The organism is Streptomyces sp. MMG1121 (assembly GCF_001280015.1).
GTDB lineage: Bacteria > Actinomycetota > Actinomycetes > Streptomycetales > Streptomycetaceae > Streptomyces.
The window spans coordinates 1-57,450 of sequence record NZ_LGDV01000085.1; the positions used below are offsets into that span (position 1 = coordinate 1).

The window sequence follows — 57,450 nt, forward strand, 5'->3', positions numbered from 1 at the left end:
GCCATCGCCCTCGATGTCAAGGCACTTGCCGATCGTGCTCAGCGAGCCGTCGGGGTTGTGGGTCCAGTGCTGGTCCTCGGCGTAGGTCTGGCAGTCCCAGAGTTGTACGGCTGTGCCGTTTCCGCCCGTGTCGTCCGCGGCGGCGTCGACGCACTTGCCGCCGGGCCCCGTGATGGTCCCCTGAGGCCCGTTGGGGACGTCCGTCTCGCCGGCGTAGCCGACGGAGACGATGTTCGCCTGGACGGCCTCCTCGGCGGTGTCGGTGGGGTAGCCGGCGACCATGACGCCCTCGAAGAAGGTGCCCCGGTTCCAGTTGCTGTTGTCCCCGCCGGTGCCCAGGATGATGCCGCCCTCCTGCTGCATGGGGCGGTAACCGCCTCGCGTGGGAAGCCCGCCGTCCCACCAGGTCGACAGCGCGCCGGACCGGGAGTCACCGCCCTTCAGGGCATACCTCGTCTGTCCGTCGTTCTTCAGCACCGCGGTCACGAAGGGACTGCTGTTCCCCCGGTTGGCGGTGTTGGAGCCGTTGTCCCCCTGGAACATGCCGTTCTCCATGTCAGCCTCGACCCACGGCCCCGAACCCGTGCACGGCGCGAAATAGCACGTGGTCGCGATGCTCACCGCGTCCATGTGTCCGTTGCCGGTGTCGGCGGGCGTGCTTTCCGCGTTGCCGTAGTCGAAGCAGCAGTCCGAGCCGACGTGCGTACCGCTGGCGACCATGTAGGCGCCCTCGGGCCGGCCGTTCACCGCCACACCGGAGGCAGCCCCGGTGTAGCGGTAGCCGACGCCCGGCGAGACCCAGATGCCGTACACCTTGTGGCCGCCGGCCTTGACGGCGATCTCACTGGCGTCCGCCCCGCGGTCGGCTCCCATTCCCGAGGTCCCCGCGGGCCCTGGAGTCAGGTCGTTGTGCCGCGACGTCTGGTCGTAGACCTTGGTGATGCGGCATGTGGTGCTCTGGCAGAACGTGTCCTGCCGGCCGGCATCCGCGTAGCCGCCTCGAGAGAGCAGCCCGATGTCGGTACCGGCCCCGTCCGAGGCACGTGTGACCTGGTACAGGGGTCCGTCGTATGAGGACAGCAGCGCCCTTGTCGTGCTGTGCGCGGCGACGCAGGGTGTGCCCGCGGCCCCGTAGATGTCGCACGGCAGGGAGCCCGCCGCCTGCGAGACGGCGGGGAGGCCGATGAGGACACCGAGGGCGAGTCCGAACGCGGACACCGCGCACGCCAGGCTCCTCGCCAGTCTGCGGATCGTTCCCGAGCCGCCTTCCGAAGCCGCGTCGAGAACAGAGATTCGTGGCGCGCTCATGACACTCCCCTCCAGGGCGGACAGTGCTCACCGATCGGCTCGGAACGTACGCAGCCTGTTGCAACACGTCAATATTTGTTTCACTTCTCGTGAATGACTTGGCCATCTCGTCCGGACGTGTTCGTTTCCGTCCGACTTCGGTCGCGGTGCGTCGGATATCGGATGTCGACACCTGCTCAGCCTGGCGGCAAGGCGCCGATACGGGAGAGGTACTGACGACCGCCTCCCGCGCCGCGGACGGAGACCGAGAGACCTGGTTCTCCGGGAGGCCGCGACCAGCCCGGTCGTTGACCTCCTCCTCGCCCGACCCGATGTCACCCCCGGGTGGATGGTCTTGACGAGGTGTCAGCCAAGACGGCTACCGGGTTCCGCGCTCCGGCCTTCGAGCACCTGATCGCCGCCGCGGTGGCCGACCCGGGCGTGCGGCGCCTCTCCGCTGCTGAACACCGACCCGGACGGCGAGCACCTCTCGCCGGGCGCCTCGCGACAGCTGGACGAACAACTGAGCGCGATCCAGAGGCACTTCGTTCAGCAAGGCAGCACGCCCCCGTAGGCGATGTCAAGGCCGTCGCGACAGCAGGTCGTTCAGTTCCGCCGCGAAGAGCAGGGCGGGGTCGAGGTCCATTCCGGCGAAGTGGCCGGCGAGTTCGAGGGACAGGACGCCGTGCAGCCGGGTCCAGAAGATCAGGGCCCGGTGGAGTGTCGCGGGCGGGGCGGGGTGGCCTTCGGCCCAGTTGCGGTGCTCTTCCAGGTGCGTGCTGAACGGTGTGCCGGGGCCGTCCGAGGCGAGGGCCGCACTGGCATCGAGCAGGACGGCCATGATCTGGGAGGAGATGCGCGTGGTGTCCTCGGGCGCGTGATAGCCGGGCACGGGAGTGCCGTAGATGAGGAAGTACCGCTGGGGGTCCTCGAGCGCCCAGCCGCGCACGGAGTGCGCGAGTGCGGCCAGGTCCGCGCCCATGACGGCGGCCGCGCGGAGGGTCTCGGCGAGACTTCCGTACGCGTCCCGGATGAGTTCGGTGATCAGCTCGTCACGGCTGGCGAAGTAGCGATAGAGCGCGGGTCCGCTCATGCCCATCTGTTTGGCAACCGCATTGAGGGAGAGTGCGGTCACCCCTGCCGTGGCGATCTGCTCCCAGGCGTGTTCCTTGATCTCCGCGCGCACCTGGGCGCGATAGCGCTCCCGCGGAGTCATCGCGTCCGCCTCCCCACGTCCCTGCCGTCTTCACCATCCACCGGACTATAGCCTCAAGATTTCGTTAGAAGCTATCACGCAGTCTCTTGCCTCCCCCCTCCCACAGTTATAACTTCTAACGAACAAGTGAGGTTGTCACTGCCATCTGAAGTGACCACCCGCGACGCACGCCCGCACACCGACCAAGGACGGCGTCCTCGTACGGACCGAGGAGACCCACACCGGAGCCGAGGTCGACGCGAACGTCCCCGCCGCGACCAAGATCCTCCGCGCAGGCCTCGAAGCATGGCTGCGCGACCTGAAGAACGCCGCCGAAGCCCAGGATCACGACCACGACCAGCGGCACTGAACCACGCATCGGGCCACCGCTGACCGCAGCCACGGTCGAGCCGAGCGGGGTGTCCGTGATCAGGGACCGGGTTCCTCCACTGTTTCCGGCGTTTCCTGGCTTGTCCCGGACTCCTCCGACGTCGGGAACAGCAGATCCTCGTATGCATCCAGTGCGAACACGAAGAGCATGACCATCACAGGCACGAGCAGGGCCACCACGATCATGACGACGCCTCCCGGAACGGCAGTGATCACGGGATGGGCAACGGATCCGTGTCCAGTTTGAGCCAAACGGGGGAGCACGGCACATCGGGCCGGTGAAGGCTTAGGCAATTCGGGTGAGGCCCGTATGCGGAGCGACATCTCGTTTATGAGAGGCGACCGGGGGAACCCGCGGTTCATCCCGAAGACCGGAAAGACCGTTGGAGGAGGCGGATGTTCCATGGCGGCTGGTGAGAAGGGCAAGGCAAAGGCCGAGCAGGTCGAGGGCAAGGTCAAGAAGGCCGCTGGACAGGCTGCCGGCAACGAGCGCATGACCGTAGAGGGACAGGCTGAAAAGTCCAAGGGCCACGCACGGCAGGCAAAGGAAAAGGCCAAGGACGCCTTCAAGGGCTGACGTCGCTGACATCGAGAACTGCTCATGGGTGCAGGGCCTTCGCCTCCGAAGAACGGGGTGAAGGCCCTCTCGTCCGCCCGCGACCCACGTCACACCTGCCCGATGTCACATCATGCGCCGCTGGGCGGTCCCCTCTGTTGTAAGCAGTCAGAGAGGAGACCGCTGCAATGAAGGCTGTCATCGTGTGTGCCTCCGTGTCGCACGGCAACACCCGTCGAGTCGCCGACACCATGGCCCGGGAACTGGACGCGAAGGTCGTCTCCCCCGAGGAGGCCGACCTCGTGGAAGTGGCCGGCGCCGGCCTCGTGGGATTCGGTTCCGGTGTCTTCTACGGCAGGCCCCACCCCAGCCTGACGAACTTCGTCAAGGCACTCCCCCACGGGCACGGCCGGTCCTTCGTGTTCACCACCAGCGGGCTTCCCGAGGCACCGCTGGCGCCGTTCCGTTTCACCCGCCCACTGGTCCGACTGCTCGAAGACAAGGGTCTGGAGGTGGACGGGAGCTTCTCATGCCGGGCGTTCGACACCTGGACCCCCTTCAAGGTCCTCGGCGGAATCAACAAGACGCGGCCCAACCCCCTGGACCTGGCAGCGGCGCGGGCGTTCGCCGTACGGCTGCGGGACGGAAGCGGACCGACACCCTGACGGACCGGGACGACGGCAGGTTCCCCGATTCCCCGACCTGCCGGCCGCACGTTCAGCGGTCGGCATCGGCGAGTCCGCATCACCTCCCCGTCACCCTTCGGGCGCCTCCTCGGGCACCGAGTCATCGGCGCCGGACGCCCCGCCCCCGATACGGCGTGCCACGTCACGCAGCTTGACGTTGTGGTTCTGCGAGATACGGCGCAGCACCCCGAACGCGTCCGGCTCGGAGAGCCCGTGGCGCTCCATGAGGATTCCCATGGCCTCTCCGATCGCATGCCGGGTCTCCAGGGCGTGCTCCAGCTGTTCCTGCGTACGTGCGCCGGCGAGGGCCACGGCGGCATGCGAGGCGAACAGCCAGCCGGCGGTCTCGCTGACCGCCGTGAAGGCGCCGGGGCCGTACGCATACAGGTTCAGGGCGCCGAAGTCGTCGTTGCGGGTGTACAGGAGGAAGCCCATCATGCTGCCGTAACCGAGGCTGCGGGCGGCGGGCGAGAAGTGCGGCCAGCGTCCATCGGGCGAGGTCAGATCGGGAATCCGGTACACGCGGCCGCCGGACGTGTCGCGCGCCGCGTCGAAGCAGGGCCCTTCGCCCAGTCGGCCCTGGAGGCGATCGGACTCCTGAACGTGGTCGCCGCAGGCGGAGAGCGTTTCCACCTCGCCCTTGCGCAGATCGAGAATGCCCGCTTCGTCACAGCCTTCCACCAGTTCCACCGCGGTGGTGGAGATCCGGTCGAGCGTCGCGTCGAGGGACTCCTGGGCCAGGAGGTCCCGTGCAAGCAGCGCCATACGCTCAGCGAATTCGCGCCAGTCCACATCCCTCACCGCATCCGGCCTGTCTCTGACACATGTGGTGCGACTGATTATCCCCGCAAAGCCACAGCCGGTCTTCACGTCCTGTCTGCCCGCGGCACAGGCAGTCCCGGGCATCGAGCGTGCGGGGGCAGGTCGGCATGAGCACCAGAACGCACCAGAACGCGGACGCTCCGCGCCTCATCGCGCCGCGATCAAGGGGGAAGCCCGACGGCGCCCTCGCCACCAGCCGCGCCGCCCGTGACCGGAGCGGGAGGCCGCGCCGAAGGGGGCCGAGCCGGGTTGAGTCGGGCCCGCAGGCGGATCTGCTCGACCGGGACGTCTCGCCGGCCCACCGCGACCGATTCCGCCCGTCGCGGCTCGAGCGAGAACGCGGCGAGGGATCCTCCCGGGGCGTGGCGGTTCCTCGGCGAAGTCGGTGCGCCGGGTGCGTGCCAGTCCGTGGGGGCGTACTCCTGGGACCGCTCTGCGGGCATGCCGGCCCGATGCACCGGTCGCCGGGCACCCGCTGGGACCGGTTCGTCGCAGACTTCGAGCCACAGTACGCCGCTCCTGCCTCGCCCTCTCAGGGGGTTGTTGTGGCGGCGCGTCTGGGCGACAGTGAGGGCATGATCACGCGATTCGTACGGCCGCTCCGTCAACTCGTACAGCCCGCATCTCCATTCGGTCGCCGTACCACCGCGTTCACCCGCGTCAGCGGCGATGCCGAGAGGAGTCGGCGCCGTGGGTGAAGTCGACGCTGTCGAGAGGTTTCGGCGACGTATCGGGGTGCCCGGGCTGGTCGACGTGCACACACACTTCATGCCGGAGCGGGTCCTGCGCAAGGTGTGGGCGTACTTCGACGGGTTCGGGCCGACGACCGGCATCGAGTGGGGCATCACCTATCGCCAGGAGGAGGCCGAACGGGTCGCGCTGCTCAGGCAGTTCGGCGTGCGCGCCTTCACCTCGATGCTCTATCCCCACAAGGGCGGCATGGCACCCTGGCTGAACGAGTGGGCCGCCGACTTCGCGGGACGCACGCCCGACTGTCTCCACACCGCCACCCTCCATCCCGAGGCGGGCGTGGAGGAGTATGTACGCAAGGCGGTCGAGGCGGGGGCTCGGGTCTTCAAGGCTCATGTGCAGGTGGGAGCGTACGACCCGGCCGACGAGTTGCTCGATCCCGTGTGGGGGATGCTGGCCGAGGCGCAGGTTCCCGTGGTCATGCACTGCGGCTCGGGTCCGGTGCCCGGCACACACACCGGGCCGGAGCCGGTGGAGCGGCTGCTCGCCCGGCATCCGCGCCTGCCCCTGGTCGTGGCGCACATGGGAATGCCGGAGTACACCGAATTCCTGGACCTGGCCGAGCGGTACGCCGAGGTGCGCCTGGACACGACCATGGTGTTCACGGATTTCTCCGAGCGTTTCACCCCCTTCCCGGCCTCCGAACTCGGCCGGCTGGCGGACCTCGGCGATCGGGTTCTGCTCGGGTCGGACTTCCCCAACATCCCTTATCCGTACGTCCATCAGCTCGAGGCCCTTGAGCGGCTCGGCCTGGGTGACGAGTGGTTGCGCGGGGTCTGCTACGAGAACGGCGCACGGCTTTTCGGGCTGTAGGAACGGCCTGGACACTTCGGCGACCGTGCGGACACCCCGGGGTCCGACGAGGAGGCGGACCAGGCTCCCGGCCAGGCCAGTCCCGCCGGTGTGTGCCCGGGTTCAGTGGTCGGCCCCTGGACTGCGCATGCCTGCCGGGCCTTTGACGGTGTGCAGGACGAGGGAGCTCTCGATGCTCTGGACGGCCGGAAGCCCGGAGAGGGTGTTGGTCAGGTACGCGTAGACCCCCGGGACGGTGGGGGTGGAAACGGAGGCGTAGATATTGCGGGTGCCGGTGACGGCGGCGGCGAAGGCCACCTCGGGATGTCCGGCCAGGGCCCGGCCGGTGCCGGCGAGGTCCGCGGGCGGCACGGTCAGCCACAACTGGGTGCGGATCGGCAGCCCGAGCCGTGTGCGCTCGGTGTCGATGTCGAAGTACAGCACGCCGTTGTCGCGCAGTTCGGTGATCCGGCGTTGCACCGTGGAGTGCGATACGCCGGTTTCGGCGGCGAGTTGGTTGAGCGGTACGCGGCCGTCGCCCCGCAGCAGCGACAGAATCCGATGGTCGACGTCGTCCAGGCGGACCGGTTCGACCGGGCCGGTCGCCGGTGCCGGGTGCGGGGTCAGCTGCGCGGCCTGTCCGGGCGAGAGGGCGGCCAGCTTGGTGATCACGCTGTCGCTGCGGCCGAAGAAGACGTGCAGCAGGCAGTGGGCGCTCAGATCGAGGATCCGCGCGCTGCGCGGCAGCGTCCTCAGCAGCAGTTCGTCGGCAGGTGTGGGCGCGGAGGTCCGGCAGACCAGTTCGGTCCCACCGGATGTGCGGCTGATCCAGGAGGTGTCCGTCCGCCTGGCGAGGGCGGATGCGATGTCGGCCGCCGAATCCGGGGCGCAACGGATCCGCACCAGCCACTCGATGTGGCCGAGCCGGGACGGATCGACCAGCCCCCAGATGCGCAGGGAACCCTCGGCGCGCAGGCGGGCGCAGCGTCGGGCCACGGTCTGGTCGGAGACTCCGATGACCGAGGCGATCCGGGAGAAGGGCGCACGTGCGTCCAGGTGCAGGGCGTGGAGGATCTGAAGGTCGACATCGTCGTATTGCTCGGATTCCATCGCCGCACCTCGGATCACGTCGGATTTGCCGAGTCTAGGGCCGGTGAACGGGTCTGCGCCCGGGTGGCGGACACGATGAGGCCATGAACCTCGCTTCCCCGATACCAACCGAGCACGCCACCGTCCTGATCGTGGGCGGAAGCATCGTAGGGGCCTCGGCCGCGCTCTTCCTCGCCGCCCGGGGCATCACCCCCGTCCTCGTCGAGAAGCACCCGGCGGTGTCGACCCGGCTGCGCGCCAAGCTGTTCTATCCGCGCACCATGGAGGCCTACCGCTGCTCAGGAGCCGACCAGGACGTCTACGCCGTCCAGCACCGCCTCCCGCCGGCCGATCATGCCGCGGTCGTGACCTCTCTCGCCGGGCCGGAACTGCGGCGCTGGCGTCTGCCGGCCGCGGAAGACGCCAGCGACGTCTCGCCGTGTGCCAGTGCGTTCGTCAAACAGGCCGACCTGGAGGACGTGGTCCGCACGCACGCCCGCGCCGCCGGCGCCGACCTGCGTTTCGGCCACCGATTCCGTCACCTGTGCCAGTACGACGACCACGTCGTGGCCCACGTGCTCGGCCCGGACGGCGAACCGTATGCCGTGGAGGCCGACTATCTGCTGGCTGCGGACGGGAACAGCAGCGCCATCCGGGAAGGGCTCGGTATCGGCCGCAGCGGCAGCGAGGCGGTCTCCCACGTCATGGAGATCGGTTTCACGGCCGACCTGCGCCAGGTCCTCGACGGCCGCCGACTCGCGCTGGCTTGGACCGGCCGGCCCGAGCGCGCCTTCATCGCCTGGGACACGGCACACCAGCGCGGCACGGTGTCGGTGACGTACGACCCCGCGGCCGTCGACCCGGCGGCCGCGTTCGACGGCGAGCGCTGCCGTGACACCGTGTCACGTGCGCTCGGACTGCCCGCGTCGCGGTTCGCCGTCACCGGGAACCGGCCGTGGCAGATGGGCGGTTGGGTGGCCGATTCCTATCGCGCAGGCCGGGTCTTCCTCATCGGGGACGCGGCCCATGTCACCCCGCCGACCGGTGGCTTCGGCGCGAACGCCGGCATCCAGGACGCCTGGAACCTCACGGCCAAGCTGGTGTCCGTGATGCGCGGCGACGCCGATCCGAGCCTGCTGGACGACTACGAACCCGAGCGTCGAGCGGTGGGCAGACTGACCGTCGAACAGGCGTTGCTGCGCCTCGGGGACCGTACCGAAGCGGCGGTGGCCGACCCTGCGATCCTCAGCGAGGCTGCGGTGGCGAACGGCTATCGCTACCGCCTGCCTGGCGACGATCCGGACCACGCCCTGCCCGAGGCGGACGAGCCCGGCCGCTGGCGCGGCGAACCCGGCACGCGGCTGCCGCACGCATCCCTCTCCGGCCGCCGCGAGGGCCCCTCGACCCTGGATCTGGTCCGCGACGGCCGCTATCTGCTGCTCGCCGGGCCCGACGGGCACCCCTGGGCACAGGCCGCGCGCGCAGTGGATGCCCGGGGTTCCTTCCTCGACGTGGCCCTGCTGCCCCGCCGGGCCGGTTCCGGACCGATACGGCCGGCCGGCGCCTGCGGCATCAGCGACCACGGCGCCGTGCTGGTCCGACCCGACCACGTGATCGCCTGGCGCACGGCCCACGCCCCTGCGGACACCACCGCGGCCCTGTCCAGGGCCACACGGCGGGCTCTGCGGCGCGACCGTGCCGCAATGTGACCGCAGTGCCGGTCGTAGCGCTCTTGCGTGCACGGATTCTGCGGAATCCACGCAAAAAGACATGTCGTGGTCGACAGGATGGGGGCATGGACCTTGGGTATGTGAGGCCGGGCGGGGTACGGCCGGCGGTGCGCGGTTGCCCGTGGAACCGGTCGAGGCCGTGCGCCGGGGTCCTGACGGGCCCGAAGGACCACGTCCGTCCGACGACAACGGTCACGCACCCGCGCGGATGCACCCCGTGCTCGACGAGGACGGCGTCATCCGCTACGAGGACGACGAGCCTGAGGGTTGGCAGCCCTCCTTCTCGGTGAACACCAGTCACCCCCGCCTCCTCGCCCCTTCTCTGCAGGCGGTGGGCAATCGCGACGCAGTGCCCGGCCGCCCCTGCACCGCAGGCGTGAGGATGGCGGCCACGGTAGTTCCGCAATGATGACGCTCTGTTCGGCACGGGGTTCACACCCAGGTGTAGTTCTCATCGGTGACGGCGTCCAAGGCAGCGTCCCCGACGGCGGCGCGGGGGTCGACCAACGCCGCCAGTGCGGGTCCGATGGGTGGAAAGACGGGCAGTTGTGCGGTCTTGCGGTAGTCGACCCACGCGACGATCCCGACTTCGTGGCTGCCGTCGGGCAGTTCGTCCAGTTCCTGCTCTGCGAGGGTGGTGCGCATGACCAGCCGCGTTCCTCCAGAGCGATCCGGAAGGAGACGCTGCGGCCATGGCCGGCGTCCGCCACGACCACTGGCACGGCCAGGCCTTGTCCGGCCAGATGGTCCAGCAGGCCCAGAGCCAGACGGGACTTGGAAGCATGCCCGACCTCGTCAGGGATCCCGGCCCATCGGCGCCTGTGATGGTCGCTGGTCCATTCCTCGGACAGGAACAGCTCCCGCTCCAGCGGACAGGAGGCGGTGTCGGTGGCCGCATGCACGCTGACCGCGACCTGACAGTTCGAGTCCGGCGAGGGGATGCCTTCACGTCCCGGCACGGCGGAACTTACGGTTTGTGGGTTACCCAGAGCAGTTCCGCCGGCCAGCGGTGTGCCCAGTCGGGTGGGTCGGTTTCGTTGTAGCCGTTGGGTGTTCCGAGTTCGGGCCGCGGCTCGATGAGGTCGTCGATGATGAGACCCGCGCCGCGCAGGACCTTGACCCAGTCGCCGTAGGTGAGCTGATAGCTGGTCGCGCCGTCGTCTTCGGCGATGGTGTTCAGCCCGAAGTAGTCCTGCCGCAGCGTCGTGGTCACACGGCTGGCGGCTTCGTCGTAGCAAGCTTCGAACCATGGGCTGGCGACGTTGAACACCAGACGCCCGCCTCGGCCCAAGACGCGTGCGGCCTGCGGGACGGCCAGGTGCGGGGGCGCCCAGCTGAGCCCACCGAAGTCGCAGAACACCAGGTCGAAGCTGTCGGCGGCGAAGGGGAGTTGTTCGGCGGCGCCTTGCACCAGCGGGTAGCGGGCCGCTCCCATCGCGCGCGCCGCTGCGGCGAGTTGGGCTTCGGACAGGTCGAGCCCGACCACGGTGGCGCCCTCGGCGGCGAGCGCCCTGGACCACTGGCCGGCGCCGCAGCCGAGTTCGAGGACGCGCTTGCCGGTGACGTCGCCCAGGGCGTGCAGGTGCGCGTCGGGGATGGAGTACATGCCCCACAGCCGGGGTGTGGCGCCGATTTGCGGGTCGTGCTCGTGCTGGTAGGCGCTGCTGATCTGGTTCCAGAGCCGCCGGTTGGCGGGGATGCTGTCCACGTGCCGACTCCAGCACCGCCTGCCGGGGGCGGTCAACACGATTAGGGCACTGGCCGGCCCTCGCCTCGGTCCGGCCCTGGCTCGGCCCATGATCCGCCGGACGAGCCCTGGCCGACGAAGTCGCCTCGCCGCCTCCCGTCAACACGGGCGTACGTCCCCGGACACGGTACGGGACCGGGTACGGGGACGTACGTACGACTGGCCGGGCCCGGCTCGAAGTAGGAGAGTCCGACGACTCGTTCGTCGAAACCGGCGTCGAAGCTGACGTCCAGCAGGGCGAGGCATCTGCTGGGGCTGGACAGCACACCGGTCCCCTGGGCGGGAAGCGCGCGGTAGGCGCCGGTACGACGCGCGGGCGGCTGCTTCTCATCCCGGCCCGCGAGGGCGAGTTCGCCGTCCAGGACGAGGATCCGGTCGTCCGCGGAGCCGGACAGCTGCGTGGGTCCCGGACCGGGTGATGCGCGTCGCGCGGGCATGGCGCGGCCACACGGAACCCGACTCCGACCGGCGGTGCCGCCGGCCGGTCGGGGTGGGTGGTTGCTCAGGAACGGTGCTCTACGGCACGAGCACGATCTTGCCGCGCGTGTGCCGACGCATCAGGTCGCGGTAGGCGGCACGCACCTCGGTGAGCGGGTAGGTATGGGCGATCGGGACGTCGAGATCTCCGGCCGCGACCAGCTTGACGAGCTCGGCCAGCACGTCGGCGTTCGCGGAGCCGCTCATGCCCTCGCTCTTGACGCCGGTACGAGCCGCGCCGGCGAAGTCGATGATCGTGTTGATCCGGTCCTTGGCGACGCCGAGTTCGAGGGCCAGGTCGACGTAACCGTCACCGAAGGTGTCGACGAACGCGTCGACACCTTCGGATGCGGCCGCGCGGATCCGGTCGAGTACACCGTCGCCGTAGGTCACGGGGACCACGCCGTGCTCACGCAGCCAGGCGTGATGCGTCTCGCCGGCCAACCCGATGACGGTGGCCCCGGCGCGGCGCAGCAACTGCACAGTCAGCGAGCCCACCCCTCCGGCTGCGGCGGCGACGACCACCGTGTCGCCCGCACCGGCCCCGACGGCGCGCACGCTCGCGTACGCGGTGGTGCCGGCGACGAACAGCGCGCCGCCGACCTGCCACGGCACGGCGGGATCGCGCGGCACGAGGTTGCCGGCCGGGACGGCGACCAGCTCGGCGTGACTGGCGCGGGTGTCCACCCAGCCGATCACCTCGTCACCGACCGACCAGTTGCGCACCGCGGAACCGGTCTCCTCCACCACGCCGGCGAGGTCACTGCCCTGACCGGACGGGAACGTCGCAGGCCACCTGTCGTGCAGGGCGCCGGAGCGGATCAAGTTCTCGCCGGGGTTGATCCCGGCCGCCCGGACGCGCACCAGGACCTCGTCGGCCGCAGGCCGCGGCCTGGGCACGTCCCGGACCTCCAGCACGTCGATGTCGCCGTACTCCTCGAACCGCACTGCCTGGGGCATGTCGCCCCTCCCTTCGGATGTCCTTGTTCCTCCCCACCAGAAAACCAGCCGCCAGAGGCGTGATCCATGCTGGATTCACGCGAAGAAATATGCGAGCGTCTCACGGCATGGACGTACTGACCGATCTGCTGCAGCGCTCGCGTGCCCGCGGCGCCGCGTTCTCGCACTCGACAGCGCGCGGCGAGTGGGGGGTGCGCTTCCCGGCCGGCGCCAAACTGGCGATCCACGGCATCCTCGGCGGCGAGGCGTTCGTATGGACCGACGATCCCAGCCGGGCCCGCCGTGTGCTGCCCGGCGACATCATCCTGGTCCGCGGGCCGTCCCAGCAGTTCATGGCCCACGCGCCGGGCGCCGAGGTGATCCCGTTCGTCGGCCATCCCTCTTCCGGCCCGCCGGGCGGCGCGCGACGGATGGTCTTTGGCACGGGGGCCGGCGAACCGACCACGTTCTTCTGCGGCGCGTACACCTTCGAGGGAGACCTGTGCTCGGGGCTGCTCGCCGGGCTGCCGGATCTGACGGTGGCGCGCTCGCGCGCCGGGGCGGGCCTGCGCGCAGCCCTGGATCTGTTCGCCGACGAGCTGCTCCGCGAAGCGCCGGGGCAGCAGGCTCTGCTGGACAGCCTGCTCGACGTGATCCTTGTGCAGGCGTTGCGGGCACAGCTCGCCGCCGATGTGGCGGCCGCGCCCGCCTGGTTCCGCGCGATGGACGACCCGGCGGTCGGGGCCGCGCTGCGCGCCGTGCACGCGAGCCCGGCCCGCGCCTGGACGGTCGCCGACCTGGCCGACGAGGCGTCGGTGTCGCGTGCGACGTTCGCGCGCCGGTTCACCACACTGCTCGGCGTGGCCCCGCTGACCTACGTCAGCGACTGGCGGATGGCGCTGGCACGCGAGCAGCTGCGCGACGGCGACCCTGGCCTGGCCGCGGTCGCGCGCTCCCTGGGGTACGCGTCGGAATTCTCTTTCGCCGCCGCCTTCAAGCGCCACCACGGCATCCCACCCGGCCGCTGGCGGACCGCCGCGATCTCGAAGTGAACGCTGCGGGTTTCGCCGTGTCGCCGTCGACGTCGCCGCTCCCCCGCCGGAGCATGCCGCCCGCTTCGTCGTGGAAGACCTCCGGCCAGTAACGGCAGGCGTCCGTGCCCTCGGCAGGGCGGCAGGCCATCGGGTCGGCCGAGGCCAGGACCTCGATCATGGTGTCGGTGAGCTGGTGGCTGGTGATGGAAGTCCGAGGTGAAGTCGTGCTCTTCGTCGAGGGTCCGTTCCCTGTGGTGGAGCCGGAGCGTGAAGGCAAGCGTCGAGATGTCGGCGTTGACCGGCACGATGTGGTCGGCGCCGAACTCCGTGTAGACCAGGGCACCGGTCCGGCCATCGATCAGGACCTCGCAGTCGTGGACGAGACCGCCGAGCACCACCAGGTGCTCCGGGTCCGGCGGCAACTGCTCGCTGTCGTCCGGCAGATGGACAGCCGGTGCGCGGTCCGGCCGCACCCCAGCCGTCCTCGCCCCATGCCTCCTCGGCGAACACGGCGCTCAGCAGCCGCTCCGCCTCCCGCACCGCCTGAGGCCCCGTCCGACCGGCCAGGACGGCGAACCTGCCGGGAAGGCCTCGGAAATCTTCCGCCTGGCGAGGATGCGGGCCAGTGCCCCCACCGACGGGGCCAGCGGGAACAGCTCGGCGCCGCCCGGCGACATCCCGTGGAGCCACATGCTGAACACGCTGCCGGTGACACCGTCGAGGACGACCTCCGCGCCCTCCTCCCCCTCGACGATCAGACGGCCGACCAGCAGCAGTTCGGCAGGATGGGGCTCGAGCTCCGCCGGGTCACCGCCCAGCGCGGCCACATGCTCACGGATGGTCAGCAGCGCCGGCCCGGTCAGTGGACGGAAACTCACCAGACCGTGGCCGTCGAGCCGTTCGCCCGGTCCGAGGGCACGGCGGGTCGGCTCGTGGACGATCGACGGATGCGGGGCGTGCCCCGGCATGACGGCACTGGTGGCGGACACGGTTCCCCCGTGCGTTGAAGTCGAGCGATTCCTCCACCATAGGGGCGCCCACGGACACTCCCCTGGACGGCCGGCCAGAGTTCAGGTGCGGTCCGGCCAGCTGATGCGACGGACGAAGTGGGCCCAGACGGCCGGCACCATGAGCGTGGCGGCGAGACCCCCGAGAGTCATGACCGTGGAGGGGGACGTCCGGTCCACAACGACACCACCAGCCAGCGCGCCCAGTGAGAAGGTTGCCTGGAAGGAGGCGGTGAAGAGCACTGATGCCGCCTCGGGTGAATCGGGAGCCGCCTTGGCGAACCACGTCTGGGAGGAGACGGGAACGGCACCGTAGGCGGCGCCCCAGACGATGAGCAGGGCCACAGCGCCGATCTGCCAGCGCCCCAGGACCGGCAGGGACAGAGTGACAGCGGCGATCATGGCGCCTGCGAGACCGAAGGTGAGGCGGGGGCAACGTACGACCATCGCCCCGCCCAGAAAGTTACCGACGATTCCCGCGGCACCGTAAACCAGCAGGAAGACGGTGATCAGCCGCGAGCCGGCGCCCGTGACCTGCTCCAGGAACGGAGTGACGTAGGTATAGGTCCCGAAGTGTGCCAGCACGACCAGGAAGGTCAGCAGCAGCGCACACCGTGTGTTGACGCCCTTCAGCATGCCGCGCAGCACGCTCAGTCGGGTCGTACGGCCAGGGGGCAGCGGTGGCACGACCAGTACGAGCATCGCCAGTACGCCCGCCGTGAGGGCGCCCATCACGACGAAAGCGGTGCGCCAGCCGGAAAGGTCCGCGATGAGCGTGCCCGCCGGCAGGCCGAGCACGGACCCGAGCGGCACCGCGGAGAAGATCACTGATGTGGCTCGGCCGACCGACTCCTTCGGCACCAGGCGCTCGGGCAATCCGGCACCGATCGACCAGAAGCCACCGATGACCACGCCGACGACGACACGGGAGAGGAGCACAAGCCAGTAGCCGGGTGCCACTGCGGCCAGGAAGTTCGCAAGGGCCAGCAACAACATGAATACGCACAGCATCAGCCGGCGGTCGACACGTGCGGTGGCTACCGTGACTACAGGTGCGGAAACGGCCGCGAGAAGCCCTGGCATGGTCATCATGAGCCCCGCCATGCCGTCGGAGACGGAAAAGCCGGAGCCGATTTTCGTGAGCAAACCGATCGGCAGGATCTCAGTCGTGACGATCGAGAAGATTCCCAGCGTCACCGCACCCACTGCCACCCACCCCATCAGCGCAGACGGGGGCGACGGATTCGGCAAACCGTCTTCGGCAGCGTGGGGCGCGGTGGCGGCGTTTATCGTGACCATGGATTCCATCCAGTGACGGGTCCGTCGTGTCCTTACGTGATCAGCTCAGCAGACTCCGCACACAGGAGGCTGGCCATCGGGCGACATCACCCTGGTGAAGCGAGGGTGATGTCGCGGTTCTGCCACATCGAACCTCCGCGGGCACGCCCGCTCGCCCCACGACCGCACACGCTGGGCACTCACCTCATGACAAACCATCAGACCCGCACGGCAACCGGTTACCATTGCGCACGTCGAATGCCTGATGGCGCCGAAGGAGCACGTGGCATGGAGATCGCGACGTCGCAGAAGATCACGACGTTCTTGATGTTCGAGGGCAATGCCGAGGAGGCGATGACCTTCTACATCTCACTCTTCGACGATGGCGAGATCATCAAAATCACCCGCTATGGCGCTGATGGTCACGGCAAGGAAGGGAGCGTGCAGCACGCGACGTTCTCGCTCGCCGGCGAGCGGTTCATGTGTATCGACAGCCCTACGAAACACGCCTTCACCTTCACGCCTGCGATCTCGCTTTTCGTGCAATGCGAGAACGAGGCCGAGATCGACCGCCTCTACGCGGCCCTCGTCGAACAAGGCACGGAACTCATGCCGTTGGGAGACTATGGTTTCAGCCCCAGGTTCGGCTGGGTCAACGACCGGTTCGGCGTCTCCTGGCAACTGAACCTGCTCGCGTAAGCCAGTAGGCCCGGGACATACGGGGATCGCGCCGGAGACGACGCCGAACGCCCTGCCCGCGAGACGACTCGGCTCACCCCCGGGCTCGGGGGGCGGCATCACAGCGTCACAGTGCCCGGCGCATGCAGACCCGAGGCCACCGGTCCAGGCCATGCGCCGCTTCGTGCTGACGGATCTGCCGCAGGCCGGGGGTGCGTTCGTCGTCGTCCAGGATTCGGAAACCGCAGCGCGTGTAGTAGGGAGCGTTCCACGGGACCTCGGCGAACGTGGTGAGGGTCAGGGCAGGCACCCCCTCGCGTGTGGCCCTGTCGGCCAGATGGTCCAGGAGCAAGCGGCCGATCCCGCGGCGCGCGCTGTCCGGGTGCACCGACACCTGCTCGACGTGGAGGTTTCCGTCAACACGGTCGGCGATCAGGTAGGCGACCAGGAAGTCGGCGTCGTTGACCGCGCCCCAGGCAAGCCCGGCGTGTTGGTAGCGGGCAAGCTCGCCGAGCGGGAGCGGCTCGTCGTCGGCGATCTCCGGCATGCCGATGTCACGGAAGCGGTGCCCAGCCGCCCTCTCGACGTCCTGGAGGATGGGCAGCTCGTTCACCTGCACGGCTCGGATGCGCATACGCCGCATTGTCCATGGCCGACCAGACGACTTCACTTGAATTTGGGACCAGTCCGGTGTCGGCGCACAGCTACTTCGCGAGAACGCCGCGACCCCCGCACCGTCCCTTCCAGGCGCGCGGGCCCAGTTTCGTTCGTCACCTACTCGGTCAGGTGCGGGTGCCGCGCTCCTACGCGCTGCCGTCCGGGCCGCTGCGGCGCTTGAACGATGTTCGACGCGGCCCCCTTTTCGTTCCCTGCCTATTCAGGTCGCACGGGCATGCGGACGTTGCCGTACTTCAGGTTCGGCTCGTCGCTCACCACGTCGGCGAGTGCGGGCCCGCTGATCTGTCCCGGGCAGCCCTGGGGTGGGTATCCAGGCATGTCGGGCACCTTGTAGTACGTGCACACCAGCCGGTACTCCCCCGGCTGCCACGAGCCGCCGCCGTGCACGATCATCCGGTTCTCGCCGCATGCCGGACACACGGCCCCCCGCGGACGCACCAGCCTGCGGGGCTCGGTGAACACGTGCGGCAGCTGCCGGTCGACCACCGTCTTCCTCGACAGCATCAGCCCGTAGTGCTCGCCCAAGGCTCGGTAGACGTTCTCCATCGACATGCCGTCGCCCTCCCCGTCCCCATGCTCGGCGGCCAGCCGGCGCGTGAGCGGATGGGTCGGCTGATCGGCCGTGTACTCCCACATCATCCAGTCGTGTACGCCGTCCACGCTGACGGTGATGATCGGCGGGTCCATGGTGCTGTCCCAGATGTTGACCACCGTGTGACCGGTGTAGAGGTCCCTGCCCGAGGCGTACCGGTCCGCGCGGTCGCGTGCCTCGGGCGACTCGATCGCGAACGCCCACCCGTTGCCCGTCTCGCCCAGCACCGCCCAGTCGGGCAGCGCCCCCGACCGGGCCTCATGCGACAGCCGGAACATCTCGTGCGCGGTGTCCGGGGCCATCACGGCGTCCGGCTGGGCCCCCAGACGCACGGCCAGCTCCTCATGGCTCATGCCCTTCACCAGCGTCAGGGAGTACGCCTCGAAGTCCGGGCCGCCGTCTGTCCACTCGAATGCGCCGCTCATGGTCCGTGAACATAGCGGCCGGGTCTGACAACGGGAGCGATCCCAGCTCGGCTGGTCAAGCACCCCGCATCCGGACCGCACGTCTCGCACGTGACGCGAGGAAGCCTCAACCGTCCCACGGCAAGGGCCGGTTGAGGCGTTCCGCGACATCACCGCATGGTGCAGCCTGGGGTTACGGAAGGGTGGCGCCCTCCGCGCTCAGTGCCGCGGGTACCGGCTGGAAGAAGGTCTCGCCGCCGGAGGTGCAGTCGCCGCTGCCGCCCGAGGTCAGCCCGATGGCCGCGTCGGAGTCGAAGAGCGCGCCGCCGCTGTCGCCGGGCTCGGCGCACACGTCGGTGTCGATCAGCCCGGAGACCGAGCCCTCCTCGTAGTTCACGGTCGCGTCGAGCCCGGTGACCGAACCGCCGTGAACACCCGAGGTGCTGCCGCTGCGCTGGACCGATTCGCCCACGTAGGCGTCGGCGGCGTGGGTGATCTGCTGGCTGCCGCCGCCGTAGAGGTCGACGACACTCGCGTGGTCACTGCCCGCGTCGTCGTACTGGACCAGGGCGTAGTCGGTGCCGGGGAACTGCGAGTCCACGGTCTGGCCGACCTCCCCGCCGCCCTGCGAGTCCGACCACGTCGAGGAGGCGTTGCCGCAGTGTCCGGCGGTCAGGAAGTACGGCGCGCCGTTCACCGTCACGTTGAACCCGAGGGAGCAGCGCACGGTGCTGCCCCAGATGGCGTCGCCGCCCGCGATGAACGGCTTGAACGCGGAGGCGGTCCGCCGCACGACGACCTTGTCGCCGAGCGAGTCGACCACGCCGTTCAGCCGGGTGCGCCTGGCTCCGGCGACCGTCGGGTCGACGGTCACGACCACCTTGTCCTGACGGGGGTCGATCGACCACGCGGTGCCCGCGATCCGGGCGTGCTGGGCCAACGTGCCCAGCACACCGCGCAGTTGCGGGGTGGAGTAGCGGACGGTTCTGGGGACGGCACCGGTCGCCCGGACCTGGCCGGCCGCGGACGGGTCGGTGATGTTGACGACGAACCGGTGGGCCGCGGCGTCGTAGTAGGAACCGGCGGCGCGGTCGCCCAGCCGGGCGACGAGGGTCGCTGCGGACGCGGCACGGGCCGCGGCCGGGGTGGCTGCGGCGGGGCTGGGAGCGGCCGTGGCCGGGCCAGCACCGGGGAGCAGGGCCGCGCCGGCCGCGAGGACCGCGACGCTCGCTCCGGTGAGCGCGCGGGTGGTGAGAGCTGTTCGGCGTTGCGCCATGTGAAGCCTCCAGTGGGGGTTGCCCCGCCCACTCGACGGGCCGGGGCCGGAGGAATGACAGACACGGGGACGCCCAGACCTCCAAAGGTCGGACGTGCCCATGCCAAACGCCGACGAGTATGGCGAGTCGCTCCCGCAACAACAAGGAAGGGTTCCGGCCGGACGTCCGCCACGGTGGGCAGGCGAGGACGGCTGCAGTCTCCGCACTCCGTGCCCCCGGCTCCACGTCCGGCATCACGCAGGGTGCCTGCCGAGGCGGCCGCCGTCCACGCTCGGTTCACCCACGGCTGGCCGGTACGCGATGGTTCCGTCCGTAATCCGGACCAGGCGTCCTTGATTTAGCGCACTCTTGGCTCACTGATGACCGGACTCCGCCACACCACCGCGTCACGTGTCGAGCGGACGCACGGAAGCCCGGCCGCGCGGGCGGCGCCCGGGCCCGCAGCGGCCGCGGGGCGGCGGTCGGCGCCGCTGCCTACCGCTGCACACTGTCGTCACGGCCAGCGCCCTCCCGCGCGGGACGTGTCCAGGGGATCAGTGCCGGGACGCGCGCGCGGTAGTCCTCGTAGGCCGTGCCGAACCGGTCGGCCATCAGGCCGTCCTCGGCCCGGACCCGCAGCAGGAGCCAGGGAACGGCGACGATGAGGACGGCGACCCAGACGCCGAAGCCACAGGCCAGCATGGATCCGGTGATGAGGCCGAGCAGCCCTGCGTAGATGGGGTGACGAACCAGCCCGTAGGGACCGTCGGTGCGGAGTTCATGGTGTTCTCTGACCGTCGGCACGCTGGCCCACATCGCGCCCAGCACCCAGCGGGCCCACAGCAACAGGGCGGTGGAGGCGACGGCGAGCACGGCGCCGAGGAGGGCCAGCTCCGGCTGCCAGTACCGCAGGTGTCGCCACAAACCCATGGTGCGGCCGGCCAGAACGACGAACAGCCAGACACCCGCGAACAGGAGAATCCGGCGGGGGAACGTACGACGGTGTCCACGCCACCAGCCGCGCAGACCGGCGTGGCCCTTCACACCGAAATAGACGGCGCCCACGATCCAGGCCGCATAAAAGGTCAGAACGCAGACACCGATGAGCACAACGAGCGCGGAGTGAAGCGAACCCATACCTCAAGACTGCTCCTCGAACGCAATGGATCACCACCACCCACGGGTCGATGGAGACCATCCCGACAGCCTCCGCCCCCGGACGGAGATGAGCCGCCCCGCGCCCAGAGCAGGGCACGGAGGTCATCGACGTCACCTCCGCCCCGAACCAGAGCTCTGCCGGGCGCCCCGGGGACGCATGATGAGTGCCGCGACGTGGTACACGCACGGCGTCGGTCCGGGATTGGCATAGCCGTGGACGACGTCGGCGGCGAAGTACACCGAGTCGCCTGCGCCGAGGTCCACGGCTCGGCCGGCGAGGGTCAGGCGCAGGGTCCCGGACTCGACGGCGATGAACTCGTGCGAGCCCGGCGCATAGGCGGGGAACTCGCCGGCGTCGCAGCCCGGGGGCAGGACCGTGCGGATCCACTCGAAGTTCAAGCCGGGCACCACAGGGGTCAGGATCGTCCGGCGCCAGCCACCTGCCTCCTCGACGGTGTCCTGGTCGTACGCGCGACGCACGATCACGCGCAGGTCCTCCGGCTCCGCGACCAGTTCGGCCAGAGGCACGCCCAAGCCGTCCGCGATGCGCGCGAGTACGACGACGGTGGGCGCCTTCTGACCACGCTCGACCGACGACAGCATGCTCACACTCACCTCGGCCCGGTTCGCGAGTTGCTGCAGGGTCAGGCCGAGACCGTGCCGCAGCTTCTGCACACGGCCACCCAGGGTCACGAGATCCAGCATTCCACTATAATAGCCAGTCATTTCACTATAGAGAAACGAGTGGTCGAGATGACAGCACCTCACGCGGTCGTCCGCCCGGCGAGCCCCTCCGACCTCAAGGCCGTTGCCGACATCTACACGCACTACGTCCGCCACAGCGTGGCCACCTTCGAGGAGACTCCGCCGACCGTCGCCTCCTGGGAGGGGCGGCTGGACGACCTGGCCGAGCGGAAACTGCCCTTCGTCGTCGCCGAGTCGAACGGCGCGGTGGCCGGCTTCGCCCATGCGTCTCCCTGGCGTCCGAAACCGGCGTACCGGCACACGGTGGAGGACACCGTCTATCTCGCGCCCGACGCCACCGGCCAAGGGCTCGGTACCGCCCTGCTGGAGGCGGTCATAGCCGAGTCCGCCCGGGCGGGGACACGACAGATGATCGCCGTCATCGCCGACACCGGGAGCGACGCCTCCCTCGCCCTGCACCGCCGGTTCGGCTTCACCGACGCCGGCCACCTGGTCGCGGTCGGCTACAAACACGGCCGCTGGATCGACACCTTCCTCATGCAGCTGACGCTCGCCACGGGGTGTGGGCGCCACAGGAGTTGAACGAGAAGGTCAGCCCCGTCGGGCGAACGCCACGGCGATGTCGTCGCGCCCGGCTCCGTCGGCCAGCAGCAGCCGGAGCAGCACGCGGGCCTTGTACGGGTCGAGGAGACCGCCGTCGATCAGTCCGCGCCGGCGCAGGTCCGTCTCCGAGCCGGGCGCGTGGTAGGAGTGCCGCAGGACCGAGCCGCTCCCGGTGCGCGAGGTCAGCACGACCGGCATGCGCTCGGCCAGCACACCGAGCCGCGGCGCCAGCACGCCCGGCACGTGCCCCACACCGAAACCGGCGACGACCAGGCCTTCGTGCGTGGTCTCAAGCCCCTCGAGCTGGGCGCCGTCGTCGTCCAGCGTGGCCACGTGCAGCGCGACGCGGGCGGCCTCGAGTCGTTCCCGGTCGAGCTCGTGCGACAGCGGCTCGTGCCGGGGTGCGGCGAGGAGCATGCGCACCCGGCCCTCGACGACATGTCCGAGCGGACCGGTGCTCGGCGAGGCGAAGGTCGCGGGGCTCGTGCTGTGTGTCTTGCGTACCCATCGCGCCGCGTGCACCTCGTCGTTGAGGACGACCAGCGCGCCCGCACCGCGTGCCTCTCGCGCCGCGGCGACGCGCACAGCGGCGAGCACGTTGGCCGGGCCGTCCGCCCCCGCCATGGCCGGCTGTCGCATCGCGCCCGTCAGCACGAAGGGCGCGTCGTAGGGCCACACCAGGTCGACCAGGAAGGCCGTCTCCTCCAGGGTGTCGGTGCCCTGTGTGACGACGACGCCGTCCGCACCCTCGGCCACGCCCCGTGAGGCGATGGCGACGACGTCGAGGACCTGCGCGAAGGTGAGACTTCCGCTGGGCACGGCCTGCACGTCCCGTACGTCCAGCGGGACCCCCAGTTCGGCCAGGCCCGGTACAGCCGCGGTGATCTCAGCACCGCCCAGCCGCGCTCCCCGCGTGCCGCCCGGCACCGATATCGTGCCGCCGAGTGCCAACAGCGCGACGCCCAAAGCCCGCTCCCTCACCCCGCATGTCGCCGGACGGAGACCCGCCGGGCGCCGCCCAACCTACCCCCTGCGCCCATGACATCAGGCGGAGTCGACGGCGCGTCAGATCCCGCTCCTTGCACACCCATTGACCTGGGCCGTCCACATCCATAGCCTCCAGCCTCATATGTAGACGGAATCCTCATGCGAGGACACCATCGTTCATGGACGCGACCATGGTTCAAAGGGGAACTGGCGCATGCCACTTGTTGTCGTAGCCGTCGGCGTACTGGTCCTGCTCTTCCTGATGACAAAGCTGAGGCTCAACGGCTTCGCCGCCCTGCTGTTCGTGGCCGTGGGTGTCGGCCTCGTCCGGGGCATCCCGCTGGAGAAGATCCCCGACGTGCTCTCCGAGGGCATCGGCGGGCAGATCGGTGACACCATGCTCACCATCGGGCTCGGCGCGATGGTCGGCCGGGTGATGGGCGACTCGGGCGCCGCCCAGCGGATCGCCGGCAGGCTCCTCGACCTCTGCGGCCCGCGCTGGGTCCAGGTCGCCATGGTGCTGTCGGCCATGCTGATCGGCGTCACCATGTTCTACGAGGTCGCGTTCGTCATCATCGTGCCGGTCGCCTTCACCCTCGTACGCGTCACGCGGACGAACCTGCTGTGGGTCGGGCTGCCGATGTCGATCGCCCTGTCCACCATGCACAGCTTCCTGCCGCCGCACCCCGGGCCGACCTCGGTCGCCGCGACGTTCCACGCCTCGGTCGGACTGACCCTGTTCTACGGCCTGTTCATCGCCGTCCCGGCCGGCACGCTCATCGCCCTGATATGGCCGCGCCTTCCGTTCGTCCGGAGGATGAACCCCTCCATACCCACAGGTCTGGTCAGCGACCGCGTCTTCACCGACGACGAGATGCCGGGCATGGGCTGGTCGCTCTCGGTGGCCCTGCTGCCCGTGGTCCTCATCGCCGGAGCCGCGGTGACCGATCTGGCGACCTCCGGCTCGGGGCCCGTCCTGCACTTCGTCGCCTTCGTCGGTTCGGCGCCCATCGCTCTGCTGCTCACGCTCGCCGTCGCGATCTGGGCGTTCGGCCCGCGGATCGGCCGCAGCCTCGAAGAGGTGAGCGCCTCCTGCCGGTCGGCCGCCCAGGCGATGGCGATGATCCTCCTCGTGATCGGCGCGGGCGGCGCGTTCAAACAGGTCCTCGTGGAGGGCGGGATCTCGGACTACATCAAGAACACGGCCGGCGGCTGGTCCCTGTCGCCGATCGTCCTCGCCTGGCTCATCGCGGCCATCCTCCGTGTGGCCCTCGGTTCGGCGACCGTCGCCGTCGTCACCGCCTCGGGCGTGGCGCTGCCGCTGCTCTCCGGCAGCGGAGTCCACCCCGAGATCATGGTCCTGGCCATCTCCTGCGGATCGATCGCCTTCTCCCACGTCAACGACCCGGGATTCTGGATGTTCAAGGAGTACTTCAGCCTGTCCGTCATCGACGCGATCAAGGCGCGCACCACCTACACGACGGTGCTCGCACTCCTCGGCCTCGGCGGCGTTCTCGCCATGGAGCCGATTCTGGACGCCCTCAACGTGTGACCCGCCCGGCACGCTCGCCCGGGTCGGCACACGATCGGCACGACGGCCCTGGACAGGGGCACCGTCGGCGATGACGTCGAGCAGGTGCGCCGCGCCGGTCGACAGCACCCGGGCGACATCGGCTCGCTCGTCGGCCATCCGCCCTTCGGCGATCAGGCGGACCACGGCCACGGTCGACGGGCTCGTAACTGCCCGCATCCGCACCGACGTTGACGGTCGTTCCCAGGTCTCCCAGGGTCGCGTGGACCAGGGCGGCGATACGGGGTCGGTGCGCCAGGGCGAGGTGTGACAGGTTCATCCGTCGACGCGCTCGGCACGCGCCAGGAAGTGCTGCGGGGCGTCCTCGTAACAGGACAGCTCCCAGCCGGCCGCCCGCAGGGCGGGGCGCAGGTTCTCCTCGGCCAGCGGGTCGTCCGGGTCGAGGGGACGGCCGTGACGGGCGGCGCGTTCGGCGCGGCCGGAGGGGTGGAAGAGCAGCAGGACACCGCCCGGGGCGGTGACTCTGGCCCATTCGTGCAAGGCCGTCGCGGGGTCGGGTACGTGATTGACCAGGCCCGCGCTGAAGACCGCGTCCACCGCCGCCGTCGGCAGCGGCAGTCGGCAGGCGTCGGCCAGCAGCAGATGCCCCTCCTTGTCCCGGCCTTCGCGCACCGCTGCCGTGAGCATCGCGGGCGTGAGGTCGATGCCGGCGACGACACCCCCGTCACCGACCCAGGCGCGCAGCGCGGGCAGCGCCCGGCCGGTGCCGCAGCCCAGATCGAGGACGCGCCGGCCGGGGCGCAGTCCCATCCGGTCGACCGCCGCCGCGTACCGCGGGCCGTCGTCGGCGAAGCGCTCCTCCCAGGTGGCCGCGCGCCGTGTGAAGAAGGCGCGTGTCGCCGTCCGCTCGGCCCGGGCCGCGACGAAGGCGGCGAACCGTTCGAACACCGCATCGCGGTGCCGGGCCAGCGCGGCCAGTTCGGCGGGTGCGGACTCGAGCAGGCCGGGCGCGGTGGCCGCCGCCTCCGGGAAGGCGTCGGCGAAGCATTCGACCGCCGTCCCGTCCACCTCCAGGTGACACTGGATCCCCCACGCCGAGTCGGCGATGCGGAACGCCTGGACCGGGTAGCGGTCGCAGGAGGCCAGCAGCGTCGCCCCGGCCGGCAGGTCCATCGTGTCGCTGTGCCAGTGCAGCGCCCGCAGCCGCTCGGGAGCAGCGCCGAACAGGGGGTCGTCGTGCGCGGCCTCGGTCATCCGTACGTCGCCCCAGCCGATCTGCGCGCCGTCGCCGGGCCGAGCGGTACCGCCCGCCGCGACCGCCAGCAGCTGCGCGCCGAGGCACACGCCCAGCACGGGGATCTCGGCCTCCAGCGCGGCGCGCAGCAGCGCGAGTTCCGCGCCGCGGCCGGGGAAGTCCTCGTAGGCGGCCATCGGCCCGCCCATCAGCACCAGAGCCACCATGTCGTCCGCCGTGTCCGGCACCGGGTCGCCCGCCCAGGTCCGGCAGACGCGGGCCGACAGCCCGGCCGCCTCGAGCGCGGCGCCGATGGCGTACGGCCCTTCCTGCGGTACGTGCTCCACGATCTGGATCACGGGCTACCACCTCCCGCCCGACCGTACCCGAGCAGTGGCTGGATCCAAACGCACATACGAGGTAATGAGCACAGAAGGATATGTATTTGCCAGTGCATTCTCCGCATCACCCCAGCATGTGCCATCACGGCGAGAGGACGTCGGGATTTCGTTGGCGGACAGCGCCCTTGTCGGGTTCCTCCGATCTGCGAAGGCCGGTCGAATCCGAGAGTGGCGGATGCGAGAGGGCTCACAACGAGCACGATCGAACCGGCTAGCTTGTGGAGTCACAGCCGGCACAAAATGTGGCAATTCACCCCCTTTCCCAGTCTGCGAGGCCTTCCGTCATGAGCCTGAGCATCCGCAACCAGATTCCCGGTACCGTCACCGCAGTCACTCCCGGTGAGGTGATGGCGACCGTGAAGGTGCGCCTCGACGGCGGCCAGGACCTCACCGCGGCGATCACGCTGGAGGCCGTGAAGGAACTGGGGCTCGCCGAGGGTTCGGCCGTCCGCGCCATGATGAAGTCCACCGAGGTCGCGCTCGCCACCGGCCGCGTGGCGGGTGTGTCGATCCGCAACCAGTTGCCCGGCACGGTCAGCGACGTCGCCACGGGCGGGGCGATGGCCACCGTCAAGGTCGCGGTGGACGGCGGTGAGCTGACCGCCGCGATCACCAAGGACGCGGTCGGCGACCTCGGACTGGCGGCCGGTTCACCGGTCGTCGCCCTGATCAAGTCGACCGAGGTGTCCCTCGCGACCGCGTGACTCCGGGCACCCCAGTCAGGCGATGAGCCGCCCCCGAGCGGCCGTCGAACCGCCTCCGGTCAGGTGTTGATCGGCCCGGACCCCTCGCGCAGGACCCGGGCCGCGCGCCCGTCGAGGGCGGCGAGCACCTCGGCACAGACGGCCAGCGCCGTCTCGGCCGGGGTGCGAGCGCCCAGGTCGAGGCCGATCGGACCGTGGATGCGCCCGATGTGTGCCTCGTCGAGGCCGGCCTGGGCGAGGGCCTGGGCGCGCCGGGCCTGGGTACGCCGTGAACCGAGCGCGCCGACATAGGCGATACCGCTGGTCAGGGCGGCGTGCAGAACCGGGATGTCGACCTCCGGTTCATGACTCAGGACGATCAGACAGGCGGCCGCCGGACGCTCGGCGAGCAGCGTGACGGCGTCCTCGGCGGCGAGCGCCACGGTGGCCTGCCAGTCCAGCACATGGGCCTGCGCGACGAGGAGTTCGGCCAGCTCGCCCCCTCCGGCGATGACCAGGTGGGGTACGGCCGGGAAGGACTCGATCAGGACGAGTCCTTCGTCCGTGAAGCGGGTGTCACGGCCGGACCGGCGGCGGACGAGCAGATCCCGGGCACGTTCCATGGCCTGGACGGGCCCTTCCGCACCGACGACACCGTCCTGCCGCTCCGGTGTCGCGAGGGTGCTGACCGCGTGCGTCTGCCCCTCGTCCAGCCGGGTGACCAATGCCGCGTCGGCTCCCTGTCCCAGCAGCGCCCACCAGCGGGCGGGAATGGTGCCGAGCGGCTGCAGCAGGACCTCGGCCTGCCCGCCGCAGGTCAGACCCGCCTGCTTGACCTCGTCGTCGTGGACGGACACCTCGCAGACGCGTGCCGTGTGCCCGGCGGCCAGCGCGGCGGCCTCCGCGGCGAGGTGCTCGTCGAACACCCCGCGGTACAGGGTGCCGTGGCAGTGACCGTCGGCGTCGATCAGGACCGCGTCGGCCGGGTGCCGGGGGCCGAAGCCCTGCTCGGTGATCGGGCGGGCGAGTACGCCCGTACGGCCCTGGGCCGCCCACTGCTGTGCCGTATCCGCCAGCTCGCGCATGATCGCGGCCCTCCTCGGCCAGGGCGTCGGTGGTGCCGGGAGAGCGCCTGGTGGGCGATGGCACCGTGACCGGAATTCTAGTAAGGCGCGGCCCGCACACACGCACCCGGCCCCGGCCTGGGCGTCACCGCACGTGAGCGCCTACGCTGCACGGGGAAGGCAGCCCTCACCAGCACACCGCCGACGAAGGGACACCCCCGCGTGGCAAGCGACCGACCAGGCACGGCCGAGGCCGCAGCGGATGCGTCCCGCCGTGTCCCTCCCGGCCAGCGCCTGGTGCACGGCTGGCCGGTGTCGCACTACGGGCCCGTCCCCCGTTTCCGCCCCGAGCGCTGGAACCTGCGGGTCTTCGGCGCCACCGCCGACGGCGCCGAGCACCGCTGGAGCTTCGACGAGCTGACCGGACTGCCCCACCGTACGGTCGTCGCCGACCTGCACTGCGCGTCCGGCCCCACGTCCACCGACCACGAGTGGTACGGAATCCCCGCCACTGCCGTCCTGGAACTGGTCCCGCCCGGGCCGGAGGTCACGCACGTCATGGCCTGGGCGGAGTACGGCTATGCCGCCAACCTCCGCCTGGCCGACTTCACGACCCCGCAGACCCTGTTGGCCACCCATCACAACGGCGAACCCCTCACCGCCGAACACGGCTTCCCGCTCCGTCTCGTCGTGCCCCACCTGTACGGCTACAAGAGCCCCAAGTGGCTGCGCGCCGTCGAGTACCTCACGCAGGACCGCCGTGGCTTCTGGGAGGAACGCGGCTACCACAACGTCGCCGACCCCTGGCGGGAACAGCGCTACTCCCACCAGGAACAGCCCGGCGACGGCCCGGAACGGAACGGCTGAGGACCGGCTTCCTCCAGAAGGCGTGCCGGACCCGGCTCACATCGTCCGGGCCCAGTCCGCGGCCAGCCGCAGGCTCTGTGCGACGGCGTGCGGGATGTCGACGACGGGGAACAGGGCGTGCCGTACGGTCCGTTCGGCGTCGACGATCAGGATCAGGCGTTTGTGCCGGAGCCGGCCCGCGCCACGGAAGGTCGGCAGCCGCAGGGCCGCGGCCAGCTGGTGTCCGGCGTCGGAGAGGAGAGGGTACGGAACCTTCTCTATGCGAGCGAACTCCGCCTGTTCGTACGGGAGTTGGGTGCTGATGCCGCGCACGTCCACGCCCGCCCGCCGGAAGTCGGGCCAGGCGTCCCGGAACAGCCGGTTCTCCAGCGTGCAGCCGATGGCGCCGGGGATCCGCTCACCCCACTCGACACCGGTGCCGGGGTAGGCGAACAGCACGGTCGCGACGGAGTCCGGTGCGACGAGGGGCAGGTCGGCGCCTTGCGTACCGGGCAGTTCGAGACCGTCGGGCAGGCGGGTGCCGACCAGGGCGTGCACCCGGGCGTGCTCGGCACCGTCCGCCGCCGCCGTCGCCGTCACGCTGCCATCGCCCAGCACCCACCGGTCGCCCCAGTCCTGCATGGCCACGAGCAACGGCAGCAGCGCGATCCCGGCATCCGTGAGGAGGTATTCGTAGCGCACCGGACGCCGTTGGTAGAGGCTGCGCTGCAGAACCCCGTGGGCGACGAGTCTGCCGAGGCGCTCGGTGAGCACCTTGCGGGACAGGCCGATCTCGGCGGCCAGGGCGTCGAAACGGACGTGTCCGCGGGCGACCTCTCGCAGCACCAGAACGTTCCACCAGTCTCCCAGGACCATGGCGGCCTGGGCGATGCCGCAGGTCTCGTCAGCGTTGTGCATCCTCACGCGTCCATAGTAAGTTCCTTTTCGGGACTCACTTTGTTTCATTAGGGAACTTACTGCCCGCGGCTCCGCGGGCCCAGCGTGAGGAGTTGCAGCGTGACCGCCATCAGCCGGGTCGTCGCACGGGAGATCATCGACAGCCGGGGCAATCCGACCGTCGAGGTGGACGTGGAGCTCAAGGACGGATCGCTCGGCCGCGCGGCCGTACCGTCCGGCGCCTCCACCGGTGCCCGGGAGGCGGTGGAACTGCGCGACGGCGACCCCGCCAGGTTCCACGGCAAGGGGGTCCGACGGGCCGTGGACGCCGTGAACGAGAGCATCGCGGACGCCGTGACCGGGCTCGACGCCGAGGACCAGGCGACCGTCGACCGCACGATGACCGAACTGGACGGCACGGAGACCAAGTCGCGGCTCGGCGCCAACGCCCTGCTCGGCGTCTCGCTGGCCACCGCCAAGGCCGCCGCCTGCGCCCACCGGCTGCCGCTCTACCGCTACATCGGCGGAGTCGACGCCCGGCTGCTGCCCGTGCCGATGATGAACATCGTCAACGGCGGCGCCCACGCCGACAATCCGCTCGACTTCCAGGAGTTCATGATCGCCCCGATCGGGGCGGCCACCTTCGCCGAGGCCGTCCGCATGGGCTCGGAGGTCTTCCACACCCTGCGCGGCGATCTGCTCGCCGCCGGCCACAGCGTGAACGTCGGCGACGAGGGCGGCTTCGCGCCCGATCTGCGCACCGCGCAGGAGGCCCTGGACTTCGTCGTGAGCGCCGTCGAGCGGACCGGCTACAAGCCCGGCACCGACATCACGATCGTCATGGACCCGGCCACCTCGGAGTTCTTCCGCGACGGCATGTACGACTACACGGGCGAGGGCCTCCGCCGTACCCCCGCCGAACACGCCGACTACCTGGCCGCTCTGGTCGACCGCTACCCCGTCGCCTCGATCGAGGACCCGATGGCCGAGGACGACCACGACGGCTGGCGCGCGCTGACCGCCCGGCTCGGCGACCGCTGCCAGCTCACCGGCGACGACGTCTTCTGCACCAACGAGGCACTGCTGCGCGCCGGCATCCGGGACGGCATCGCCAACTCCGTCCTGGTGAAGGTCAACCAGATCGGCACCCTCACCGAGACCCTGGCCACGGTCGCCACCGCCCACCGCGCGGGCTACACCGTCGTCATGTCCCACCGCTCCGGCGAGACCGAGGACACCACCATCGCCGACCTCGCCGTCGCCACCGGCTGCGGCCAGATCAAGACCGGCTCCCTGTCCCGTTCCGACCGCACCGCCAAGTACAACCAACTCGTCCGCATCGAGGAGGAACTGGGCACCCAGGCCCGCTACGCGGGGCGGGAGTCCCTGGGGCTGCGTCGCTGACGCCGACGCCGAACCCCCTGGGGATCAGGCCTCGTCGCGCAGGCCCCAGGGTGAGCCGTACGCGGTGAGCAGGTCCAGGTAGGGGCGCGGTGGCAGGGCTTCCGCTCCGAGTACGCCCTTGCCGGACCAGGCGCCGACGGCCAGCAGTTCCAGGGCCACGACCGGGTTGACCGCCGTCTGCCAGACGACGGCCTGGGAGCCGTACTCGCGCATCGACCACTCGTTGTCGACCACGTGGTACAGGTACACCTCGCGCGGCGCCCCGTCCTTGGTCCCCTTCACCCATGTGCCGGCGCAGGTCTTGCCCGTCATCCGGTCCCCCAGGCCGGCCGGGTCGGGCAGGCAGGCGGCCACGACGTCTCGCGGGGACACCCGTACGGGTCCGTCGTCCCCGCGCACGGTCACCTCGGCCGTCGAGTCCAGGCCCAGTTCGTGCAGGGTCTTCAGCTTGGCGATGAAGTCGCCGCCGAGTCCGTACTTGAACGTGACACGGCGCGCGTCCACCCAGCGCGGGATCAGCAGCACCTCTTCGTGCTCGACGTTGACACACTCCACCGGTCCGATGCCCTCGGGAAAGTCGAAGACCTCGGGCTCGCTGAAGGGAGCGGTGGTGAACCAGCCGCGGTCCCTCTCGTAGACCACCGGCGGGTTGAGGCACTCCTCGATGGTCGTCCAGATGCTGAAGGACGGCGCGAAGTCGTAGCCCGCCACCATCAGGTTGGCGCCGTCCCGTACGCCGATCTCCTCGATGTCGTCGAAGAGTTCGTCGGCCGCGTAGCGGGCGAAGACGTCCGACAGACCCGGCTCGACGCCCATGCCCACCAGTGCCAGCAGTCCGGCCTCCTCCCAGCGCCGGGCCAGCGCGAACTGCTCGTCCCCGAGCTTCACACCGCATTCCTCGTACGGGCGGGAGCCGTGCGGCGCGGACAGTGACATCGCCATGTCGAGGTAGTGCGCGCCGGCCTCCAGGGCCGCCCGGAACAGCGGCATCACGAACCTGGGGTCGGTGGCGTTGAGCAGGACGTCGCACCGCTCGTCGACGAGCGTGCGGCGGACCGCGTCCTGGTCCGAGGCATCCAGCCGCCGCGCGCTGAACCGCGCACCCCGCTCCCCCAGGGCCGTGACGGCGGCCTCGGCACGGGCGAGGTCGTAGTCGGCGACGACCATGTGGGTGAGGAAGTCGCGGCGAGCCGCGATCCGGGTGACAGCAGTCCCGACGCCGCCCGCACCCACCAGAAGTACGCGCATCTCACACACCTTTCTTCCGGTCGTCCAGGAGGCAGGCGCCTCCGGACAGGGCTCGATGCAACGGCATGCCGGGAGATAAGGTCAACCCTGTTGGCATAAGAGCCCGGCGGAGGCAGTGGAGGGCGGCGTTCATGGCGAAGCAAGTGGTTCCGGAGGCGGCGCGTCGTCGCAGGCGGCCCACGCGCACTGGGACCGTGCTGTCCGAAGAGATCATCGTGGACACCGCCCTGCGGGTGCTGCGCGAGCACGGCAGCGCCGGTCTGACGGCCCGACGTCTGGGCGCGGCCCTGGGCGCCGATCCCAGCACCCTGTACCGCTACTTCGCCGGGATGGACGATCTGGCCCGGGCCATCGGGGACGAGCTGATGGGCCGGGCGCTCGCCGACTGGACGGCGACCGGGGACTGGCGCGCGGATCTGCGTGCTCTGGGCCGGGCCGTCCACGCCTCGTACCTCGCCCACCCGCAGGCGGCCGTCCTCACCGCCAGCCGGGTCACCGGGCGGGCTCGCGAGATCGCGGTGGACGAGACCATCCTCGGTATCCTGCGCGGTGCCGGGCTGCCCGACCCGGTGGCGGTCAGCGTGTACCACGCGTTCATCGACCAGAGTCTCGCCTTCGCCGCACTCGACGCCGGATCACTCGCCCTGGCGGACGAGGCGCGCGCGGGAGACGAGGAGATGTGGCACACGACCTACGCGCACCTGCCCGCCGAGTCGCACCCGAACATCGCCGCCACAGCACCGCTGCTCGCCCGGCGGATGCCGCACAGCGCCTATCCGGCGGCCCTGGAGATGCTTCTGGAGCACGCCGCCGCGCAACTGGCCCTCGCCCGGCCCTGACGTTGCGAGACCGGACGCCGGGCAGGTGCGTGCCGTCGCAGAGGGCCGTGCGGACACCCGGCGGTGCGGGGCCGGCACGGGGCGGCGTTCACCATCAGGGTGCCGAGAAGCACGTCGAGCAGCGGTTGCCCGGCCTGCTGGGGCTCCTCATGGCCGGGGACACGCGGGACGCGCGATCACTTGACGATCAAGATTTGGCAATCCGTCGGCGTGGCGATGAGTTCGGTCCGTGCGGACGGTCTTCATGGAGGAGAGGAAGGAGATCCACCATGCCGACACAGGGACCCGCCAAGCAGCCCACGTCCGAGCTGGACGCCCGCTACAGCTCCGCACTCAATCCCCGCCCCGGTGCGGCGGACGTCACCGCCACCGAGTGGGCCGAGGCCCAGCGGCAGCTGGCGGCCGCCGAGATCTTCTGGGTGTCCACGGTGCGGCCCGACGGCCGGCTGCACGTCACGCCCGTGATCGCCGCCTGGCACGACGGGGTGTTGTACTTCTCCACCGGCACCGACGAGCAGAAGGCCAGGAACCTCGCCCATGACGGGCACTGCGCGCTGACGACCGGCACCAACTCGCTCGGCGAAGGGCTCGACCTCGTGGTCGAGGGTGAGGCCGAACGCGTCGCCGATCCAGCGGTGCTGGAGGAGGTCATCGCGGCCTACGAAGCGAAGTACGGGGCACACGTCACCGCGCCCGAAGGCACCTTCCACGGGATCGGGGATGCGTTCCGGAAGGGGGACGTGCTGGTGTTCGCCGTGGTTCCGGACACGGCGTACGGCTTCGGGCGGAACGACGGGGTCTACACCCATACGCGGTGGGCGTTCTGAGCGCGGCACGTTCCCCGCGAGACCGTGTGCCTCGCCCCTGAGGAGCCGTCGCGCAGCCGCTCCGCGGACTCTATGCGCGCGGATACTCGCGCACGGGGACGTCCGGCGCGAAGTGGGCGGCAGCGGTGAACAACGACTCCTTGTCCAGACGCCACCCCGTCACCGCCCGGGAGGCGATCGCTACGTCGGCGGACACCGGCACGAGGAATTCCAGGGCGGCGCGCGCTTTGGGACCGCCCCCGGGCAGCGCCGGGGCACCCTCTCGCCGCGTGACACCGACGTAGGGCACGGTGGCCTTGCCCGCGGCCTGGTACCAGAGGACGAAACCTGTGATGTCACCCCAGGGCACGTGGACGGTGGTGGCCTCGTACCGCGCCGGGCTTCCGCCGAGCAGCACGCCCGTCTCGTCCACCCGGAACGCGACCTTGCGGCTCATCGCCACGTACACCATGAACAGCCCTCCCCCGCCGAACAACGGCAGACCCAGAATCCGTGCGTACAGCGGTATGCCGGGGAGCAGCAGAACCGCGGTGAAGACGGCGCTGAGCGCCACGACTCGGACGGTCCTGCGGTCCCAGCCGTAGCGCGCCTGGTAGCTGGGCGGGATGGATTCAGCCATGGCTGGATCATGACAATAGCTGGCTCTCCAGGGAAGACTCTTGCGGCAATTGACGGCGGGCTACTTCAGATAGGTGCCGCCGTCCGCCTTCCCGTGCGGGTCCGGTCCGTGGCTCGCCATGGGTCCGGCTCCGGCTGCTTCCTCGGCCTGCGTGGGCCGCGTGCCGCCGCTCCAGGGGCCGAGCACCTCCGGCAGGCGTCGTACGGCGCGGGAGGCCCAGGACGGGGTGTGCGTGCGCAGGTAGCGGCGGGCGCGGACGCGGGCACGGCCCATGACCAGCAAGGCGTGGGTGGCGGCCGGGGTCGGCCTCAGGTCGTTGGTCAAGGCCACTTCGACTCCGCCGTTGTACTGCGCCGAGAGGTTGTAGATGAAGGTGGCCAGCGTCGCCAGGCAGGTCCCCATGAAGACTTCCAGGGTGATGACGCCGATCGAGATGGCCAGGACGGTGGTCAGTTCCGGCAGGACGTCCGGGGCCATGGTCTGCACCATGATCCAGACGACGACCGCGGTGACGATCGCGATCACACCCAGCCCGGTCAGGAGCAGAAAGCTCGTCACCATCACCGACCAGGGGTCCCCCTCCGATATCCGCATCCGCATCGTCCACGAACCGGGCGGGGCAGGCTCGTCGAGCGGTACCTGACGACTCTTGGCACCGGGTACCGGATCGGGCCGGCCCACCGCGGGCCGGGACCGGTGAGCGGGCCTCGGGGCGGCGGGGCCGGACGGGGCGGGGGGCGGAGCCGGTGCGGGTCCCACTGGGACAGGGGGCTGGTGCTCCGGTGCGGGCTCGACCGGGGTACGGGGCAGTGCCGGTGCGGATCCAAGCGGCACAGGAGGCTGCTGTTCTGGTGACGGTTCGACCGGGCCAAGGGGCGACGCCGTTGCCGGTCCGGCCGGTGCGGATCCGGTGCTTGCTGGGGCGTCGGCCTGTTCAGGTGGCGCCGTCCGTGCCTCGGGGCGGGCGTCGGGCACCGCCTGCTCCTCGGCTCCGTCCGGGCGCGCTGTGCGCGGGAGTTCGGCGGCGGACCCGCTGTTCCGAGGGCCGGGGGATCCGCCGCCCTGTTCCGGCGTGGCCGGTCTGCGGACGGTGGTGCGGGGCCTGCGCTTGGCTCGACTCATGCCTGTCTCCCTGACTGGCCTGGCAGCCCCGCGGTGCCCTCTCCCATCGACCGGGCCTCCCTCGACCGCACGGCGGCCTTTGGGGCCTGCTGGTCCGTGAGTCCGACGGTATGGTCCCTTCCACGATCATGCACCCGCAGGCGATGTCCCGGAGCGCGGAGCGGCACGCCGACTGCGACGTCGGGGAGACCGCCTCCCCCAGACCAGACCGCGCGTGCGGAGCGGCACGGGCGTACTCCTCGGCAACGACGCCGAATGGCGTACGGGCACGCCGGGCCGGGCAGCGGGCACGGCCGCTCTCAGGTCACGGTCGCTCTTCGGGCGGGAGCTGCACGGGGTAGGGCTCGTCGAAGTCGGCCGAACGGCTCACCTTCTCCCACGCGGTCGCCTCCGAGAGCTGACGACTGGAGTAGTCCAGCGCCATGGTCACCGCGTTCACGCCGAGCAGGAGATGGCTCGGGAGCTGGTCCCGCCGTACGGTCCGTACGATGATCTCGGCCGCGCGGCGCGGGTCCCCGGCCGCACCGGCCGTGCTCTGTCGCACGCGCCGGTTCATGGCGCCCACGGTCTCGTCGTAGGCGTGCGGGATCTCGTGGACCGTCATGGAAGAGCCGGCCCAGTCCGTGGCGAAGCCGCTCGGCTCCACGACCATGACCCGCACACCGAACGGTGCGGTCTCCGCCGCCAGGACGCGACTGAAGCCGTCGACCGCGAACTTGGCCGCCTGGTACGAGGCGATGCCCGGCGATCCGCCGACCCGGCCCCCGACCGAGGAGAACTGCACGACGGTGCCCGCGCCCTGCCGGCGCAGGACGGGGAGCGCGGCCTTCGTGACGTTGTAGACGCCCCAGAAGTTCGTCTCGAACTGGGCGCGGAAGTCGTCGTCTTCCGCCGTCTCTACGGGGGACACACTCGCGTACCCCGCGTTGTTCACGAGCACGTCGATGCGTCCGAAGCGCGCGACCGCTTCCTCGACGGCCGACCGGGCCGCGTCGGGGCTGGTGACGTCCAGGGCGAGCGGGAGGACGCGGTCACCGTGCTCGCCGAACGCATCCGCGAGCACCTCGGGTCGGCGGGCGGTGGCCACGACGCGGTCTCCGGCCTCCAGAGCGGCGGCGACCAGGGCGCGGCCGAAACCGCGCGACGAACCGGTGATGAACCAGACCTGGGGATCCTGTTGACTCATACCGTTAGTACAACACCGTTCTCCTAATAATGCAACGCCGTTGTCTTAAGCGTTTCTATGATGTCCTGCATGAATGAGCCTGCCTTTCAGCGTGCGCGCAGTGCCGAGGCCAAACAGGCGCGGGAACGGGCGATCCTGGACGCGGCCCGCACGCTCGGCCGGCGGCGCGGCGTCCGGGACGTCACCCTCACCGACATCGCCGCCGAGGTGGGCATGCACAAGTCGGCGCTGCTGCGTTACTTCGAGACGAGGGAGCAGATCTTCCTCGAACTGACCGCGGAGGGCTGGCGCCAGTGGTCCGCCGACCTGCGCGGCGACCTGGAGCACACGGCGCGGGCCACACCCGCCGGGGTCGCCGCCGTCATCGCCGGCACACTCGCGGCGCGCCCCATGTTCTGCGATCTGCTCGCCCAGGCACCCTTGAACCTCGAGCGGAACGTGTCGATCGAGTCGGTGCGCTCGTTCAAGCTCGCCACCCTCCACGAGGTCGGGCTGATCGGTGCAGAACTGCGCCGGCTGCTCGGGCTGACCGAGTCACAGGCCGTCGACACGATCGCCACGGCGACCGGCATGGCCGGAGCGCTGTGGCAGATGGCCACGCCCGGCCCGCGCCTGCGGGAGCTCTACACGAGCGACCCCCGGCTCGGCCATGCCGTCGTCGAGGTGGAACCCCGGCTGACCCGCGTCCTCACCGCCCTCCTCACCGGACTCGGCGCGCATTCCGCCACGACCTCGTGACCGGTGGCGCCGGCGGCAGGAGGAGCCGAGGACCGTCGGGCGTTCCGCGATGTGCGTGCGCACCCGACGACGGTGAAGTTCTCGGCGGCGTACGAGAGTCCCCGTCGTCCGTGTGCCGCGGGGCCTACGGCCGCTCGTCGGGACCTTGGTCCGCTCCTCGGTCCCCGGGCACGTTCCCGTCGTGCAGGAGGCCTTCGAGTGCCGTGAGGACGTGCCCGCAGATCTCGTCCGGTTCCGCGCTCGCCAGCGGTTCCTGCCCGACCACGACCCGCATCAGGCCGATGCCGAGCAACCAGGCCATGGCGAGTTGGGCACGCAGCTTGCCGTCGTCGGCCGGGACGAGGGCGGCGAGCGCGGCGGCGTACTCCTCCCCCAGCGCGTGAACGGTGTCCGGGGCGGCGTCGGCACTGCCGATGGAGCGCAGGTAGACGGCCAGCAGCCGGTCCGACTCAGGTGTGGCGCCCTTCGCGAGGACACCGCGCAGCGCGGTCTCGAACAGCCGATCCGGGGGCGTGTTGCTCAGCTGTTCCTTGCCTCCCTGCGCCATGACCTCGGTGAGCAGGGCCTTCTTGGAGCCGAAGTAGCGGAATATGAGCGCCTGGTTCACCCCGGCGCGGCCGGCGATGTCACGGACGGTGGCCGCCTCGTATCCGCGCTCGGCGAAGACCGCCCCGGCCGCGTGGAGGATGCGGGCCCGGGTTCCCCGGGCGTCACGCGGGCGGTGCGGGGTGTCCTCAATGCGCTCGGTGTCCTCGGTGTCCTCGGTGTCCTCGGTGTCCTCGCGGGCAGGGTCGCCGCCGGGACGGTCCTGATGTCGCGTGTGCTCGCTGGTGTCCACCCTCTGCTCCTTTTGCCGCCGTGAGCCCGCTCGCACCTGCCGAGGAGCCGCCAGAGTAACGGCCGATTAGCACGGTTGACCGCCGAGCGGGCCGCTCCTAGCGTTGTAAGCGAGTGCTTACACAAGGGAGGCAGCAGTGACGGCAACGGATCACACACCCCTCGCCTATCCCTTCAACGCCAGCCGGAACCTGGACCTGTCCGACGCGTACGAACGAGCCCGTGACACCCCGGGCCTGTTGCGCGTCCAGCTGCCGTACGGGGAGCCCGCCTGGCTCGCCACCCGCTACGCGGACGCCCGGCTGGTCCTCGGCGACCAGCGCTTCAGTCGGGCCCTGGGTCTCGAACACGACGAGCCGCGCTCCTCCGAGGGCAGGCGGGACAGCGGGATCCTCAGCATGGATCCGCCCGACCACACCCGGCTGCGGTCCCTGGTCGCCAAGGCCTTCACCGTCCGTCAGGTCGAGAAACTCCGCCCGCAGATCAGGGAGTTGACGTCCACCCTGCTGGGCGCCATGGAAGCGGCGGGGCCGCCGGTCGACCTGGTCGACCGCTATGCCCTGCCCATCCCGGTCGCGGTGATCTGCCGGCTGCTCGGGGTACCGGAGGAGGACCGCCCGCGGTTTCGCGCATGGAGCGACGCGGCGCTGTCCACCAGCTCGCTGACGGCGGCGGAGTTCGACCGCAACCGCGAAGAGCTGCGCGCGTACATGGCCCAGCTGATCACCGCCCACCGTGAGCGGCCCCGGGACGACCTGATGACGGCGCTGATCGAGGCACGCGATCACGACGACCGGCTGTCCGAGCTGGAGCTCGTCGACCTGTGCGTCGGCATCCTCGTCGCCGGCCACGAGACGACCGCCACCCAGATCCCCAACTTCGTGCTCACCCTCCTCGACCATCCGCAGGCACTGGCCCGCCTGCGCTCCGAGCCCCCCCTCATCACCGGCGCGGTCGAGGAGCTGCTGCGCTTCGTGCCCCTGGGCAGCGGGGCCGGTCAGCCTCGGTACGCCAAGGAGGACATCGAGGTCGGCGGCACCCTGGTGCGCGCCGGGGAGCCGGTGCTGGTCGCCGTCGGCGCGGCCAACCGTGACGCGCTGCGCTTCGACGCGGCCGGCACGCTCGACATCTCCCGGAGCGGCAACGCCCATCTTGGCTTCGGCCACGGCGTGCATCACTGTCTGGGGGCTCCCCTGGCCCGTCTCGAACTCCAGGAGGCCATCGGCGCGTTGGTGGCCAGGTTCCCCCGGCTGCACGTCGCCGGTGACATCACCTGGAAGACCGAGATGCTGGTCCGCGGCCCCCGCGTCATGCCCGTGAGCTGGTGAACTCCATGAGCTGGCACCTGCACGTCGACTCCGACCGCTGTATCGGCTCCGGTATGTGCGCCGGAGCCGCACCGGACCTGTTCGCACTGGACGACGACCACGCGCGCCCCGTGAACGAGCACATCGAGAACGACGACCGGGCACTGGAAGCCTCCGACATCTGCCCGATGCTGGCCATCACCGTCCGGGACGCGGACGGAAAGGAGATCGGGCCCCGCGACTGAACGTGCCTCGGCCCGACCTTCCTTCGCGGCAGGCGGCGTTCGCGAGCCGGACGAACGAGCCGGTCGGCGGGTTCGTGTCGGCCGCCTTCGTCGCCACCACGGCGCGGCTCGGCCGGCATCCGGAGCGGGCCGGCCAGGAGTGGATCGAGCGGGGCGTGGGGCCCGTGCGCCGCACACGCCGCATGACCGCCCTTCAGCCCACTGGGTGTGCATGACTGCCCCTCAGCCCGTCAGGCCTGAGGGGCAGTGGCCGCGCGCTGTCGCACGAGCGACGCGGGCCCGGAGGGCCACAGGACAATGGGCGTTGCCCGAACGGGCAACGGAAGCGCTTTCCCGTGACCGATGTCACGATTGACCGCGCCCGGTTCCTTTCCTTAACCGTCCGGTAAATGACAGGACGGTAAAAGGACGTCCAGGTGGACCATCCGGAGAGTAGGCAAGGGGTATCACAAGATGACAGTTGACAACGTTGGCCTAGACAGATAGCCTTTCTATGTGCTAGGGGAATGTAATTTATATTTGGCAATTGACCGAACGCATTCACTGCATGAATGTCGGGCCGCCTCGCGGCCGTACCGGCGGTAAGACGGCAGCACACCAAGGCGACGCCGCACGGAAGTCCGCCCCCGCTACGGCGGCATGGCCGGGCACCCTTTTCCGAGGCGCACCCCGGCCGGTCTGTACCGTTTCGATCCCGTAAAGAATCGCTCGCCAAAGGATCGGAACGGTGCGGCGCGCCGTCTTTGCAGGGGGGCCGTCGCACCCACAGACTCGCGCACACCGCCACCTCGTCACATGGAAAACGGGGCGCGAGGTCATTCCACAAATGAATCCAGGGGGGACCCACGATGCAGCTTTTCGGTCGTTCGCGAGAACTACAGGTTCTGAGCGAGGCGTTCACCGACAGCGCACGGGGACATGGCCGGCTCGTGATCGTCACGGGCGGCCCCGGATCCGGCAAGACCCAGCTGATGCACGAATTCCTCACCACGTTGAACAGCACCGACGCCCGCGTACTGACCGGTACGACTTGGTCGTCCGAGCAGGAACAGCCGATGAGTCTCGTAAGGCAATTACTGCGCAACGCCGAGGCGGAGTGCGCGACATCACACGACGCCCCGCCCGTGCTGAACTCCGCGGCGGACGGCCGCCGCCCCGGGGGTCACGGGCACCATGCCTGCCACGCGTCCCCGGGAGACGCGACGGCCGAGAAACTGCTGCGCCTCACCGACGATCAGCGCCCTCTGGTCGTCGCCGTGGACGACGCCCATGCCATGGACCAGGCCTCGTTGCATACGATCGTCCGCCTGCTGCGCCGCAGCCGCTCCCGGCGGGTGCTCGTGGTGTGTGCCACTTCAGGACACTTCGGCGAGATACGCTCGCCCGCGCACACGGAACTCCTGCGCCAGCCGCACCGGCGGGTCCGCCTGGCCCCGCTGTCGGAGGCGAGCGTCGGCGACCTGCTCGCCGCCCACGCCGGACGGACCCTGCCGGGGAACCTCCACGACGCCTACCACCGGGCCACCGCGGGCAGCCCGCTTCTGCTGCACGCCCTGCTGGACGACAGCACCCGCCTCGGCCCCGAGATCGGCCGGCCCGTCGCCGGCGCCGCCTACCGCCAGGCCGTGCTGTCGCTGCTGCACCGCGGCGAAACGGGTCATGTCGCTGTGGCCCGGGCACTGGCCGCGCTCGGCGCCCTGGCCGGGACCGTACCCGTCGGAGAGCTGACCGGGACCACCCCGGACGGCACGCAGGCAGCCGTCGACGCCCTCAACTCCTCCGGTCTGCTGGACGGTTACGCCTTCCGGCATCCGACCGCGGCCGCGACGGTCCTGGAGGACATGGACGCCGCCGAACGCATCGGGCTGCACAACCGGATCGCCCACCTGCTGTATCGTTCCGGCGCGCCCGCCGTCGAGGTGGCCCGTCACCTCTACCTGGCGGACCTCGTCCCGGCGGGCTGGGGTGCGGGAATCCTGCGGGCCGCCGCGGAACAGGCGCTGTCCGCGGACGATGTCGAGCGGTGCACCGACTACCTCGGCCTGGTCCTGCGCGACTGCACCGACGACGCGGAACGCCACGCCCTGTCGGTGGCCCTCGCGCGCGCGGAGTGGCGGACCAACCCGGCGGCCGCCGGACCCCACCTGGAACCGCTGCGCGAGGCCGCGCTCGACGGCGACCTGAACATGCGGGACACCGCCACCGTCCTGCGCCACATGCTGTGGCAGGGCGACACCGAACTGGCCGCCCAGGCCGTGGCCAGCATCGTCCACCCGCAGTCCGCCACCGACGCCCAGATCGTCGCCGAGGTGGAATTCGTCCGGCAGTGGTTCTACGGCGTGGCGCTGCCGGGCAAGGGCGCCCCGGTCGCCGGCCCGGCCCCGCGCCGTCGCCCCGTGCACACCGACACCGGCGGACTGGCCGCCCGGGTGGCGGCGCTCATCGGCGGCGAGGCCACCGACGAGTCGGCGGCGGCCGTCGCCCAGGCCCTCCAGGGACACCAACTGGACCATCTCAACCTCGAGTTGGTGGCGATGTCGCTCCTGGCCGTCGCCCACTCGGACCGGCCCGCCATCGCCGCCGAGGCCTGCGACGCGCTGCTGGGGTGCGCGGTGGAGCGCCGCGCGACGACCTGGCAGGCCCTGCTCGGCAGCATCCGGGCGGAAATCGCCCTGCTCCAGGGGGACGTGACCGCCGCCTCGCAGGGCGCGCTGGCCGCTCTCGGCACCCTGCGCGCCCAGAGCTGGGGGGTGCTCATCGGGCTCCCGCTGTCGACGGCGATCGCCGCACACACCGCCATGGGCTCCTACGCCGAGGCCGAGGAACTGCTCGGTCACGATGTGCCCGAGCCGATGTTCCGCACCGTGTTCGGCATCCAGTACCTGCGGGCCCGCGGCCACCACTACCTCGCCACCGACCGGCCGTTCGCGGCACTCAACGACTTCGAGACCTGCGGGCGGCTGCTGCGGGAAGGCAACCCCAGTCTGCAGAAGGGCATCCCCTGGCGGTCCGACCTGGCCCTGGCCAATCTGCGGATCGGCAAGGCCCGCACGGCCCGGGAATGGGCCGAGGAGCAGCTGCGGCTGCCCGGAGGCCACAGTTCCCGGGCCCGGGCCATGGCGCTGCGCCTGCTGGCCGCCACCTGCAAACCGCACCGCCGGGCCTCGCTGCTTCGCGAGTCGATCGACCTGCTCAAGACCTGCGGTGACCGGTACGCGCTGGCCCAGGCATACGCCGACCTGTCCGCGGCGCACTACGAACTGGGCGAGTACGCCCGGGCCCGGCTGGTGGCGCGGCGGGCGGCGGCGGAGGCCGAAGCCTGCCACATCGAGTCGCCGGTCGACGCGCACCTGCTGGAGGACCCGGTGCGTCCCGAGAGCTCCGAGCCCGAGGACGGCCCCGCCATCCTGAGCGACGCGGAGTGCCGGGTCGCCGGGCTGGCCGCGCTCGGGTACACCAACCGCGAGATCAGCGGCCGTCTCCACGTCACCATCAGCACGGTGGAGCAGCACCTCACCCGGGTCTACCGCAAGCTCCAGGTGGCCAGCCGTTCGGAGCTGCCGTCGAAGATGCTGGAGCACCGCATCCCGAAGCTGTCGGACCGCTGGGCCAGCACGCATTCGTCCGCGGGCTGAGCGGACCGGGCGCCCCGGCCTCCGGGGAACTTGAGCGCGGCCCCACCGGTGGTGTCACCGTGGGGGCCGCGCGACGGCGCGTGGTCACGGGTGAGGCCGCTGCTCTGCGACGCCACACCCGAGTACGCCGGCCTGTCGTTCGTCGAGACCTGCTTGTTCGACGGCGACACCCGCCACCCCGCCGCGGCGAAAGCGGTCGGCGACGGGGCGCTGATGGCGCTCGCCCCGGGGAAGGGGATACAGGCCCACCGCCGCACCCTTCCCACGGAGCACCGGTGGGATCGGGTGCCGGGGGTGACCTGCTCGGCGACGCCGCGCATCTGATGGTCCCGTCCGGCAAGGGCGCCAACCTGGCCATGTACGACGGCGCCGAACTCGGCAGGGCCATCGCCGCGCACCGCGGTGACGCCGCGGCCGCACTCACCGCACACGAGGAAGCCATGTTCCCCCGCAGCGCCGCGGAGGCCGTCGAAGCCGACCGCCTCCGCACGCTCATGTTCGGTGACGGCACACCCCACGGACTGCTCGGCATGCTCACCGGGCACGAACAGACCCGATGAGCCACCCGTCCGGTGTTCCTCGGTCCTCGGACCTGGGAGGGCCCGGTCGCCCGGGCCCTGCGCCGGCCACACGGACCTGACTAGCTGAAGCTGCCGAGTTCGTCGTCCAGGATGCCGAAGAGCTCGTCCGCCGTGGCCCTCTCCAGCCCCTGGTCGCCGCCGGGCTGCCCGTTCCCGTTCTCCCTCCACTGCCCGGTGCCGTCCCACCGCGCGCTCAGCGTGCGCAGCCGGGCGGCCACCCGGGCACGCTGCTCCTCGTCGTACGCGGCCGAGTCCAGCGCGGCGCCCAACACCGCCTCCAGGCGCACCACTTCGGCCTCGATGTCCACGAGGTCCCCGGAGGTGTCCACGCCCAGTTCCTCGACGAGGTGCCGGGCGAGGGCGTCGGAGGTCGGGTAGTCGAAGGTGAGGGTGGTCGACAACCTGAGGCCGGTGTCGGCGCTGAGCCGGTTGCGCAGTTCCAGCGCCGCCAGCGAGTCCACGCCGAGATCGCCCAGGGAGCGCTCGGGGTCGACGGCGCTGCCGGAGCCGTGTCCGAGGACGTCGGCGACATGCCCGCACACCGTGTCCACCAGCAGTTGCAGGGCGTCGGCACCACTCAGCCGGGCCAGCCGCTGCGGCAGCGCCTCGACGGACGCCGGCGCCTCGGTGACCGCGCGCGCGGTGCGTCGTACGGCCGTCGGGGCGAGGCCCCGTACCAGGGCCGGGGCGTCGTCCGTGACCTGGACACGGACCGGGAGCAGCAGGGCCCGGTCGGCGGCCGGGGAGTCGGCGGCGGTCAGCGCACGGTCGAAGAGGGCCAGTGCGCGGTCGGCGGGCAGCGGCAGGATGCCGTCGCGGGCCAGCCGGCGCAGCTCGGTCTCGCCGAGCCCGGACGCCATGCCCTCCCCCGTGTCCCACAGCCCCCAGCCGAGCGAGAGAGCCGGCAGCCCCTCGGTTCGGCGCCGCGCGGCCAGGGCGTCCAGGAAGGCGTTCCCCGCGGCGTAGTTGGCCTGGCCCGCCGCGCCCAGGGTGCCGGCGGCGGAGGAGAACAGGACGAACGCGGTGAGGCCGAGGCCACGGGTCAGCTCGTGCAGGTGCCAGGCGGCGTCGGTCTTGGGCCGCATCACCGCCTCGAGCCGCTCGGGGCTGAGGTCGGTGAGCAGCCCGTCGTCCAGGACGCCCGCGGCGTGCACCACGGCGGTCAGCGGGTGCTCGGCCGGCACGGATGCCAGCAGTGCGCCGAGCGCGGCCCGGTCGGTGACGTCGCAGGCGGCCACGGTCACCGTCGCGCCCAGGGCGGCCAGGTCGTCCAGGGCGCCGGGCTCGGGCAGGCGCCCGGCGCGGCCGGCCAGCAGCAGATGGCGTACGCCGTGCCGGGTGACCAGGTGCCGGGCGAGCAGCCGGCCGAGGCTGCCGGTGCCACCGGTGACGAGGACGGTGCCGTCCGGGTCGAGAGCGCCCGCCCCGGCCGTCTCCTCCTCGCCGATCCTGGCCAGTTCCGGTACGTACACCGTGCCCGCCCGCAGGGCGAGTTCGGGTGCGCCGGTGGCGACGGCGGCCGGCAGGACGGCGGCCGAGGCGGGGTCGCCGTCGGTGTCGACGAGCACGAACCGGCTGGGGTACTCGACGGCGGCCGCCCGCACCATGCCCCAGATCACGGCCTGTACCGGGTCGGGCACGCCGTCGGCGTCGACGGCTGCGGCGGACCTGGTCAGCACCACCTGCGGCGCGCCGTCCGGCGCGTCGGCGAGGTGCCGGCGCAGTGCGGTGAGGGCTGCTACGGCGGTCCGGCGGGCCAGGATCGGCAGCTCGGCGCCGGGGTCGCTGTCCGCGGTCACGGTGAGGGTGCGGGGCGTGGGCGCGGAGCCGTCGGCGGTGACCGGCAGCGCGGTCCAGCCCACCCGGAACAGGTCACCGGGCGCGGGAGTGGCCGCGTTCAGCTGCTCGGCGGTGACCTGGCGGACGCGCAGCGAGGTCACCTCGGCGACGGGTGCCCCCGCGCCGTCGTACAGGCGCAGGGTCATGTGGTCGGTGCCGTGCGGGGTCAGGCGCAGTCGCACCGCGGTGGCACCGGTGGCGAACAGGGTGACGCCCTCCCAGGAGAAGGGCAGGGTCATCACGGTCGGGTCCTGGCCGTCGAGCAGGTCGATGGCGTGCAGGGTGGAGTCGAGCAGCGCCGGGTGCAGTCCGAAGCCGTCGGCCGCGTCGGCGTCGGGCAGGGCGAGTTCGGCGCAGACCTCCTCACCGAGCCGCCAGGCACCACGCAGGCAGCGGAACAACGGCCCGTAGTGGTAGCCCTGTTCGGCGAGGTGGTCGTAGGTGCCGGTGACGTCCACGGGTACGGCGCCGGCGGGCGGCCAGGCGGTCTCGGCGGCCGGTTCGGGTGCGGTGCGCGGGGCGAGGACGCCGGCGGCGTGCCGGGTCCACTCGCCGTCCGCGCCCTCCGGGCGGGCGTGCACGGTGAGCTGGCGGCGGCCGTCGCCGTCGGGGGCCGCGGCGGCCACCTGAAGGTGAACGGCGCCGTGCTCGGGCAGGACCAGGGGGCGTTCCAGGGTGAGTTCCTCCACCCGCGGGCAGTGCGTGCGGTCGCCGGCCTGGACGGCCAGTTCGACGAAGGCGCTGCCCGGGACGAGGACGACGCCCGCCACGGCGTGGTCGGCGAGCCACGGGTGGGTGACCAGCGACAGCCGGCCGGTCAGGGCCACCCGGTCGTCACCGGCCAGCTCCAGGGCGGCGCCGAGCATCGGGTGCCCGGCCGGTGCCTGGCCCAGACCGCCCGCGTCACCGGCCGCGCCGGGCGCGTCGTCCAGCCACAGCCGCCGGCGCTGGAAGGCGTAGGTCGGCAGGTCGGTGCGGCGGGCGTCGGTGCCGGCGAACGCCCGCTGCCAGTCGACGGACAGGCCGCGCACGTGGGCGGTGCCGAGCAGGGCCGCGAAGGTCTGTTCCTCGTCGCGGTCGCGGCGCAGCGCCGGGACGAACGCCGACCGTTCGGCGTCGGCGACGGCGTGCGCGCCCATGGCCGACAGGACGGCGTCGGGGCCGAGTTCGAGGAAGGTCCGCACTCCGTCGGCCTCCAGCGTGCGGACGCCGTCGCCGAAGCGGACGGCCTCACGGACGTGCCGGACCCAGTACTCGGGGTCGCACAGCTCGTCCTCGCCGGCGCGCGCTCCGGTCACGTTGGAGACGACGGGAATCTTCGGCGGCGCGTACCGCAGTTCTCGGGCGGTCTTCTCGAACTCCGCCAGCATCGGGTCCATCAGCGGGGAGTGGAAGGCGTGGCTGACCCGCAGCCGCTTGGTGCGGCGGTCGGAGAAGGCCTCGGCGACGGCGTCCACCGCGGCCTCGGTGCCGGAGACGACCACGGCGCGGGGCCCGTTGACCGCGGCGACGGACACCTCGGGTCCGAGGTGGGGCAGCACCTCGGCCTCGGTGGCGTCGACGGCGAGCATCGCGCCCCCGGTGGGCAGCGCCTGCATCAGCCGGCCGCGCGCGGCGACCAGCCGGGCGGCGTCCGCCAGGTCCCAGACTCCGGCGACGTGCGCGGCCGTGAGTTCGCCGATGGAGTGGCCGGCCAGCCAGTCCGGGCGGACGCCGTGGGACTCCAGCAGCCGGCTGAGGGCCACTTCCACGGCGAACAGCGCGCTCTGCGTGTACTGGGTGTGGTCCAGCAGGCCGGCCTCCTCGGTGCCCGGCTCGGCCCACATCACGTCCCGCAGCGGGCGGTCGAGGTGGGCGTCGAGCGCCTGGCAGACCTCGTCGAGGGCCTCCCGGAAGGCGGGGTGGGCTGCGTACATCTCACGACCCATGCCCACGCGCTGGGCGCCCTGTCCGGTGAAGAGGAAGGCGGCCTTGCCGCCCGCGGACCGGCCCCGGACCACGGTGTCGGCGGCGGTGCCGTCGGCCAGCGCGGTGAGTCCGGCCAGGAGTTCGTCCCGGTCACGGGCGACGACCGCGCCCCGGTGGGTGAGCGCGGCGCGGCCGGTGGCCAGGGAGCGGGCGAGGTCGGGCAGGGACCGGTCGGCGACCGCGCGCAGCCGTGCGGCCTGGGCGGCCAGTGCCTCGGGGGTGGCGCCGGAGAGCACGAGGGGCAGCAGCGGGGCCGGTGCCGGTTCCGTCCCGGGTACGCGCTCTTCGGCCGGTGCCTCCTCGATGATCGTGTGCACGTTGGTACCGCTGATGCCGAAGGAGGACACACCGGCCCGGCGCGGGCGGTCCGTCGCCGGCCAGGCCTGTTCCTCGGTCAGCAGGCGCACGTTGCCGGCGTCCCAGTCGACCTTCGTGGACGGCGCGTCCACGTGCAGGGTCCTCGGCAGCACGCCCTCGCGCATCGCCATCACCATCTTGATGACGCCCGCGACACCGGCAGCGGCCTGGGTGTGCCCGATGTTGGACTTGACCGACCCCAGCCACAGCGGCACGGCACGCTCTTGGCCGTATGTGGCGAGAAGCGCCTGCGCCTCGATCGGGTCGCCCAGCGTCGTACCCGTACCGTGCGCCTCCACCGCGTCCACGTCCGCGGCGGACAGACCGGCCGCCGCGAGTGCCTGCCGGATCACCCGCTGCTGCGAGGGACCGTTCGGCGCCGTCAGCCCGTTGGACGCACCGTCCTGGTTGACGGCGGAACCCCGCCCGTTGGCCCGCGCGTCCGACAACCGCTCCAGGACGAGCATGCCGGCGCCCTCGGACAGGGCCGTGCCGTCCGCGCCGTCGGCGAAGGACTTGGCGTGACCGTCGTCGGCGAGGTTGCGCTGCCTGCTGAAGTCCACGAACGTGTCGACGGTCGACATCACGGACACACCGCCGGCCAGCGCGAGGCCGCACTCGCCCTGGCGCAGGGCCTGGGTAGCCAGGTGCAACGCCACCAGGGACGACGAGCACGCCGTGTCGACGGTGAGGGTCGGGCCCTCCAGGCCCAGGGCGTAGGCGACCCGGCCGGAGGCCACGCTGCCGAGGCTGCCGTTGCCGAGGTAGTCGCGCACGGACTCGGGGACGTGGTGCAACCGGCTGCCGTAGTCGTGGTACATGACGCCCGCGAAGACGCCGGTACGGCTGCCGCGCACGGAGTGCGGGTCGATACCGGCCCGCTCCAGCGCCTCCCAGGACGTCTCCAGGAGCAGCCGTTGCTGCGGGTCCATGGCCAGGGCCTCGCGCGGGCCGATGCCGAAGAAGTCGGGGTCGAAGTCGGCGGCGTCGTACAGGAATCCGCCCGCCCGGGTGCTGCAGTGTCCGGCCTTGCCCGGCTCCGGGTCGTACAGGGCGGCCAGGTCCCAGCCCCGGTCGGCGGGGAACGCGCCGATGCCGTCCGCGCCGTCGGCCAGCAGCCCCCACAGTTCCTCGGGCGTGCTGACGTCGCCGGGGTAGCGGCAGGCCATGGCGATGATGGCGACCGGCTCGTCCGCGTCCCTGACTTCCCGCACCGCGACCTCGGCGGCGGTCTCGGCCTGTGCGCCGAAGAGTTCCGTCCTCAGGTACCCCACGAGTGCCCCCGTGTCGGGGTAGTCGAAGACGAGGGTGGCGGGCAGGCGCAGGCCGACCGCGTTGCCGAGGCGGTTGCGCAGTTCCACGGCGGTCAGCGAGTCGAAGCCCACTTCGCGGAACGAGCGGCGCGGATCGAGCGTCATGTCACTGCCGTGCCCGAGTACGGCGGCCACGTGGGTGCGGACCAACTCCAGCAGCGCCGCCTCGCGTTCGGCGGGGCCGAGGGCGGCCAGCCGGTCGGCGAGGGACGAGGCGTCGTTGCGGGAGGCCGCGGTGCGGCGGGTGCGTGCGGGCACCAGCGCGCGCAGCACGGCCGGGACCTCGGTGGCGCGGCGCAGGACGGCCAGGTCCAGGCCGACCGGGAGCAGCAGCGGCTCCTCGGCGGCCAGAGCGGCGTCGAGCAGGCGCAGGCCCTCCTCGGTGGGGAGGGGACGGACCCCGGCGCGCGTCATGCGTTCTACGTCGGTGTCGGTGAGGTGGGCGGTCAGTCCGGTGCGCTGCTCCCAGAAGCCCCAGGCCAGCGAGTGCGCGGGCAGGCCGTGGTGCCTGCGGTGGGCGGCCAGCGCGTCGAGGAAGGCGTTGGCGGCGGCGTAGCCGGACTGCCCGGCGCCGTCGACCGTGCCGGCGGCGGAGGAGAACAGCACGAACGCGGCGAGGTCGAGGTCGCGGGTCAGCTCGTGCAGATGCCAGGCGGCGTCGGCCTTGGGGCGCAGTACGGCGTCCAGGCGCTCGGGCGTCTGGTCGGTCACGAGTCCGTCGTCGAGGACGCCGGCGAGGTGGATCACGGCAGTCAGCGGGTGGGCGGACGGCAACTCCGCGATGAGCCGGGCCAGTTGCTCACGCTCGGCGGCGTCGCAGCGGGCCACGACGATCTCCGCGTCCAGGTCGGCGAAGTCCTCGGCCGCGGTGCCGCTGCGCCCGGCCAGCACCAGGCGGCGCACTCCGTGCCCGGCGACCAGGTGCCGGGCGACCAGGGCGCCGAGGACGCCGGTGCCGCCGGTGATGAGCACGGTGCCGTCCGGGTCGAAGGCCGGCGCCTGCCCTCGCGGGGTGGCGCGGCCGAGCCGGGGCACACGCACCGCGCCGTCGCGCAGCGCGAGTTGGGGCTCACCGCTCGCCTCGGCGGCGGCCACCGCGGCGGCCACGTCGTCGCCGGCGCGGTCCACGAGGACGAACCGTCCGGGGTGCTCGCCCTGCGCGGCCCGCACCAGGCCCCACACGGCGGCGCCCGCCAGGTCGGTGACGTCCTGCGAGCCCACCGCCACAGCGCCCTCGGTGAGCACCAACAGCCGTGCCGCTGCGGTGCGTTCGTCGGCCAGCCAGTCCTGTACGGCGGCCAGGACCCGCTCGCTCGCCCGGCGGGAGCCGGTGACCGGGTCGTCGTCTCCGGCCGGCAGCACCACCCACGCGGGCACCGAGTCCAGCGCGGCCAGGCCTCGTTCGTCGAGGACGGCGTACTCGGGCGCGGGCGCGTCGGGCACGGGCAGCGCCGGCCAGTCCAGGCGGTACAGGTCGTCCGTGCGCGTGGTCAACGCGAGCGCGGCCGGGTCGACGGGCCGGGAGACCAGCGCCTCGACCTCGGCGACCGGGTCGCCCGTGGGATCGGCGAGCTGGAGGGAGAGCGTCTCGCCGCCGTGCAGCCGGACCCGCAGGGCGGTGGCTCCGGCCGCGTGGAGCGAGACCCCGGTCCAGGCGAAGGGCAGCCGGGCGCTGTCCTGGCCGTCGGTGCCGTCGCTGCCGAGGCCGTCGGCGTGCAGGGCGGCGTCGAACAGGGCCGGGTGCAGGGCGAAACCCTCCGCGTCGACGGGCAGTTCGACCTCGGCGAAGGTCTCGTCGCCGCGCCGCCACACCGCGCGCAGTCCCTGGAAGGCGGGCCCGTAGTCGTAGCCGAGGCCGGCCAGGTGGGCGTAGGCGTCCTCGACGGGGACGGGCTCGGCGCCCTGCGGCGGCCAGGCCGTGAGGTCGAAGGCGGGCGCGGTGGTCTGCGGGGCGAGCAGGCCGGCGGCGTGCTGGGTCCAGGCGGTGTCGTCGGCGCCCTCGGGGCGGGAGCGGACGGTCAGCGCGCGGTGCCCGGAGTCGTCGGCGGCGGCCACCTGCAGTTGCAGCTGGAGCGCGCCCCGGTCGGGCAGGATCAGCGGTGCCTGGAGGGTGAGTTCGGCGAGGTGCCCGCACCCGAGGTCGTGGCCGGCGCCGAGCGCCAGCTCGACGAGGGCGGTGCCGGGCAGCAGGGTGGTGCCGGACACGGCGTGGTCGGCCAGCCAGGGTGCGGCCGTGGTGGAGAGGCGACCGGTGAAGAGGGTGCCGCCCTCGGCGAGCGGGACGGCGGCGCCCAGCAGCGGATGGCCGGTGGTCTGCAGTCCGGCGGCGGTGACGTCGCCGGTGCCGGTGGAGCGGCCGAGCCAGTAGCGCTCGCGCTGGAAGGCGTAGGTGGGCAGGTCGGCGGAGCGTACCGGCATGCCGCTGAACACGGCCGGCCAGGCGACGGACACACCGGCGACGAAGGCCTCGCCCAGGGCGGCCAGGACGCGCTCGGGGCCGCCGTTGTCGCGCTGCAGCGAGCCGAGGCCGGTGATGTCGGCGCCCGCGGCGTCGGCGGTCTCCTCGATGCTGTGCAGCAGCACGGGATGCGGGCTGCATTCGACGAACACGCCGTACCCGGCGTCGAGCAGGGTGCGCGTGGTCGGCTCGAACAGCACGCTCTGCCGCAGGTTGGTGTACCAGTAGCCGGCGTCCAGGCCGGTGGTGTCGATCCGGGCGCCGGTGACGGTGGAGTAGAACGGCACCTCGGCGGGCCGGGCCCTGACGCCCGCAAGGTCGGCGAGCAGTTGCTCGCGGATCGACTCGACGTGCGCGGAGTGCGAGGCGTAGTCCACCGGGAGCCGCTTGGCCCGGTCGCCGTCGGCCACGATCGTCTCGCGGAGTTCGTCGAGGGCGTCGGCGTCGCCGGACAGCACCACGGAGGCGGCGCCGTTGACGGCGGCGACCGCGATACGGCCGTCGTAGCGGGCGACGAGCTCGCGCACCCGGGCCTCGGGCAGGGCCACCGACATCATGCCGCCGCGGCCGGAGAGTTCACGGGCGATCGCCTGGCTGCGCAGGGCCACGACGCGGGCGCCGTCGACGAGGGAGAGCGCGCCGGCCACACAGGCGGCGGCGATCTCGCCCTGGGAGTGGCCGACGACCGCGGCGGGCCGGACACCGTGGGCGCGCCACACCTCGGCGAGCGACACCATGATCGCCCACAGCACGGGCTGGACGACGTCCACCAGCTCCAGCGGCTGTCGCGCCCGTACGGTCTCGATGAGGTCCCAGTCGGTGACGGGCGCGAGGGCTGCGGCGCAGTCGGCCATGGTGGCGGCGAACACCGGTGAGGTGTCGAGCAGATCGGCGGCCATGCCGGCCCACTGCGAGCCCTGGCCGGGGAAGACGAAGACGATCCGGGACTCCCCCGCCGGCCGGCCGCGCACCGCGTTCGGCGCGGTGCCGCCCTCGGCGAGTGCGGTCAGGCCCGCGGTGAGGGCGGGCAGGTCGGTGCCGGTGACGACCGCCCGCTCGGCCAGCGCGGCGCGCCCGGTGGCGAGCGTGTGGGCGATGTCGGGGACGGGGTCGGTGCCGGTGGTGAGGTGGTCGAGGAGGAGGCGGGCCTGGGCGGCGAGGCCCTGGTCGTCCTTGCCGGACAGCACCAGAGGGAGGGGGCCGGTCCAGGAGGGCTCCTCCGCGCGGGCCTCTGCCTCGGGAGCGGCCTCGACGATGACGTGGGCGTTGGTGCCGCTGATCCCGAAGGACGAGACGGCGGCGCGGCGGGGCTCGCCCGCCTCTGTCGGCCAGTCGCGGGCCTCGCTGAGCAGTTCGACGGCGCCGGCCTCCCAGTCGACCTGGGAGGTGGGGCGTTCGGCGTACAGGGTCTTGGGCAGTCGGCCGTGCCGCATGGCCATCACCATCTTGATGACGCCGGCGACACCGGCGGCGGCCTGGGTGTGCCCGATGTTGGACTTGACCGACCCCAGCCACAAGGGCACCTCACGGTCCTGGCCGTAGGTGGCCAGCAGGGCCTGTGCCTCGATCGGGTCGCCGAGCGGGGTGCCGGTGCCGTGCGCCTCGACGGCGTGCACCTGGCGGGGTTCCAGGCGGGCGTTGGCGAGGGCGGCGCGGATGACGCGCTGCTGGGAGGGGCCGTTGGGGGCGGTGAGGCCGTTGGAGGCGCCGTCCTGGTTGACGGCGGTGCCGCGCACCACGGCCAGCACGCGGTGTCCGTTGCGCCGGGCGTCGGAGAGCCGTTCCAGCAGGATCAGGCCGGCGCCCTCGCCCCAGCCGGTGCCGTCCGCGCCCTCGGCGAAGGACTTGCAGCGGCCGTCCTCGGCGAGGCCCCGCTGGCGGGAGAAGTCGATGAAGGTGTCGGGGGTGGACATCACGGTCACACCGCCCGCGAGGGCCAGGCCGCACTCGCCGGTGCGCAGCGCCTGCACGGCGAGGTGGAGGGCGACGAGCGAGGAGGAGCAGGCGGTGTCGACGGTGACGGCGGGCCCTTCCAGGCCGAGGAGGTAGGAGACGCGGCCGGAGGCGACGCTGCCCAGGTTGCCGTTGCCGAGGTAGCCTTCGACGCCCTCCGGCACGTCGGTGAGCCAGCTGCCGTAGTCGTGGTACATGACGCCCGCGTAGATGCCGGTACGGCTGCCGCGCAGGGTGTGCGGGTCGATGCCGGCGCGTTCGAACGTCTCCCAGGCGGTCTCCAGCAGCAGTCGCTGCTGCGGGTCCATGGCGATGGCCTCGCGCGGGCTGATGCCGAAGAAGCCGGGGTCGAACTGCGGCGCGTCGTAGAGGAAGCCGCCCTCGCGCACATGGGTCTTGCCGGGGGCGTCCGGATCGGGGTCGTAGATGCCCTCGACGTCCCAGCCGCGGTCCGCGGGGAAGTCGCCCACGGCGTCGGTGCCCGCGTCGACCAGGTGCCACAGCTGTTCGGGCGTGCTGACGCCGCCGGGGTAGCGGCAGCTCATGGCGACGATCGCGACGGGCTCCTGCGCCGCCTCGGTGATCTGGGCGTTCTGCTGGCGCAGCCGCTCGTTCTCGAGCAATGACTCGCGCAGCGCCTCGACGATCTGCTCGACGGATGTGTCCACGGTCGGTGTCGCTCCCTGCTGGCTCGGCGGCGCTGGTGACGGGGTGGCCCGGGGCCGGACGCGGCGCGTCGTCCGGCCCCGGGACGGGGTTCAGTGGGTGCTGCTGCGGTCGAGAGCGGCACGCACCAGGTCGGCCACGGCCATGGACTTGATGTCCAGAGCCGGGTCGGCGGGGGCGGGCTCGGCGCCCGGCTCGGACAGCTTCAGCAGACTGTCGAGGAGACCGGCTTCCCGGATGCGGGCGACGGGGATGCGGGAGATCAGCGCCCGCACCTCGTCCTCACCGTGCTGCTCCGCACCGGGCTCGGGTTCCTCGGTGTCCGGCAGGAGCCGTTCCAGGAGGTGGCCGGCGAGCGCCGCCGGGGTGGCGTAATCGAAGATCAGCGTGGACGGCAGGCGCAGTCCGCTGACGGTGTTGAGCCGGTTGCGCAGTTCGACGGCGGCGAGCGAGTCGAAGCCCAGCTCGGTGAAGGCGCGACGCGGCTCCACGGCGGCGGGACCGGCGTGGCCGAGGACGGCGGCGACCTCGGTGCGGACCGCTTCCAGCACGGTGTGCTCGTGGTCGGCGGCCGGCAGTTCGGCCAGCCGCTCGCCCAGGGTGCGGGCCCGGTCGTCGCGCTCGGTGCGGACGGCGACGCCGGCCAGGGTGCGCAGTACGGCCGGTACGTCGTCGCCGCGTCGGCGCAGGGCCGCGGTGTCCAGCCGTACGGGCACCAGGGCGGGGCTGCCGGCGGCCACGGCGGCGTCGAACAGCTGGAGCCCCTCGTCCGGTTCGAGCGCGCCGATGCCGGAGCGTTCGATGCGCTGGACCTCGGCCGCGTCGAGGGCGGCGCCCATGCCGCCGCCGGACCACAGCCCCCAGGCGAGGGCCGTGGCGGGCAGACCGAGGGAGGCGCGGTGCGCGGCCAGGGCGTCGAGGAAGACGTTGGCGGCGGCGTAGTTGCCCTGGCCGGAGGCGTCGATGGTGCCCGCGGCCGAGGAGAACAGCACGAAGTGCGACAACTCCCGCTCCCGGGTCAGTTCGTGCAGGTGCCAGGCGGCGTCCGCCTTGGGCCGCAGCACGGTGTCCAGCCGCTTCGGGGTCAGCGAGGCGACCAGGCCGTCGTCCAGGACGCCCGCGGTGTGCACGACGCTGTCGACGGGGTGCGCGGCGAGCAGGGCGGCGAGTGCGGCGCGGTCGGACACGTCGCAGGCGACGATCTCGGCCTCGGCTCCCCGCCGCATGAGATCCACCTGCAGTTGAGCGGAGCCGGGTGCCCCGGGTCCACGGCGGCTCGTGAGCACCAGGCGGGTCACACCGTGCCGCTCGACCAGGTGGCGGGCGACCAGGGCGCCGAGTCCGCCGGTGCCGCCGGTGACGAGGACCGTGCCCCACGGGCGCTCGGGCCCGGCGGATCCGGGCTCCTCGGAGCGGACCAGGCGCGGGGCGTGCGCCCGGCCGTCCTGCCAGCGCACCTCCGGCTCCCCGGAGTCGAGCAGGGCGGCCAGCGCGGAACGGTCCGGTACGGGGCCCTCGGACCCGGCCCGCGTGACGAGGAGGATGCGGCCGGGGTCCTCGGCCTGTGCGGCCCGCACGAGCCCGTGGACGGCGGCGTCGGCGAGGCTGCCTCCGCCGAGGACGACGAGCGCCGAGTCGGCGTACCGGTCGTCGGCCGACCACGCCCGCAGGGTCTCCAGGGTGCGGCCCAGCGCGGCCCGTACGGCACCGGGCAGTTCCTCGCCCTCGGCGCGCGGGGCGGTGACCGGCAGGATCACCACGTCGGGCACGGTGGCGCCGAGCGCGTCCAGGTCGGCGTACGGCGGGGCGCCGAGGCCCAGGTCGTCGGCGCCGAGGACAGCCCAGGTACGGCGGTCGGGGCGGCCGGCGGCCTCGGGCAGCGGTTCGTGGGTGACGGCGTACAGGTGGCGCTGCTGCCGGGCGAGCCGGTCGGCGGTGACGGGGCGGGTGACGTACGACTCGACGGTGGCCAGCGGCCGGCCCTCGGTGTCGGTCAGTTCGATGCGGGTGCCGTCGGGCCCGGGGGCGACGCGGACCCGTGCGGTGCGGGAGCCCTGGGCGTGCAGGCTGACTCCGGTCCAGGCGAAGGGCAGGGCGATGCCCTCGCTGTGCTCGGCCGCGTCGTCCAGCAGGGACGTGACGTGCAGGGCGGAGTCCAGCAGCGCCGGGTGCAGGGCGTGCCGGGCGGCGTCCTGCCGTGTGTCTGCGGGCAGTTCGAGTTCGGCGAGGAGGGTGTCGCCGTGCCGCCAGGCGGCCTGTACGCCGCGGAAGACGGGGCCGTAGTCGTAGCCCTCGGCGTGCAGGCGCGGGTACAGATCCGTGACGTCGAGCGGGGTGGCACCGGGCGGCGGCCAGGCGCCGGGCGCGGCCGGGGGCGCGGTGGCGGGGCCGGTGAGGGTGCCGGTGGCGTGCCGCGTCCAGCCCTCGTCCGCCGGGGCGTTCTCGGCGCGTGAGTGGATCTCGAGGGTGCCGTCGGGGCCGGCGGCGACCTGGAGGCGTACGGCGGTGTCCGCGGGCAGCACCAGCGGGGCCTGGAGGGTCAGCTCCTCCACGACGGGACGTCCGGTGAGGTGTCCGGCGTGCAGGGCGAGGTCGACCAGGGCGGCACCGGGGACCAGGACCGTGCCCAGCACGGCGTGTTCGGCGAGGACCGGGTGGGTGGCGGTGGAGATCCGGCCGGTGAGCAGCAGACCGGCGTCGCCGGGCAGGTCCAGGCGGGCGCTGACCAGCGGATGGTCGACGGCGGCCAGGCCGTGCCCGGCGGCGTCACCGGCGCTGACCGCGGAGGTGGGCAGCCAGTACCGGTGGCGGT

General features: G+C 71.7%; 44 protein-coding genes and 4 pseudogenes (1 of these 48 only partly in view). 19 read left to right on the forward strand and 29 right to left on the reverse strand.

The window, feature by feature from the left end:
* Both ADK64_RS08700 and ADK64_RS08705 read right to left on the reverse strand, forming a co-directional pair.
* A partial coding sequence (locus ADK64_RS08700) for an arabinofuranosidase catalytic domain-containing protein (protein ID WP_053657105.1) occupies positions 1-1,308 on the reverse strand: 1,308 nt, incomplete at its 3' end.
* A gap of 559 nt (positions 1,309-1,867) precedes the next feature.
* Entirely contained in the window at positions 1,868-2,503 is a 636-nt protein-coding gene (locus tag ADK64_RS08705; RefSeq protein WP_053656751.1) for a TetR/AcrR family transcriptional regulator, read from the reverse strand.
* 175 nt (positions 2,504-2,678) lie between these two features.
* Between ADK64_RS08705 and ADK64_RS47045 the strand changes: the two are divergent.
* Positions 2,679-2,852, forward strand: a pseudogene (locus tag ADK64_RS47045) (polyketide cyclase /reductase); the annotation flags it as partial.
* 59 nt (positions 2,853-2,911) lie between these two features.
* Here the strand turns inward: ADK64_RS47045 and ADK64_RS46590 are convergent.
* Complete coding sequence (locus ADK64_RS46590; RefSeq protein WP_199829539.1) at positions 2,912-3,058, reverse strand: hypothetical protein; 147 nt, start codon at positions 3,056-3,058, stop codon at positions 2,912-2,914.
* 217 nt (positions 3,059-3,275) lie between these two features.
* Between ADK64_RS46590 and ADK64_RS42620 the strand changes: the two genes are divergently transcribed.
* Together ADK64_RS42620 and ADK64_RS08710 are read left to right on the forward strand one after the other, a co-directional pair.
* Positions 3,276-3,449: a CsbD family protein gene (locus ADK64_RS42620; RefSeq protein ID WP_078992559.1), complete on the forward strand. Its 174-nt coding sequence runs from the start codon at positions 3,276-3,278 to the stop codon at positions 3,447-3,449.
* Positions 3,450-3,616: 167 nt separating this feature from the next.
* Positions 3,617-4,093, forward strand: a complete 477-nt coding sequence (locus ADK64_RS08710) for a flavodoxin family protein (protein WP_053656754.1) — start codon at positions 3,617-3,619, stop codon at positions 4,091-4,093.
* Positions 4,094-4,183: 90 nt separating this feature from the next.
* On the opposite strand, the gene ADK64_RS08715 is transcribed toward ADK64_RS08710, so the two are convergent.
* Positions 4,184-4,879, reverse strand: coding sequence for a GAF and ANTAR domain-containing protein (locus ADK64_RS08715; RefSeq protein ID WP_234384504.1), 696 nt, complete (start codon positions 4,877-4,879; stop codon positions 4,184-4,186).
* A 726-nt stretch (positions 4,880-5,605) separates the two neighbouring features.
* On the opposite strand from ADK64_RS08715, the gene ADK64_RS08720 reads away from it, so the two are divergent.
* A complete protein-coding gene (locus ADK64_RS08720; RefSeq protein ID WP_053656758.1) occupies positions 5,606-6,499 on the forward strand; it encodes an amidohydrolase family protein in 894 nt (297 codons plus the stop codon).
* Positions 6,500-6,601: 102 nt separating this feature from the next.
* Here ADK64_RS08720 and ADK64_RS08725 read toward each other — a convergent pair whose 3' ends face one another.
* Positions 6,602-7,588: an Lrp/AsnC family transcriptional regulator gene (locus ADK64_RS08725; protein WP_053656760.1), complete on the reverse strand. Its 987-nt coding sequence runs from the start codon at positions 7,586-7,588 to the stop codon at positions 6,602-6,604.
* Between the two features lie 83 nt (positions 7,589-7,671).
* Here ADK64_RS08725 and ADK64_RS08730 point away from each other — a divergent pair, with 83 nt between their 5' ends.
* A complete protein-coding gene (locus ADK64_RS08730; RefSeq protein WP_053656762.1) occupies positions 7,672-9,276 on the forward strand; it encodes an FAD-dependent monooxygenase in 1,605 nt (534 codons plus the stop codon).
* Between the two features lie 453 nt (positions 9,277-9,729).
* On the opposite strand, the gene ADK64_RS08740 is transcribed toward ADK64_RS08730, so the two are convergent.
* The 5 genes and pseudogenes from ADK64_RS08740 to ADK64_RS08755 all read right to left on the reverse strand — a co-directional run bounded on the left by ADK64_RS08740 (position 9,730) and on the right by ADK64_RS08755 (position 12,481).
* Positions 9,730-9,942, reverse strand: coding sequence for a hypothetical protein (locus ADK64_RS08740; protein ID WP_199829556.1), 213 nt, complete (start codon positions 9,940-9,942; stop codon positions 9,730-9,732).
* A pseudogene (locus ADK64_RS42625) lies at positions 9,942-10,223 on the reverse strand (transposase); the annotation flags it as partial. The pseudogene ADK64_RS42625 and the gene ADK64_RS08740, both read right to left, overlap by 1 nt.
* A gap of 41 nt (positions 10,224-10,264) precedes the next feature.
* The gene (locus ADK64_RS08745) at positions 10,265-11,005 is read right to left on the reverse strand and encodes a class I SAM-dependent methyltransferase (RefSeq protein WP_053656766.1); all 741 of its coding nucleotides are present in this window, start codon (positions 11,003-11,005) and stop codon (positions 10,265-10,267) included.
* A gap of 41 nt (positions 11,006-11,046) precedes the next feature.
* Positions 11,047-11,481: a hypothetical protein gene (locus tag ADK64_RS08750; protein ID WP_053656768.1), complete on the reverse strand. Its 435-nt coding sequence runs from the start codon at positions 11,479-11,481 to the stop codon at positions 11,047-11,049.
* Positions 11,482-11,560: 79 nt separating this feature from the next.
* Entirely contained in the window at positions 11,561-12,481 is a 921-nt protein-coding gene (locus tag ADK64_RS08755) for an NADP-dependent oxidoreductase (protein ID WP_053656770.1), read from the reverse strand.
* Between the two features lie 107 nt (positions 12,482-12,588).
* On the opposite strand from ADK64_RS08755, the gene ADK64_RS08760 reads away from it, so the two are divergent.
* A complete protein-coding gene (locus ADK64_RS08760) occupies positions 12,589-13,512 on the forward strand; it encodes an AraC family transcriptional regulator (RefSeq protein WP_053656772.1) in 924 nt (307 codons plus the stop codon).
* Positions 13,513-13,757: 245 nt separating this feature from the next.
* Here ADK64_RS08760 and ADK64_RS48620 read toward each other — a convergent pair.
* From ADK64_RS48620 to ADK64_RS08770, 3 genes and pseudogenes are all read right to left on the reverse strand, one after another.
* Positions 13,758-13,967, reverse strand: a pseudogene (locus tag ADK64_RS48620) (SUKH-4 family immunity protein); the annotation flags it as partial.
* 42 nt (positions 13,968-14,009) lie between these two features.
* Positions 14,010-14,483 (reverse strand): hypothetical protein, encoded by a 474-nt coding sequence (locus ADK64_RS47060; protein ID WP_063789878.1) that lies wholly within the window; start codon positions 14,481-14,483, stop codon positions 14,010-14,012.
* An 81-nt stretch (positions 14,484-14,564) separates the two neighbouring features.
* A complete protein-coding gene (locus tag ADK64_RS08770) occupies positions 14,565-15,722 on the reverse strand; it encodes an MFS transporter (RefSeq protein ID WP_234384517.1) in 1,158 nt (385 codons plus the stop codon).
* Between the two features lie 345 nt (positions 15,723-16,067).
* Between ADK64_RS08770 and ADK64_RS08775 the strand changes: the two genes are divergently transcribed.
* Positions 16,068-16,478, forward strand: coding sequence for a VOC family protein (locus ADK64_RS08775; protein WP_053656773.1), 411 nt, complete (start codon positions 16,068-16,070; stop codon positions 16,476-16,478).
* A gap of 106 nt (positions 16,479-16,584) precedes the next feature.
* Here ADK64_RS08775 and ADK64_RS08780 read toward each other — a convergent pair whose 3' ends face one another.
* The 5 genes from ADK64_RS08780 to ADK64_RS08800 form a co-directional block, all read right to left on the reverse strand.
* Positions 16,585-17,091, reverse strand: coding sequence for a GNAT family N-acetyltransferase (locus ADK64_RS08780; RefSeq protein ID WP_053656775.1), 507 nt, complete (start codon positions 17,089-17,091; stop codon positions 16,585-16,587).
* 239 nt (positions 17,092-17,330) lie between these two features.
* Positions 17,331-18,152, reverse strand: coding sequence for a hypothetical protein (locus ADK64_RS08785; protein WP_053656777.1), 822 nt, complete (start codon positions 18,150-18,152; stop codon positions 17,331-17,333).
* A gap of 172 nt (positions 18,153-18,324) precedes the next feature.
* Complete coding sequence (locus ADK64_RS08790) at positions 18,325-19,407, reverse strand: S1 family peptidase (RefSeq protein ID WP_053656779.1); 1,083 nt, start codon at positions 19,405-19,407, stop codon at positions 18,325-18,327.
* 475 nt (positions 19,408-19,882) lie between these two features.
* The gene (locus ADK64_RS08795) at positions 19,883-20,524 is read right to left on the reverse strand and encodes a methyltransferase family protein (RefSeq protein WP_053656780.1); all 642 of its coding nucleotides are present in this window, start codon (positions 20,522-20,524) and stop codon (positions 19,883-19,885) included.
* Between the two features lie 132 nt (positions 20,525-20,656).
* Positions 20,657-21,250: a helix-turn-helix domain-containing protein gene (locus ADK64_RS08800; RefSeq protein WP_053656782.1), complete on the reverse strand. Its 594-nt coding sequence runs from the start codon at positions 21,248-21,250 to the stop codon at positions 20,657-20,659.
* A 48-nt stretch (positions 21,251-21,298) separates the two neighbouring features.
* Between ADK64_RS08800 and ADK64_RS08805 the strand changes: the two genes are divergently transcribed.
* Positions 21,299-21,832 (forward strand): GNAT family N-acetyltransferase, encoded by a 534-nt coding sequence (locus ADK64_RS08805; protein WP_053656784.1) that lies wholly within the window; start codon positions 21,299-21,301, stop codon positions 21,830-21,832.
* A 9-nt stretch (positions 21,833-21,841) separates the two neighbouring features.
* Here ADK64_RS08805 and ADK64_RS08810 read toward each other — a convergent pair whose 3' ends face one another.
* The gene (locus tag ADK64_RS08810) at positions 21,842-22,819 is read right to left on the reverse strand and encodes an asparaginase (RefSeq protein ID WP_107092943.1); all 978 of its coding nucleotides are present in this window, start codon (positions 22,817-22,819) and stop codon (positions 21,842-21,844) included.
* Between the two features lie 193 nt (positions 22,820-23,012).
* Between ADK64_RS08810 and ADK64_RS08815 the strand changes: the two genes are divergently transcribed.
* Positions 23,013-24,392, forward strand: a complete 1,380-nt coding sequence (locus ADK64_RS08815) for a gluconate:H+ symporter (protein ID WP_267888536.1) — start codon at positions 23,013-23,015, stop codon at positions 24,390-24,392.
* A gap of 294 nt (positions 24,393-24,686) precedes the next feature.
* On the opposite strand, the gene ADK64_RS42635 is transcribed toward ADK64_RS08815, so the two are convergent.
* Positions 24,687-25,964: a methyltransferase domain-containing protein gene (locus tag ADK64_RS42635; RefSeq protein WP_078992561.1), complete on the reverse strand. Its 1,278-nt coding sequence runs from the start codon at positions 25,962-25,964 to the stop codon at positions 24,687-24,689.
* 326 nt (positions 25,965-26,290) lie between these two features.
* On the opposite strand from ADK64_RS42635, the gene ADK64_RS08830 reads away from it, so the two are divergent.
* Positions 26,291-26,710, forward strand: a complete 420-nt coding sequence (locus tag ADK64_RS08830; RefSeq protein ID WP_053656792.1) for a TOBE domain-containing protein — start codon at positions 26,291-26,293, stop codon at positions 26,708-26,710.
* Between the two features lie 59 nt (positions 26,711-26,769).
* Here the strand turns inward: ADK64_RS08830 and ADK64_RS08835 are convergent, their stop codons facing one another.
* Positions 26,770-27,774, reverse strand: coding sequence for an XdhC family protein (locus ADK64_RS08835; RefSeq protein ID WP_053656794.1), 1,005 nt, complete (start codon positions 27,772-27,774; stop codon positions 26,770-26,772).
* Positions 27,775-27,975: 201 nt separating this feature from the next.
* Between ADK64_RS08835 and ADK64_RS08840 the strand changes: the two genes are divergently transcribed.
* The gene (locus tag ADK64_RS08840) at positions 27,976-28,620 is read left to right on the forward strand and encodes a molybdopterin-dependent oxidoreductase (RefSeq protein WP_053656796.1); all 645 of its coding nucleotides are present in this window, start codon (positions 27,976-27,978) and stop codon (positions 28,618-28,620) included.
* Positions 28,621-28,656: 36 nt separating this feature from the next.
* Here the strand turns inward: ADK64_RS08840 and ADK64_RS08845 are convergent, their stop codons facing one another.
* The gene (locus ADK64_RS08845; protein ID WP_053656799.1) at positions 28,657-29,517 is read right to left on the reverse strand and encodes a winged helix-turn-helix transcriptional regulator; all 861 of its coding nucleotides are present in this window, start codon (positions 29,515-29,517) and stop codon (positions 28,657-28,659) included.
* A gap of 99 nt (positions 29,518-29,616) precedes the next feature.
* Here ADK64_RS08845 and eno point away from each other — a divergent pair, with 99 nt between their 5' ends.
* The gene (gene eno, locus ADK64_RS08850) at positions 29,617-30,900 is read left to right on the forward strand and encodes a phosphopyruvate hydratase (protein WP_053656801.1); all 1,284 of its coding nucleotides are present in this window, start codon (positions 29,617-29,619) and stop codon (positions 30,898-30,900) included.
* Positions 30,901-30,924: 24 nt separating this feature from the next.
* On the opposite strand, the gene ADK64_RS08855 is transcribed toward eno, so the two are convergent.
* Positions 30,925-32,148: a saccharopine dehydrogenase family protein gene (locus ADK64_RS08855; protein ID WP_053656803.1), complete on the reverse strand. Its 1,224-nt coding sequence runs from the start codon at positions 32,146-32,148 to the stop codon at positions 30,925-30,927.
* Positions 32,149-32,279: 131 nt separating this feature from the next.
* On the opposite strand from ADK64_RS08855, the gene ADK64_RS08860 reads away from it, so the two are divergent.
* Both ADK64_RS08860 and ADK64_RS08865 read left to right on the forward strand, forming a co-directional pair.
* Positions 32,280-32,987, forward strand: coding sequence for a TetR/AcrR family transcriptional regulator (locus ADK64_RS08860; protein WP_053656806.1), 708 nt, complete (start codon positions 32,280-32,282; stop codon positions 32,985-32,987).
* A gap of 269 nt (positions 32,988-33,256) precedes the next feature.
* Positions 33,257-33,814, forward strand: a complete 558-nt coding sequence (locus ADK64_RS08865) for a pyridoxamine 5'-phosphate oxidase family protein (protein WP_053656807.1) — start codon at positions 33,257-33,259, stop codon at positions 33,812-33,814.
* A 70-nt stretch (positions 33,815-33,884) separates the two neighbouring features.
* Here the strand turns inward: ADK64_RS08865 and ADK64_RS08870 are convergent, their stop codons facing one another.
* The 3 genes from ADK64_RS08870 to ADK64_RS08880 form a co-directional block, all read right to left on the reverse strand.
* On the reverse strand, positions 33,885-34,433 hold the full coding sequence (locus tag ADK64_RS08870) for a hypothetical protein (RefSeq protein WP_053656809.1): 549 nt from the start codon (positions 34,431-34,433) through the stop codon (positions 33,885-33,887).
* A gap of 60 nt (positions 34,434-34,493) precedes the next feature.
* Entirely contained in the window at positions 34,494-35,027 is a 534-nt protein-coding gene (locus ADK64_RS08875) for a DUF3566 domain-containing protein (protein ID WP_234384505.1), read from the reverse strand.
* An 832-nt stretch (positions 35,028-35,859) separates the two neighbouring features.
* Positions 35,860-36,741 carry an SDR family NAD(P)-dependent oxidoreductase gene (locus ADK64_RS08880; protein ID WP_053656813.1) on the reverse strand — a complete coding sequence of 294 codons (882 nt, stop codon included), beginning with the start codon at positions 36,739-36,741 and terminating at the stop codon, positions 35,860-35,862.
* A 69-nt stretch (positions 36,742-36,810) separates the two neighbouring features.
* On the opposite strand from ADK64_RS08880, the gene ADK64_RS08885 reads away from it, so the two are divergent.
* The gene (locus ADK64_RS08885) at positions 36,811-37,479 is read left to right on the forward strand and encodes a TetR/AcrR family transcriptional regulator (protein WP_053656815.1); all 669 of its coding nucleotides are present in this window, start codon (positions 36,811-36,813) and stop codon (positions 37,477-37,479) included.
* Positions 37,480-37,603: 124 nt separating this feature from the next.
* Here ADK64_RS08885 and ADK64_RS08890 read toward each other — a convergent pair whose 3' ends face one another.
* Positions 37,604-38,317 (reverse strand): TetR/AcrR family transcriptional regulator, encoded by a 714-nt coding sequence (locus ADK64_RS08890; protein WP_324614384.1) that lies wholly within the window; start codon positions 38,315-38,317, stop codon positions 37,604-37,606.
* Between the two features lie 136 nt (positions 38,318-38,453).
* Here ADK64_RS08890 and ADK64_RS08895 point away from each other — a divergent pair, with 136 nt between their 5' ends.
* The 4 genes and pseudogenes from ADK64_RS08895 to ADK64_RS42640 form a co-directional block, all read left to right on the forward strand.
* Complete coding sequence (locus tag ADK64_RS08895) at positions 38,454-39,644, forward strand: cytochrome P450 (protein ID WP_053656817.1); 1,191 nt, start codon at positions 38,454-38,456, stop codon at positions 39,642-39,644.
* A 5-nt stretch (positions 39,645-39,649) separates the two neighbouring features.
* Entirely contained in the window at positions 39,650-39,868 is a 219-nt protein-coding gene (locus ADK64_RS08900) for a ferredoxin (protein WP_199829540.1), read from the forward strand.
* A gap of 848 nt (positions 39,869-40,716) precedes the next feature.
* Complete coding sequence (locus tag ADK64_RS08910; protein ID WP_078992562.1) at positions 40,717-43,503, forward strand: AAA family ATPase; 2,787 nt, start codon at positions 40,717-40,719, stop codon at positions 43,501-43,503.
* Between the two features lie 72 nt (positions 43,504-43,575).
* Positions 43,576-44,063: pseudogene (locus tag ADK64_RS42640) on the forward strand (FAD-dependent oxidoreductase); the annotation flags it as partial.
* An 80-nt stretch (positions 44,064-44,143) separates the two neighbouring features.
* Here the strand turns inward: ADK64_RS42640 and ADK64_RS08925 are convergent.
* Positions 44,144-54,640, reverse strand: coding sequence for a type I polyketide synthase (locus ADK64_RS08925; protein ID WP_053656828.1), 10,497 nt, complete (start codon positions 54,638-54,640; stop codon positions 44,144-44,146).
* Positions 54,641-54,730: 90 nt separating this feature from the next.
* On the reverse strand, positions 54,731-57,450 hold the 3' end of the coding sequence (locus ADK64_RS08930; RefSeq protein ID WP_053656830.1) for a type I polyketide synthase. It continues 7,993 nt past the right edge of the window; 2,720 of the gene's 10,713 nt are visible here — the last part of the coding sequence; the start codon falls outside the window, past its right edge; its stop codon occupies positions 54,731-54,733.

Coding starts and splice junctions, on each gene's coding strand:
- ADK64_RS08705 (WP_053656751.1), bottom strand. CDS start 2,503: ATGACTCCGCGGGAGCGCTATCGCGCCCAGGTGCGCGCGGAGATCAAG.
- ADK64_RS08830 (WP_053656792.1), top strand. CDS start 26,291: ATGAGCCTGAGCATCCGCAACCAGATTCCCGGTACCGTCACCGCAGTC.
- ADK64_RS08715 (WP_234384504.1), bottom strand. CDS start 4,879: ATGGCGCTGCTTGCACGGGACCTCCTGGCCCAGGAGTCCCTCGACGCG.
- ADK64_RS08775 (WP_053656773.1), top strand. CDS start 16,068: ATGGAGATCGCGACGTCGCAGAAGATCACGACGTTCTTGATGTTCGAG.
- ADK64_RS08725 (WP_053656760.1), bottom strand. CDS start 7,588: ATGGAATCCGAGCAATACGACGATGTCGACCTTCAGATCCTCCACGCC.
- ADK64_RS42620 (WP_078992559.1), top strand. CDS start 3,276: ATGGCGGCTGGTGAGAAGGGCAAGGCAAAGGCCGAGCAGGTCGAGGGC.
- ADK64_RS08835 (WP_053656794.1), bottom strand. CDS start 27,774: ATGCGCGAGCTGGCGGATACGGCACAGCAGTGGGCGGCCCAGGGCCGT.
- ADK64_RS08855 (WP_053656803.1), bottom strand. CDS start 32,148: ATGCGCGTACTTCTGGTGGGTGCGGGCGGCGTCGGGACTGCTGTCACC.
- ADK64_RS08760 (WP_053656772.1), top strand. CDS start 12,589: ATGGACGTACTGACCGATCTGCTGCAGCGCTCGCGTGCCCGCGGCGCC.
- ADK64_RS08750 (WP_053656768.1), bottom strand. CDS start 11,481: ATGCCCGCGCGACGCGCATCACCCGGTCCGGGACCCACGCAGCTGTCC.
- ADK64_RS08770 (WP_234384517.1), bottom strand. CDS start 15,722: ATGGGGTGGGTGGCAGTGGGTGCGGTGACGCTGGGAATCTTCTCGATC.
- ADK64_RS08720 (WP_053656758.1), top strand. CDS start 5,606: ATGCCGAGAGGAGTCGGCGCCGTGGGTGAAGTCGACGCTGTCGAGAGG.
- ADK64_RS08875 (WP_234384505.1), bottom strand. CDS start 35,027: ATGCGGATATCGGAGGGGGACCCCTGGTCGGTGATGGTGACGAGCTTT.
- ADK64_RS08795 (WP_053656780.1), bottom strand. CDS start 20,524: ATGGGTTCGCTTCACTCCGCGCTCGTTGTGCTCATCGGTGTCTGCGTT.
- ADK64_RS08805 (WP_053656784.1), top strand. CDS start 21,299: ATGACAGCACCTCACGCGGTCGTCCGCCCGGCGAGCCCCTCCGACCTC.
- ADK64_RS08730 (WP_053656762.1), top strand. CDS start 7,672: ATGAACCTCGCTTCCCCGATACCAACCGAGCACGCCACCGTCCTGATC.
- ADK64_RS46590 (WP_199829539.1), bottom strand. CDS start 3,058: ATGATCGTGGTGGCCCTGCTCGTGCCTGTGATGGTCATGCTCTTCGTG.
- ADK64_RS08710 (WP_053656754.1), top strand. CDS start 3,617: ATGAAGGCTGTCATCGTGTGTGCCTCCGTGTCGCACGGCAACACCCGT.
- ADK64_RS08755 (WP_053656770.1), bottom strand. CDS start 12,481: ATGCCCCAGGCAGTGCGGTTCGAGGAGTACGGCGACATCGACGTGCTG.
- ADK64_RS08885 (WP_053656815.1), top strand. CDS start 36,811: ATGAATGAGCCTGCCTTTCAGCGTGCGCGCAGTGCCGAGGCCAAACAG.
- ADK64_RS08740 (WP_199829556.1), bottom strand. CDS start 9,942: ATGCGCACCACCCTCGCAGAGCAGGAACTGGACGAACTGCCCGACGGC.
- ADK64_RS08780 (WP_053656775.1), bottom strand. CDS start 17,091: ATGCGCATCCGAGCCGTGCAGGTGAACGAGCTGCCCATCCTCCAGGAC.
- ADK64_RS08910 (WP_078992562.1), top strand. CDS start 40,717: ATGCAGCTTTTCGGTCGTTCGCGAGAACTACAGGTTCTGAGCGAGGCG.
- ADK64_RS08880 (WP_053656813.1), bottom strand. CDS start 36,741: ATGAGTCAACAGGATCCCCAGGTCTGGTTCATCACCGGTTCGTCGCGC.
- ADK64_RS08800 (WP_053656782.1), bottom strand. CDS start 21,250: ATGCTGGATCTCGTGACCCTGGGTGGCCGTGTGCAGAAGCTGCGGCAC.
- ADK64_RS08860 (WP_053656806.1), top strand. CDS start 32,280: ATGGCGAAGCAAGTGGTTCCGGAGGCGGCGCGTCGTCGCAGGCGGCCC.
- ADK64_RS08790 (WP_053656779.1), bottom strand. CDS start 19,407: ATGGCGCAACGCCGAACAGCTCTCACCACCCGCGCGCTCACCGGAGCG.
- ADK64_RS08865 (WP_053656807.1), top strand. CDS start 33,257: ATGCCGACACAGGGACCCGCCAAGCAGCCCACGTCCGAGCTGGACGCC.
- ADK64_RS08900 (WP_199829540.1), top strand. CDS start 39,650: ATGAGCTGGCACCTGCACGTCGACTCCGACCGCTGTATCGGCTCCGGT.
- ADK64_RS08845 (WP_053656799.1), bottom strand. CDS start 29,517: ATGCACAACGCTGACGAGACCTGCGGCATCGCCCAGGCCGCCATGGTC.
- ADK64_RS08870 (WP_053656809.1), bottom strand. CDS start 34,433: ATGGCTGAATCCATCCCGCCCAGCTACCAGGCGCGCTACGGCTGGGAC.
- ADK64_RS08785 (WP_053656777.1), bottom strand. CDS start 18,152: ATGAGCGGCGCATTCGAGTGGACAGACGGCGGCCCGGACTTCGAGGCG.